Origin of the sequence: Streptomyces sp. Ncost-T10-10d (assembly GCF_900091955.1) — a bacterium.
Classification (GTDB): domain Bacteria; phylum Actinomycetota; class Actinomycetes; order Streptomycetales; family Streptomycetaceae; genus Streptomyces.
Window position 1 is genome coordinate 1 of the sequence record NZ_FMDF01000048.1, and the last position, 57,671, is coordinate 57,671.

Consider the following 57,671-nt stretch of genomic DNA (forward strand, 5'->3'; position numbering starts at 1 on the left):
TCGGTGGCGTTCAGCCCCGACGGTCACACTCTGGCGGTCGGCAGCGCCGACCACACCATCCATCTGTGGAACGTCACCCACCCCACGGCCATCGGCCCTCTGGGCCGGCCGCTGACCGGGCCCGGCAACGCGGTCACCGACGTGGTGTTCAGCCCCGACAGCCGCACCCTCGCCGCCGGGAACACCGACGGCAACGTCGATCTGTGGAATCTGCCGCCTACCCGGATCATCGGCGCCGGCGGCAATGTGGCAACCGTGGCCTTCAGCCCCGACGGACGCACCCTTGCCGCAGGAAACCAGAACAAGACCGTCTCCCTGTGGAACACCGCCGACCCCAACCACCCCGCTCCCCGAGGTGATCCGCTCACCGGCGCCAAGGGCGCGGTCGACGCCGTGGCGTTCAGCCCGGACGGCCGCACACTGGCCGCCGGCGACAGCGGTGGCAACGTCACGTTGTGGAACACCGCCGACCCCAACCACCCCGTTCGGCTTCCTGAGACCCTCACCGGAGCGAACGGGCTCATCTTCTCCCTGGTGTTCAGCCCCGACGGCCACACCCTGGCCGCGGCCGGCGACGACGAGGTGCATGGCAGCATCGCCCTGTGGGATGTCAGCGACCCCGCACACCCCGAATCCGGGCCCGGCATCGCCAACTCACACACGAAGTCCGTCGAATCCCTGGCGTTCAGCCGCGACGGCACGATGCTGGCGGCCGGCGGCGACGGCAGCAACGGCGAGGTCGGACTGTGGAGTATGACGGACCCCGGGGTCCGCATCGGGGAGCCGATCAAGCAGCCGGCCACCACCAGCACCTGGGTGGCGTTCAGCCCGGACGGCCGCACGCTCGCCACCGGGAACAGCCGCGGCACCGTCACCCTGTGGAATGCCACCGACCCCCACCACCTCACGCGCAGGGGCAGCCCCCTGACCGTGCCCGGCGGCAGCCTGTGGTCGGTGGCGTTCAGCCCGGACGGGCACACCCTCGCAGCGGCCGGCCACACCGACAACGGCACCATCAACCTGTGGAACGTCACCGACCCCGACCACCCCACCGCCATCGGCCGGCCGCTGACCGTGGATACCGGATTCGTCGCCGTTCTGGCGTTCAGCCCGGACGGTCACACCCTGGCTGCCACCACCGACGACGGCGTGGCCACGCTCTGGGACCTGAACGTCGAGACCGCTGTCAGCCGCATCTGCGCTGCGAGCTCCGGCGCGCTGAGCCGACAGCAATGGAGCCGGTACGTTCCACAACTGCCGTACGACCCACCCTGTGTGACCACCTAGTAGGGCCTGGCCAGGTTGATATCGGCTCTGGCATGTTGCGGTGACAGATGGGGCAGGCGCCGGTCCAGGCCGCGAGGAGTAACTGCAGTTCGCGGGTGACCTGGTAGAGGCTCAGGCCGGCGCCGTCTCCTTTCGGGACCGGGTGATGCGCTGGAGGGTGCAGAAGGCGCGGGCGGCGGAGACGAGGGTGACGTGGTGGTGCCAGCCTCTCCGGGTGCGGCCTTCGAAGTGGGCCAGGCCCAGGGCCTGTTTTTCCGGGCCGGCTCGGGATAGACGGGGGCTGGGGCCGGGGACCACGGCCGCCGTAGGGCGGGGTGTGCGGCAGTGCTTCTTCCGGGTGGGCGGTGGTCGTGGTGGAGATGCCCACCACGTAGTCGAGTCCGCGTTCTTCCAGGCCCAGCCGGAAAGCTGCCGTGTCTCCGTAACCGCCGTCGGCGACGGTGAGGGGGATGTCGATGCCTCACGATCGCGTCTCGTCGATCATGTCCAGGGCCAGCTGCCACCTTTCGGCATGGCCGACCTCGACAGGAATGCCACCGTAACGCTCCGAGCCCCCGCCGGATGTCCGGCAGGGGCTTGTCGTGTCAGACGGCGCTGAGATACTGGTCGGGCTTGTGGACCTCGCCGCCCAGTTCGCGCGCCGCGTGCTGCGCCCACGACGGGCTCCGCAGCAGTTCGCGCCCGAGGAGAACCGCGTCCGCCCGGCCCTCTGTGATGATCTTCTCGGCCTGCTGCGGGTCGGTGATCAGACCCACGGCCGCCACGGGGAGCGAGGTCTCCGCCTTGACCCGCTCGGCGAAGGGAACCTGATATCCCGGCCCCGTCTCGATGCGGGCGCGCGGGGCGTTTCCGCCGCTGGAGACGTCCAGCAGGTCGACACCGTGGGCCTGGAGCTCCCTCGCCAGTCGTACGGTCTCGTCGACGGTCCAGCCCTCGCGCTCGTCCTCGTCGTTCTCCGTGAGCCAGTCCGTCGCGGAGATCCGGAAGAGGACGGGCAGTTCCTCCGGCCAGACCTCGCGCACCGCGTCGACGACCTGCAGCGCGAAACGGATGCGGTTCTCGAAGCTGCCGCCGTACTCGTCGTCACGCCGGTTGCTGTGCGGGGAGAGGAACTGTCCGATGAGATATCCGTGGGCTCCGTGCACCTCGACAACCTGGAAGCCCGCGTCGAGCGCGCGGCGGGCTGCCTCGCGAAACCCGCTGACGACGCCCTGGATCTCGTCCACGGTCAGCTCGTGCGGCACGGGGTGACCGTCGTCGAACGGCAGCGGACTGGGGGCGACGGGCGTCCATCCGTGCGCATCCGCCCCGACGGGACCGCCACCCATCCAGGGGGCAGCCGTCGACGCCTTGCGACCGGCATGCGCGAGCTGGATGCCGGGTACCGATCCCTGCCCCTTGATGAAGTCCGTGATCCGGCGGAGAGCGGCCACCTGGGTGTCGTTCCAGATGCCGAGGTCTGCCGGGCTGATCCGACCCTCGGGGCTGACGGCTGTCGCCTCGGCGAGGACGAGTCCGGTGCCGCCGACGGCGCGCGCCGCGAGGTGGGCGAAGTGCCAGTCGGTCGCGACGCCCGCGTTCGGCCCCACAGGTTCGGCGCTGTACTGGCACATGGGCGCCATCCACACCCGGTTGGGGATGACGAGCGACCGCAGGGTGTAGGGCTCGAAGAGGGCACTCACGTCGGACTCCGTTTCGACGGTACGAAAGAATCGTTAGTACGATACATCTCGTACTACTACAGTCGTCAAATTACGATGCCCTTCGTACAAGGGCGTGGGCATGGGTGAGGCCCATTCCCGGTCCGTTTCCGGCCGGGAATGGGCCTCACGCGCCGCTGGGCGGCCGTATGCGGGCTATCCGCGCCGCCTCAGTGTGATCTCGGCGTCCGCGTCGTAACCCTGGGTCCAACTGCGTCCGGCGCCCGACTTCCAGGTGACATGGGCGGTGGTGCCGTCGGTCCTGACGCCCTCCACCGTCATGGCCCGGTCGCCGTCCCGTACATCCCCTCGACGCAGTTCGCGCGCCTTGACGGTGACGGGTTCCGCCGACTGCGCACTCTCGGCCTCGTCCGCCGCGAGGGCGAGTGCCGCCGCCAGTTCCCGGGCGCGGGCGGGGGTGCAGATCACAGTGAACTCTCCCGACGGTGCCACGCCCCGGACCTCGACTCCCGCCCCGACGGGGGTCACCTCCAGGGTCGCGACGTGTCCGTCGCGGTCCTCGATCCCACTCGCCATCGCTCTGTTCTCCCCTTGCCCGATACGCCCTTCGGCTCAGTGCAGCCGGAGGCTCTCCGGCGGGCCCAGATGGCTGGGCTTGAGGCCGCCGATGTCGACCACCAGGTTCTGCAGCACCACCGTCGGGTCGACCATCCAGAATCTCAGCACATGGACTCCGGGCCGGCCGATCCGGTGCACCGTACTGGTGACGTTGACGTTGTCCGAGGTGTTGCGGGCCCACTGGACGTTCATCGTGCCGTCGTCGGAACCCGTCACCGCCGTGACGTTCACCGTCTGCGGTGCGTCGTCCCAGTCGCAACATCCCGTACGCCGTGGTCGATCCGGCGGGCGACCCTGGTGACCACGTGCCGTCGGTCGGGACCACCAACTGGCAAGGCGGGCTGGCGGCCACCCGCCATCCGACCGGTCTCGGACACCGCCGGATCGGCGTCGTGAGTGGCCCGTCCCGCATGATGTGCAGCCGCGCCCGCGTCGACGGCTACCGGGCCGCGCTGGAGACCGCGGGCCTGCCCTTCGATCCGGAACTGATCCGGGAGGGCGAGTTCCGCCACGAGGCCGGCTACGCGGCGAGCCTCGAACTTCTGCAACTGCCCGACCCGCCCATCGCCTTGTTCGCGGGCAATGATCTCCAGGCCCTCGGCATCTACGAGGCCGCCCGCGAACTGGGGCTGCGCATCCCGGAGGACCTGAGCGTCGTCGGGTTCGACGATCTGCCCCTCACCCGGTGGATCGGACCACCGATCGCCACGGTGCGCCGGCCGCTCGTCGAGATGGCCGAGACCGCCGCCCGCCTGGTCCTCGACCTCGGCCGGGGCGCCCGGCCCGCGACCACCCGGGGCGATCCGGCCGCGAAGCCGGTGGTCCGCAGCAGCACCGCCGGGCCCCGCCGCCGACCCCTCCTGCCCGCACCCCGCTCACCCGTTCCGACCTGCACTTCTATTCCGTTGCAGGCCGGACGGGAGCCGCGTACCGTCCCCCGTCATGACGACCCCCACCCTGCACACTGGGCGGCTGCTCCTGGAGCCGTACACACCCGCGGACGAGGACGGCTTCGTGGCGCTCTTCCAGGACGCCCGGGTGTCCCGGTGGATAGGCGACGGACCCTGCACGGAGGCCGAGGACCGCGCCCTGTTCGGGCGGGTCTTCAGCAAGGTGTACGCACAGGGGCTCTTCGACGTATGGGCCGTACGACAGAGCGGCCGTCTGGTCGGCCATGCGGAGATCAAGCCCTCCCCGTCCCCGGACGTGGACGGCCACGAGATCGTCTACGCCCTGGCTCCGGCCGTATGGGGACAGGGGTTCGGCACCGAGATCGCGCAGACACTGACGTCGTACGGGTTCGACGTTCTCGGGCTCACCGAGGTGCATGCGACGGTGGCCGCCGAGAACACGGCGTCGCTGGCGCTGCTGGGCCGGATCGGCTTCCGGCACGTCAGGGACACGGTGGAGGACGACGGCAGCACGACCCGGGTCCTGACGCGCTCCGCCTGCGCCGGCATCGCCGGGGCGGATCAGCCGCGGTAGACGTCCAGACGGCCGCACATGCCGAACCTTCCGTACGCGGAGGGCTGTTCGGCGTGCACACAGGCGTCGGCGAGGTATCCGCCGTCACCGCGCGCCAGAGCGTCGAGCTGTCCGCCGGTCACCTCGGAAGCGGCAGCGGCCCCCTTCTGCCAGCGCCCCCGCCAGTCCTCGGTCCTCGGGCGTACGAGTGCGGCGGCGGCCCGGTGGAAGTCGGCGAGCGGTTCGAGGTCACCCACCTCGGTGGCATGGCGCAGCGCGAGGAAGCCCTCGACGGCGAGATCACGGCGGACGCGGGCGGCCCGCTCCTGTTCCTCTTCGCAACCGTCGACGGGAAGGACGACCGCCGCCCGGTAGGCGTCGGGGTCCGCGAGGTGGCGGGGCGGCAGAGTGAGTACGGCGTCACCGGCCTCGGGCAGCCCGCTGTTCTCCATGAGGACGACGATGCGCAGCCCGTCCTCGTTGACCAGGCGGTGGATCGTACCCGGCGTGAACCAGACCAGGGCACCCGGAGCCAGTGGCGTCTGCCGGAACCCCGACGCGGTGAGGGTCTGCACCGAGCCCGTGCCCCCGACCACCAGATACCCCTCGGAGCAGGTGAGGTGGAGATGCGGCGTCCCGCCCCGCAGGCCGTCCGCGGTGGGCCAGTCGTAGACCCGCAGGTGGGAGACGGCGACGGCACCGGGCAGCCCTTCGAAGGTCGGCACAGCTACTCCTCGGTCTCTCTGCGTCGGCGCTGCGGCAAGCGCTTTCTACACCTGCTGCACCGTACCTTCGCCGACCGTGGAAGCAACAGGGGCCGGGAGGATCGGAGCTGCGCTGCGGGCCACTGTCAGTGGCGAGGTGCAGACTGGCCCGTATCCGACACAACGGCGTTTCGGGAGGTTCGGCCATGACCGACGTACTACTCACCGTGGGTACCCGCAAGGGACTCTTCATCGGCCGCAGGCGCGGTGGCGCGTGGGAGTTCGACGGCCCGCATTTCAATGCCCAGGCGATCTATTCGATCGCCGTCGATACCCGCAGGCAGGTCCCCCGACTCCTGGTCGGCGGGGACAGCGCGCACTGGGGTCCCTCGGTCTTCCGCTCCGACGACCTGGGCAGCACCTGGGTCGAACCACAGCAACCGGCCGTGAAGTTCCCTCAGTTCACCGAGGCATCGCTGGAGCGGGTCTGGCAGCTCCACCCGGCGGGCCCCGAGGCACCCGATGTCGTGTACGCGGGGACCGAGCCGGCGGCGCTGTTCCGGTCTCAGGACGGCGGGGTGTCCTTCGAACTGGTCCGCCCGCTGTGGGAGCATCCGACGCGGTCGAAGTGGGTGCCGGGCGGGGGCGGCGAGGGTCTGCACACGATCCTCACAGACCCCAGGGATGCCCGGGCCGTGACGGTCGCGGTCTCCACGGCCGGCGTGTTCCGCACCAAGGACGGCGGCGCGAGCTGGGCTCCGTCGAACAAGGGAGTGTCGGCGGTCTTCCTCCCCGACCCGGATCCGGAGTTCGGTCAGTGCGTCCACAAGGTGGCCCGGGATGCGGTCGATCCCGATCGGCTCTACCTCCAGAACCACTGGGGAGTGTTCCGGAGCGACGACTCCGGGGACAACTGGACGGACATCGGCCGGGGCCTGCCCTCCGATTTCGGATTCGCCGCAGCAGCGCACCCGCACCGCGCGGACACGGCGTACCTCTTCCCCATCAACGCCGATGCCGACCGCGTGCCGGCCGAGCACCGCTGCCGGGTCTTCCGCACCGGCGACGCGGGCAGCACCTGGGAGCCGCTGTCTGCGGGCCTGCCCGAGGAGACGCATTACGGCACGGTGCTGCGTGATGCGCTCTGTACGGACGATGCCGACCCGGCGGGCGTCTACTTCGGCAATCGCAACGGCGAGGTGTACGCGAGCGCGGACGACGGGGACAGCTGGCAGCAGCTCGCCTCGCACCTGCCGGACGTCCTCTGCGTCCGGGCGGCGGTCATCGGCACATGACCGCGTCGCCGACAGCAGTGCGGCAGAGCCCACGTGATGCGTTGCGCGAGCTACTGCTCGGTGACCGTTATGCAGCCGCCGCCGGTCCCGGACCGGCGGCGGCTTCGGCTCATGGCAGCTGCCAGTCCACCGGCTGGGCCCCCTGGCGGAGCAGGAGTTCATTGGTGCGGCTGAACGGGCGCGAGCCGAAGAAGCCGCGGTCCGCCGACATGGGCGAGGGGTGCGCGGACTCGATCGCCGGGAAGCCGTCGAGGAACGGCCGCAGATTACGGGCGTCGCGCCCCCACAGCACGGACACCAGGGGCTTGCCCCGCGCGGCCAGGGCCCGGATGGCCTGCTCGGTCACTTCTTCCCAGCCCTTGCCGCGGTGCGCGCCCGGTTTGCGGGGCGCCGTGGTGAGCGCCCTGTTCAGCAGCAGCACGCCCTGGCGCGTCCAGGGCGTCAGATCGCCGTTGGACGGTCGCGGAAGCCCCAGGTCCGTGTGCAGCTCCCGGAAGATGTTCTCCAGACTGCCGGGCAGCTGACGGACCTCGGGGGCCACGGAGAAGCTCAGCCCCATGGCCATCCCGGGTGTCGGGTAGGGGTCCTGACCGACGATCAGGACACGTACCTCGTCAAAGGGTTGCTGGAATGCGCGCAGAACGTTCGCGCCGGCCGGCAGATAAGTGCGGCCGGCTGCGACCTCCGCGCGGAGAAAATCGCCCATCGCGGCGACGCGTCCGGCCACAGGGGCCAGCGCCTCGGCCCAACCGGGCTCGACTACTTCATTCAACGGTCGTGGTGCCACGAAGCATCACTCTACCGGCGTACTGGACCCGCTCCCCGCCGCCCTGTCGGCTTCCGCAGCCGCTCTTCTGCGCCCCGAAGTCCCGCGTCCGGGACTCGGGATAGGCTGCCGCCGTCATTCGTCTTCTCACCTCTTCTCTGTCTGGAGCCGGTCCATGAGGTCACGCAGGCGTTCGCCGGAAAGCGGCGGTGCTCATTGCGCCCGGTGGAGGCTGTCGTGACGGCGCGGACGGAGACGGGCTCATCGGCCGGTGCGACGGGTACGCCGGGGCCGTTCGTGCTCGGCGTGGACTCGGGTGGCTCCGGGTTGCGGGTGGCGCTGGGCAGCGTCGGCATGTCCGCCCCGGTGGGCACGACTGTCTGCGCCGAGCCGGTGCGCACCGGACCTGCCGGGATCGATGCGGGTCATCTGCTGGAGCAACTGCTGCCCGCCGCCCGCCGGCTGTTGGAGCGGCACGGCAGCGGTGACCGCACCGGGATCGCCGCCGTGGCGATCGGCGCCGCCGGTATGGCGACGCTCGGCGGACAGTTGCGCGCCGAACTGCCTTCGGCCCTGGAAGGCGCGCTCGGGATGCGCCGGCTGGCTCTCGCCGCCGACGCGGTGACCGCCTACGCGGGGGCGGTCGGTCAGCGCCCGGGGGCGGTCGTCGCGGGCGGCACCGGCCTGATCGCACTGGGTACGGATCTGACGAGCTGGCGCCGGGCCGACGGCTGGGGTCATCTGCTGGGTGACAGCGGCGGCGGCGCCTGGATCGGGCGGGCCGGGCTCGATGCCGCCATGCGAGCGCATGACGGACGGCGCGGTGGGTCCGCCGCACTGCTGGCCCGGCTGGAGGCGGTGTTCGGGCCGGCGCCGGAGCTGCCGGGACTGCTGTATCCGCGCACCGACCGGCCTGCCGTGCTGGCCTCGTTCGCGCCCGAGGTCGCCGCGTGCGCCGGGCATGATCCGGTCGCCGCGGGCATTCTGCGCGAGGCCGCCGTACATATCGCGGAGGCGGCCGCGGCGGTGTGTCCGAAGGCCGGGGCCGACGACGAACCGTGCGAAGTGGCCCTGACGGGCGGCTTGTTCCGGATGGGCGATCCACTGCTCGTACCATTGCGGGAGGAGTTGTCCCGGCAGCTCCCGCAGGCACGGACGGTCCCCGGTTCGGGTGATCCGCTGACCGGTGCGCTGTCCATCGCTCAGGCGTTGGCCGCCGGGGATCTGCGACTGCCCCTCCATCCGACACTGCTCTGCGTACCCGGTCACGGGCCCGAGCAGGAGCCCGGCCCAGATCTTCAGCACCCTCCTGGGTGCCGACAGAGCAGGACAGTCGACCGGTAAGCCTCTCATCGGATAAAAGCGGACAGATAACGCCCGGCCGGGCCCTCCCCGAACAGAGGGGCACCCAAAACCAGTAGCATGCGGCGCCATGAGCACCCCCACTGGGCCCGCTTCCGGCCTGCCTGTACGAATGCCGCGACCTCGCCAGTCCGGACGGCACCGCCGCCCGGAGCCCGTGGTCGCACCTGAGGGCGCTGCCGCGCTCGTTCTCGCCGTTCCCGGTACCCCCTCTTCGGCCACGCGCAGCCTGGCCGAAGAGGTGATCAGCATCGCCCGTTCCGAGCTGCCCGGCCTCAATGCCCGGATCGGCTACCTCGACGGCGACGATGCCGAGTACCCGAAGCTCTCGTCCGTACTCACCCACAGCGCCGCCGAGCGCATCGCGCGCTTCGAGCAGGCACAGGCCGCGGGCCGCGAGGTCGCCGAGCCCGAGGGTCCGTCCGCCGTCGTGGTGCCGCTGCTCGCGGGGCCGGACAGCGCCCTCATCCGGCGGATACGGCAGGCCGTGATGGACAGCGGTACGCAGGTCGAGCTGACCGATGTGCTCGGCCCGCACCCGCTGCTCGCCGAAGCGCTGCACGTACGCCTCTCCGAGGCCGGTCTGGCCCGCGCCGACCGTGCCAGGCTCTTCACGGTGGCCACGGCTGCCGACGGCATCGTGCTGGCCACGGTGGGTGGCGAGGAGGCCGTGCAGGCCGCCGGGATCACCGGCATGCTGCTGGCCGCCCGGCTCGCGGTGCCGGTGATGGCCGCCGCACTCGACGTGGAGGGTTCCGTCGCGTCGATCGCGGAGCAGCTCACGGACTCCGGCTCGGTACAGCTCGCGCTGGCTCCGTACCTCGTCGGCCCCGAGGTGGCCGACGGACTCCTGGATGCCGCCGCGAAGGAGGCGGGCTGCGCAACGGCCGAGCCGCTCGGCGCGTATCCGGCGATCGGCAAGCTCGTGCTGTCGCTGTACGCGACGGCGCTCGGTATCACGCCGACGACCTCGCAGGGTGCTCAGGCTCACTGACGCGGTGCCGGGTACGTCCGGCAGCGGTCCGGCATCGATCGCCGGGCGGGCTCGATCCTTCCGGCCCGCCCGGCGATTCGGCTGTGCATGGCGTGATGTCAGGCGAAGATCACGCAGGATGCGGCAGGGGCTTCCAGCGAGCCCGTGCGGCGCGGGATGCCGGTCGCCGGGTCGACGGCGAACCAGCTGACATTCCCGGACCGCTCATTGGCCGCGTACAGCCATCGACCGGTGGGGTCGAGCGCGAGATCGCGCGGCCAGTGCCCGCCGCAGCCCACGGTCGTGACCGGCGTCGCCTTCTCGCCCGTTCCGTCGAGCGCGAGCACGGAGATGCTGTCGTGCCCCCGGTTGGCCGTCCAGAGGAACCGTCCGTCGTGCGAGACGACCACCTCGGACGGGTAGGTCGCCGTGTCCCCGCCACGTACCGATTCCTCGGGCAGGACGGATGTCTCAGCCACCGGTTCCAGGACCCCCGCGGCGGCGTCCCATCTGCATAGGGTGACGGTCGGTTCGAGTTCGTTCAGGACGTAGGCGTGGCTGCCCGCGGGGTGGAAGGCCAGGTGGCGCGGACCCGTGCCCGGCCGCAGGGCTGTCTCGCCGTGCAGCCGCAACGCCCCGGTGGCCGTGTCGAGCGCGCAGATCCGTATGGAGTCGGTTCCGAGGTCCACGCTGAGCACCCAGTTCCCCGACGGGTCCGGCAGCACCTGGTGTGCGTGCGGGCCCCGCTGACGGTCGGCGTTGGGACCGCTGCCCTCGTGCCTGAGCACGGTGGTGACGGCGCCGAGGAAACCGTCCTCCCGCACGGACAGAGCGGTGACACTGCCGGAGCCGTAATTGGCGGTGAGCAGATGACCGCCCGCGAGCGCGAGATGGGTCGGACCATCGCCGTCCACCGGCCGGAGCTCGCCGACCGGCTGCGGCACATCGCCGGTGATGTCGAGTGCGGCGGCCGCACCGTGCTCGGTCTCGCTGACCGTGTAGAGCACCCTGCCACCCGGACCCGGGCCGTGGCCCACGACGAGATACGAGGGATCGGGAACGCTGTCCGTCGAGCCGAGGACGGTCAGGTCCCCGGTCTCCTGATCCATGGCGGCGGCGGTGATTCCCCGCCCGCCCGCCGAGGTGAACGACCCGATGAATACCCGCCCCGCGCCGTTGTCGCTGCCCACCGCACTGCTCGTCACCGCACTGCCCCTCTCCGCCGACTGAGCACGACCGTTCGTACCGTCGTGATCTTCCCGGGCGACGGTAGCAGTCGGCCCATCGAGGTCTAGACCAAGGCCTCGGTTACCGGTCGGCTCCGCAGGGGCCCTTCACACACCGATCAACGGGGCGCGCGGATCGCTGTGCAGCGGGGCGGCGAGCTCGGCGAGTGCCCGCTCCAGACCGTGCAGGTGGGCGAGCGCGGGCTCTGCGACGGTCTGGTGGGGCGGGATGTTCGGCACGCCCGCCCGCTGCGGCAGATCCGGTGCCGTCAGCGCCTCCACGGATGCTTCGACGCGCCAGCAGGCAGCAGCGAGGCGGGCGTCCTGGGACGCTTCCGGGTCCGCGGCGACGGAGGCCAGTCCGCGCACCTCGCGCGCGCAGGTGTCCAGCAGAGCGAGCACCTGTCCTGCGCGGGCCTTTCGGGCGCGCAGTGGGCTCAGCGGATGCACCAGCGGAGCCAGAGACATCCGCACCCGTCCGAGGAGCGCCTCCAGCTCGGCGATTCGGGGCGCCGGGTCGGCGGTCGTCGAACCGGAGAGCCGCGCCGCGGCTTCCGCGGTACAGGCGTGCACACAGCGCAGGGCCCGCTGGATCCATGCGTCGGTCGTGGCGTGTGTGGTGACCGGCAGCACGAGGAGCACCGCGAGCATCGCACCGAGCGCTCCGGCACCGGTCTCGGTGAGCCGCAGCATGAGCAGCGCCGGATCCAGCACGCCGAGGAGTCCGTAGAGCGTCCCCGCCATCACCGTCACGGAGAACACCATCCAGGTGTACGAGACCGCGGCGGTGTAGAAGATCCCGAAGACGCTGATCGCGACGACGACCGCGCTGGGCACGGCGGCACCGTGCAGCGGGACGACGACGGCCAGGCCGATGGGCATGCCGATCAGGGTTCCCAGGACCCTGCGGAAGCCACGTACCAGCGTCTCGCCGCGCGAGGCGGTGTTCACGAAGACCCACCATGTGGCGCCCACAGCCCAGTACCAGCGCTGCTCGGAGAGGAGCAGCCCCGCCGCGAGCGCGATCGCTCCGCCGACGGTCGCCTGAATCGCCTGGCGCGTGGTCGCGCGGGCCAGCCCCTTGCCCGCCGCCGACGTGGGTACGGCGGCGGCGGTCAGCCGACGCTCGTAGCACCACAGCCCGAAGCGGACGGTCGACGAGGCGAGCAGCGAGAGGGCGACCGCGGAGTACAGCTCGGGCAACTGCCCGGGCAGGGTGTGGAGAAACTGCGTGGTGAAGAAGGCCATGAAGGCGAACACGCCCAGCGAGTGGCCGCGTGGGCCCCATCGTCGGGCGTACACGCCCAGGCCCATGACCGCGAGGAAGGCCACGTCCCGTGCCAACGGATGATCGTGAAGCCCTGCGGCGAGGGCGAGCACCGGAAAACCGACGGCAGGCAGCAGGGCGGTGGTGATCGCCTGATCGCGCACCGTGGCGTCCAGCACCGTGAACAGGGCCAGCAGAGCGGCAAGCCCGCCGGTCACGGCCGCGACGAGCGAGTGACCGGCCAGACCGCACACCACGACGGCCAGGCCGATGCCGAGGACGGCCCGGAGACCGCTGCGCAGCCGCAGTCGGCCCGGGTCCGGGGAAACGAACATCCTCTTCAGCACGGCATGCTCCCGCTTCGGCACACCGGCCCTGCACACCGGCATGAAAAAGGCGCCGCGGGGATCCGCAGCGCCATCGACGGGTACATCACAACATCTCTGAGGCCCATGGCTCAAACGAGAGGGTAACCATTGGGCCATTGGCCCAGCCATGAACCGTTGATGTGCACCATGGGTAGGCCAACGGACCGAAATGGGGCCGAACGCCGTACGCGGCACCCGGTACCCGGGTGGCCGTCGCGTGGCCGAATGTCCCATGCCGCCCCGACAGGGGCGGGAAGTCATCGGTGATGGGCAGGGGGCTGTGCGGGCAGTGTCGCAGTCACTTCGTAGCCGCCGTCAGGGGTGGCCCCGGTGGCGAGTTCACCTCCCAGCATCGCGGTGCGCTCGCGCATGCCGAGCAGACCGTGGCCCGCGCCGGCCGAGGGCGGGGCGGCCCGTTCCGGCGGGGTGTTGGTGACCCGGATCGTGACGGCCGACGGGTGGTGGCCGATCTCCACCCGCACCTTTGCGCCCGGTGCGTAACGCATCGCGTTGCTGAGCGCCTCCTGCACGATGCGGAACGCCGACAGCTCGACGCCCGGCGACAGCGGATGCGGCTCCCCGGCGGTCTCGGCGGTGACCGAGAGCCCGGCGCCGCGCGCGTTGTCGATCAGATCGTCCAGCCGGTCGAGGGTGGGCTGCGGGGCGTACCTGGCCGCCTGCGGCAGAGGGTCCTCGGAGCGCAGTACGCCGAGCACCCGGCGCAGTTCGGTGAGCGCGTCGACCGCGTTCTCGCGGATGCCCGCGAGGTTCTCCTTGAGCTCGTCGGACGGATTCTCGACCAGGTGCGGAGCGACCTGCGCCTGGATGGAAATGACCGACATGTGGTGGGCGACCACATCGTGCAGTTCGCGCGCGATCCGGTTGCGCTCCTCCAGAAGTGTGCGCCGGGAGCGCTCCTCGGCGGTGAGTTCCTCCTGTGCGACCAGCTGGGTACGCGCCACCCCGATGCCACGCAGCGCGGCACCGACCACCACGGCGACGACGAGAACCGCGACCGCGAGGTGGACGTCGTTGGTCCGGTGCCACGGGGCGGCCACGCCGCAGGCAAGTCCCACCACGACACTGATCGTCAGCGTCTCGGCGGCGATCCGGGGCCGGACCCGCAGTGCCAGCAGGAACAGCACCCCGGCCTGCAGCGCGATCCCGGCTCCGCTCCAGGGGAACATCATGCCGCCGGGACCGGAGGCCTTGGCGAAGGGGGTGATCACGACCGTGACGAGCATCGACACCCACCAGGCCGGGATGGGGCGGAACAGCGCGACGACGATCGCGGGCGACTGGATCCCGGCGACCAGAATGCCCAGCTGTATGCCCATCCCGTACCCGAAGGCGTACTGGTTCGTGTTGAAGATGAGAATGCCCACCGCGAACATCGCCAACGGCACCACGAGAGCCGGCCGCCACTCCAGCCAGCGCGGCCGCCGCGCATACGAGGTCGGGTCGGCCGCCGACGTCACCAGATCTTCGCGCAGGGTGCGGGGCAACGCCCGTAGGACCTCCGCCGACCGCCTCACCATGTCCCCCCGCTTCACGGAACTCACCCTAAGCGCGCCGCACCCCCGCCGACCGGGCGGGACGCCCCTTGCGGACGACCACGCTCTTCCTTCGCGGCCGCCCCTGCTCGTAACCACGGAACGCCCCCCAGCAGATCAGCAGCGCCACGGCGAACACGGGCAGCCAGGACAGCCGGGCGAGAACCCAGCCGGAGGCATCGGGGACGGTGTGCAGGCCCGGCAGGGTCCCGCCCGCCAACAGGCCGGTCGCGGTGACCGCGATCATCGCGGTCTGGTGCCACAGGAAAATCGTCATCGCGGAGAGGTTCACCATCGCCACCACCGCCCAGACGGCCGGGCGTTGCAGCACTCGGCGCAGCGGACCGAGCAGCAGCAGTGCCGCTCCGCACTGCGCGAGGCCGAAGGTGACCACGGCGAGGGTCGGCGGGTCGAGGTTGGAGATCGCCAGGCCCGGTACCCCGACCATGGCTGCCGGGTAGCCGGCCCAGAGGATGAGTCCGGCGGTGGCGGCGGCTCCGCCGAGCAGCAGCGTCCAGCCGGTCCTGCGACTGTGCAGTTCGCCCCGTGCCCAGGCCGCGCCCAGGCAGTACGGAACCAGCCAGCCGGCAACCACGTTGACCGAGGTGAACGCGCCGGGCTCGTCCAGGCCGAACCGGTAGAGGTCGGTGATCAGCACGACGGCGAACGGCCACAGCGGATGCAGCTTCGCCACCAGCGGGGTCGCTGCCGTCAGCGCCGCGAAGACCGTCAGGAACCAGAGCGGGGACCACACGAGCTTGCACAGCGCGCGCACGGTGTCCTGGTCCGCCCCGGAGGCGAGCATCGTGCACGCCGCAATGGTCCATACGACCAGCACGACGACCACCGGCCGCAGCAGCCGGGTCATCCGCGTACGGAGCCACCGGACGTAGTTCTCGCCACGGGCGCGGGCGGCGGCGTAACTCTTCGCGCCGACCTGTCCGCCGACCAGGAAGAAGACGGCAAGAGTCTGGAACACCCAGGAGACCGGGGTGAATTGAGGCATGTACTGGAGTGGGCTGGAGCCGTGGATGGTGCCGCTGTCGACGACCAGTGCGGTCACCAGCCAGTGGCCGAGAACCACGCCGAGGATGGCGATGGCGCGCAGGGCGTCGATCGCGCGGTCACGGTCGGCAGGAGTGGCGGAGTCCATCCGCCGGACGAAGTCACGCATGGCGCTCTCCCGGGAGCTCTGCGGACACTGCCGTTCCGGCCACGATCCGGGCGATGTTCTTCAGCGGTAGGGAACCGGGCTTCAGGTAGTCGCTGTGACCGCCGTCGCCCGCCGCGAAGATCTCGGCGCCGAACTCGGGCGAGACCGGGTCCGTCGCGAACCCGATTTCCGTAAAAGGCAGTTGGAGCTTCATGTGCGGCACATCGGCGATCCAGTCGTCGCTGCCACGGCCCGCCCAGACGGTGGCCGGGGTGTGCAGGTCGGCGACGTTTCCGTAGCCGGTTCCGGGGCTTCCGCACAGGATGATGTCCGCGACCCGCAGTCCGCGCGCGGCGCCGGCACAGACGACGGAGCCGTAGGAGTGGCAGACGAGGGAGGTCTGGACCGCAGGTTTCAGTCTTCTCAACTCGCCTATGAAGTAGCGCAGTTCGGGGGCCGCTTCGTCGGCCCGCCCCGAGGTCACCGACGTCGGGCTCACCGTCGTCGGCGTCTCGTATCCGAGCCAGGCGACGACGGCCGACCGCTCGCCCAACTCGCTGTGGAGTGCCGACGCGCCGTTGCGCAGCCGCCAGTAGTGGTCGACGCCGATGCCCGCGCCGGGGACCAGCACCGCGATCCGTTCGGCGTGGGACAGGTCGCCGATGATCTCGACGCTGCGGCCCCCGTCACGGCCGTCGAAGGAGAGGAAGCGGCGTACGGGATCGGCCATGACGTGCAGCGCGGCAGCCCGCTTCCGGTCGCCGTGGTCGGCGGCTGCCCGCTCGGCCGCCCCGATGTCGGCACGGGTCGCGGCGTACCGCGCGGCGAGGGCCTCGGGGGCAGCGCTGCGCAGCGGACCCCGGACGGTCGGAGCCGGTGCCGGTACGGCCGCGGGGCCGGCCACCGCCGCTGTGGGCACGGCCACCGAGGCGGCCACCAGCGCGGCGAGCAGGCCACGGCGCAGGCGGCCTCTGTGCGGATGGGACGACATGGCAGGTTGTTCCTTCCGTACCGGATGGCTGTGCTGCTCGGGTACAGAAGCTATGGAGAGGGCCTTGTAGTCCGCGTCCCACCGGGGTGTGAACCTTTTTTGTAGCTCTGCAGGACTACGGGTATGAGATGCGGGTGAAAGTGCGTCGGATGGCTCCGGCGGGGCCGTTGCCGGGCCATTGGTACAGTCGCTGCCCGGATCGGCCTACCAGGAAGAGACCAACGGACCATGGCGGTGGACGCCCTCGACACCCGCATCCTGCGCTTGCTCATCGAGCAGCCGCGCACCAGCGTGCGCGAGTACGCACGCATCCTGTCCGTCGCCCGGGGTACTCTCCAGGCCCGTATCGACCGGCTGGAGCGGGACGGTGTGATCACCGCTACGGGTCCGGTCCTGTCCCCCGCCGCACTGGGGCACCCGGTGCTGGCCTTCGTTCATCTGGAGGTCACCCAGGGGCATCTGGACGAGGTGGGTGGAGCGCTCGCCTCGGTGCCGGAGATCGTCGAGGCCTTCTCGACCACGGGCGGCGGCGATCTGCTGGCCCGGGTGGTGGCCCGCGACAACGGGCATCTGGAGGATGTGATCCAGCGGTTGATCCAACTGCCCGGTGTGGTCAGGACACGTACCGAGGTGGCGCTGCGCGAGCGAGTGCCGCACCGACTGCTGCCACTGGTCGAATCGGTGGGCCGCACGGCGGCCGGCGGCCCGAAGTGATCACCGTCTTGGCATGCTGGACAACATGAGCTCCCGGCGCGTCCCCGTCCTCACCGTGGTCTTCGATCTCGACGCCACGCTGGTGGACAGCGAGCCGAACTATTACGAGGTGGCGCGCCGCCTTCTGGAACGGTACGGCGCACCCGGCTTCACGTGGGAGCACCACACCTGCTTCATCGGGATCGGTGTCCGCGAGACGCTGGCGGCCCTGCGTGCCGAGTACGGGATCGAGTCGCCGGTCGACGAACTGGTGGCGGGTCAGGACGCCCTGTATCTGGAGACGAGGCCGTCGTCCGCGCCCGGCATACCGTTCTGGACGGCGGTGGCCGTGTAGACCATGGGGCGTTGTCCGCCGCAAGCCCCCCGGCGACGCCTCTGCGGACACCGTCTCGGCTGCTCGGCGTGCCGTCGGGGTCCGGCGGCCCGATATCCTGATCTTGCCGCGCGCCCCACCCCGCCCCGATCCCGGTCGGGTCGCCGCCGTGGCAGTCGAAGCGGCCCACAATTCGAGATTGGTGCACAGGTGCTGGTAGCTGGTCGGTACCGCTTGTTGTCCCCCATAGGTCGCGGCGGCATGGGTGAGGTGTGGCGCGCCGCCGACGAAGTGCTCGGCAGGGCGGTGGCCGTGAAGCTGCTGCTCGGCGACCACGCCGACGAGTCGGCCACCGCCCGGTTCCGTCTGGAGGCGCAGACCGCGGCCCGCCTGAGCCACCCTCATCTGGTGGCCGTGTTCGACTTCGGGGCCTGGGAGGACCGCTTCTTCCTCGTGATGGAACTCGTCGAGGGCAGAAGCCTGGGCGATCTGCTCGCTGCCGAGGAGCGGCTCGGCGCCGAGCAGGTCGCCCGGATCGCGGGCCAGGCGGCCGCGGGGCTCGCCGCCGCCCATCGGCAGGGCATCGTGCACCGTGACATCAAGCCCGGAAACCTGATGCTGGACGCGGAAGGGTCCGTCAAGATCGGCGACTTCGGCATCGCCCAGTTCGTCGACGACCCTTCCGCCGCGCTGACCACCACGGGGCAGATCGTCGGCACCAGTCTCTATCTCGCCCCGGAGCGCGCCCTGGGCCGTACGGCCGGTGCGGCGTCCGACATGTACTCCCTCGGCTGTGTGATCTACCAACTCCTGCTGGGCGACCCACCGTTCCGCTCCGACACTGCGACCGCCACGCTCTATCAGCATGTCGACACGGCCCCCGTGCCGCTCAGACAGCGGGGAGTCGACCTGTCTCCCGCCTTCGACTCCTATCTGCTCGGGCTGCTCGCGAAGCAGCCCGAGGACCGGCCCAGCGCTCAGCAGGTCGCCGACTGGTTCCAGAACGATGCGTGGCGGGGACAGCCGGAGCCCATGCCCATGTACGCTCCCACGCCCCCTCCGGCAGCGCCGAGTGCTCCTTATGTCCCGGCGCCTGCCCCCGCGTTCGGCACAGCCCCGGCATCCGTCTCCGCTCAGCAGGCCGACGGCCTGACGACATACCGCCTGCCGCAGGCCGGCGGCCACAGACGGCGTCCGGCGGACCGGTCCATGCCCGTCCGGCGGCGCACCGGCGCCCGCGAGGCGATCAGGCGTCGGCCCAGAGTGGCCAGCGCCATTGCCGGTACGGTCGCCTTCCTCGCGGCCGTGTACCTGGGGATGAGCCTGTTCTCCCCCGATTCCGGCTCGGCCGACACCCCGGGCACCGCTCCCACCGCATCCACCGGACCCGATTCACCGGCCCCGGACCAGCCGGCACAGGACAGCGAGGGCGACAGGCAGGGCGGCGAGGGCGACGGGGACGACGAGCAGGACTGAGCCGTTCTCCCCTGCCCGCCCCGGCCCCACGACCGTACCGCCCCTGCCGCCGCACCACACGTCAAGCGGCCGTCAGGACCGGCGGTTACGGCGTCAGCGGTTCATCAACGGACGCCGACGGGCCGGGCGGCTTCCATAACGTCGCTGCCATGCGACGACGCGACATCCGAGCCGTGCCCGGCCCGCACACCGGCCGAGCACACCCTTCGCCCGATACGACCGCCCACGACCACGGCTGGACCGGGGACCTGTGGTTCGCGGTCCGCTGCGCCGTGACACTCTTCGGGCTGCTCCTGGCCGTCGATGCGACGGCCGGGCACCTCACCTGGCTGCGCGCACTGCTGTGGACGGGCCTGGCCGCCCTGCTGCTCGTGGTCCTGGTGCCGCCACGGGTCCGTGCGGGTGCCGGGTGGCTGTCCTGCCGCGGCCTAATGCGCGAACGGATCGTACGCACCGACCGGCTGGTCTCGGTGCGGTGGTCGGACGGAGTCTCCCAGCGTCTGGTGCTCCGTGACGCGGACGGCGGCCGGGTCGAGGTCGATCCCCAGGTCTTCCTCGCCGATCCGGCGCTGTGGCACCGGCTGGACGACGACGCCCGCGGTTGTGTGAAACGCGGGACGCTGCGGTGCGGGGTGACGGCGCTGCGTCAGCTGGCCGACCGTATCGACCGCCGGACCGCGCGCATGGTGTTCACGATCTCCGGCCTGGAGTAACCGCCCCGCACGCCCAAGTTGTTGTGCGATCCCACCATCGCGGCTTGACCAGACTTGCCAGGTCCCCCGGCGCGCCTCGCCGTTCATTGACGATGCCATGACGACATGTGAGTGTTCGGTCGCTCGATCAGGGACGACGGCGACACGGGCGACGGGGCCGGCCTCGGACGGCCGGAGCAAGTGCGTCGGCGTACGCCGCTGCCCGTGATCGAGGCCCCCCCGACTCAAGGAGCCTCGATGAAACGCAGACCGATGACGGCCGGGACAACCCTGGCCGTCCTCGCCGGAATGCTGGTCGCCACCACCGGCCTGCCAGCATCTGCCGAACCGTCTCCGCCCGCCCCCACCGCGCTCTCGGCCGCTGTGTCGGCAGCCGACCGGGCCGCCGCCAGCGGTCTCGACAGCCTGGCGAAGGGGCCCGACGAGCAGTACGAGCGGCAGATGGTGACCCCTTGGGTCAAGGGCATGTACTCCGTCGCCTACCAGCGCACCTACCGCGGTCTGCCGGTCGTCGGCGGGGACGCCGTCGTGGTGGCCGACTCCGAGGGCCGGGTACGCGGCACCCAGTCGGCGGTGTCCCGGCGGATCAACGTGCCGACCACACCGACCGTTTCCGCCGAGGCCGCCGAGACCGCCTCCCGCAAGAAACTCACCACCGTGACACGGGTGGACTCGCACCGTCTGGTCGTGCGCGCCACGGGCAGGACCTCCCGGCTGGCCTGGGAGACGGTCCTCACCGGACGCAGCGCCAAGTCCCCCAGCCGTCTGCATGTCTTCGTCGACGCGGGCACCGGCAAGGTGCTCGACAGCTACGACGACGTCAAGGCGGGCACCGGCAACAGCCAGTGGAACGGTCCGTCGCCGCTGTCGATCGACACCACCGCGTCGGGCAGCAGCTACTCGCTGCGTGACCCGAACCGGCCCGGCCTGAGCTGCGCCGATTACAGCACGGGCAGTGTCTTCAGCAAGTCGAGCGACTCCTGGGGCACCGGCAGCTCCTCCAGCAAGGAGACCGGCTGCGTCGACGTCATGTGGGCGGCGCAGCACGAGTGGAACATGCTGCGGGACTGGCTGGGCCGCAATGGGCACGACGGCAACGGCCGCAGTTGGCCGGTCAAGGTCGGACTGAACGACGTCAACGCCTACTGGGACGGCTCCTCGGTATCCATCGGCCACAACAACGCCAACCAGTGGATCGGCGCGATGGACGTGGTGGGCCATGAGTTCGGCCACGGCATCGACCAGTACACGCCCGGCGGCGCCGACAACGAGTCCGGTCTCGGCGAGGCCACCGGCGACATCATGGGCGCCCTGACCGAGGCGTACACCAATGAGCCCGCCCCGTACGACGACCCGGACTACACCGTCGGCGAGAAGATCGACCTGGTCGGCAACGGCCCGATCCGGATCATGTACAACCCGTCGCAGACCGGCGACCCGAGCTGCTACAGCTCCTCCATACCCAACACCGAGGAGCACGCGGCGGCCGGTCCGCTGAACCACTGGTTCTATCTGCTGGCCGAGGGCTCGAACCCGGGCGGCGGCAAGCCGACCAGCCCGACGTGCAACAGCTCCTCGGTCACCGGCGTCGGCATCCAGAGCGCCGGCAAGGTCTTCTACGGCGGCATGCTGCTCAAGACGAGCGGAATGACCTACAAGCGCTACCGCACGGCCACGCTCACCGCCGCCAAGAACCTCGACTCCAGCTGTGTGCTCTTCGACCGGACCAAGGCAGCGTGGGACGCCATCAGCGTCACCGCCCAGAGCGGCGACCCGACGTGCACGTCCGGCGGCACCAACGACTTCACGATGTCCCTGGACCCGGCGTCCGGCTCGGTGAAGCCCGGCAATTCGGTGACGGCCACGGTGCGGACATCGGTCAGCTCCGGGAGTGCGCAGACGGTGAACCTGACCGCGAGCGGCCTGCCCAGCGGTGTCACCGCGTCGTTCAGCCCGTCGTCGGTGCAGTCCGGGGCGTCCTCGACGATGACCGTGTCCGCGTCGTCGGGCGTCGCGCCCGGCGCGTACACCTTCACGGTGAAGGGTGACGGAACCCTGAGCCACACCGCGCAGTACACCCTGTCGGTGGACAACGGCGGCGGCAACCCTGGCGGCGGCGCACCCGACATCAGCGTCGCCAACGTGCAGGCCCACCTGACGCAGCTGAACACCATCGCCACCCAGAACGGCGGCAACCGCCGAGCGGGCAGCGCCGGTTACACGGCCTCGGTCGCCTACGTGAAGGGCAAGCTGCAGGCTGCCGGTTACACGGTCAGCGAGCAGACCTGCACCAGTTGCACCTACCGCGGCAACAACCTGATCGCCGACTGGCCGGGCGGCCCGTCCGACCAGACCGTCATGTTCGGCGCCCATCTGGACGGCGTCGCGGCCGGCCCCGGGATCAATGACAACGGCTCGGGTTCCGCCACCCTGCTGGAGAACGCGCTCGCCCTGGCACAGCGGAACCCCACGATGACCAAGCACGTCCGTTTCGCCTGGTGGAACGGCGAGGAGCAGGGCCTCCAGGGTTCCCAGTACTACGTCGGCCAGCTCACCGCCGCCCAGCGCGGCACCATCAAGGCGTACTACAACTTCGACATGATCGCCTCGACCAACGCCGGGTACTTCATCAACAACGTCGACTCGGCGGCCTCGGCCCCGATGAAGGAGTACTGGGACTCGCTGAACCTGGCGCCGGAGGAGAACGTCGAGGGCCAGGGCCGGTCCGACGACTACTCCTTCCAGCAGGGCGGTATCCCCACGTCGGGTTACGCCACCGGTGCCAGCGACACCAAGTCGTCGGCGCAGGCCGCCAAGTGGGGCGGTACGGCAGGCAGGTCCTACGACTCCTGCTACCACCAGTCCTGCGACACCACGGCCAACATCAACGCGACCGCGCTCGACCGCAGTGCCGACGGTGTCGCCTACACGGTGTGGAAGACCTCCGTCGGTACCACCGCCCCGGTCGATGACTTCTCTGTCACGGTGAAGCCGGTGTCCGGAAACGTCCAGCCGGGCGGCTCGGTCACCGCGAGCGTGTCGACGGCGACCACCAGCGGCTCCGCGCAGACCGTGAACCTGTCCGCCTCCGGGGCGCCGAGCGGTGTCACGGTCGCGTTCGCCCCGGCCTCCGTGCAGTCGGGTGCGTCGTCGACCATGACCGTCTCCGCCGGGAACGGGACCGCGCCGGGTACGTACACCCTCACGGTGACCGGAACCGGCACGGCCACCCACGCCACCACGTACTCGCTCGTCGTCGGTGGCAGCGGCACCTGCCAGCCCCGACAGGTCGTCGCCAACAGCGGTTTCGAGGAGGGCGTCGCGCCGTGGACCCAGACGGACGGCGTGATCAACAACCGGACCTCGGAGAAGCCCGCGCACAGCGGCGCGTACACGGCCTGGCTCGGCGGCTGGGGATCCACGCACTCCGACACCCTCTCGCAATCGCTGACCATTCCGGCGGGCTGCTCGGCGTACAAGCTGTCGTTCCACCTGCGGACCGACACCGACGAGTCGGCGGGCGACCCGACCGCGTACGACACGTTCACCGTCAAGCTGGGCACCAAGACGCTCGCGACGTACTCCAACAAGGACGCCACGGGCTCCTACGTCCAGAAGACCTTCGACGTCGGCGCCTTCGCCGGTCAGACGGTCACGCTCGGGTTCACCAGCAGTGAGGACGCCTATCTGCAGACCAGCTTCGTCGTGGACGACGTGACGTTGAACGTGAGCTGATCCATCATCAGGAAGCAAGCCGGGCGGGGTGTGTGCGGACACGCCCCGCCCTCGGCGTCTCAGCGGACGACGGCCGCCAGCCGACGGGTGAAGTCGTCGATCTCCGGCCGGCTGCCGTGCCGGTCCGCCAACCGGCTGTGCAGGCCGCGGAGTTCCTGGCCGAGCAGCGTGGATGCGGTCACCTCGGTGGTGTCCAGTACGGGTTCGGCGATGGCGATCGCAGCGAGCGGGTCCTGGGCGCAGGCATGGGCGTCGGCCATCCGAACCAGGAACAGCATCCGCGTCGAGTGCATCCCCGCAGGGAGCAGGCCCAGCGCGGTGCGGGTGGCCTCAACCGCGCGCAGCGCCAGTCGACGGTCACCGGTCGCCGCGGCGAGGTCCCGCAGGGCACCGGCGGCGCCCGACTCCACCCGCAGACGCACAGAGGCGACGGACAGCCAGGGTGCCTCCGTCTCGTCCTGCTCGCCGACCCGGTCCATCTGCGACCAGGCACGGTCGATATGGCCCAGGGTCTGCCGTGCGTCGCCCCGCACCGCGTGGCCGCGCGCCTCGTACAGATCGCTCATGGCGCCCGCCCAGTGCCGGCCCGCGGCCGCCTGCCGGATCGCGCCGCCGTAGGCGAGGGCGGAAGGGCCGTCGCCCTCCAGCCGCGCCAGGGTGCTCATGTCGCTGAGCGCGGCCACCTCCGTTCCGACATGACCGGCCAGGCCGGCCCAGACCAGTGACCGGTCGAGCCAGGCCATCGCTGTCGCGTTCCGGCCCCACAGCAGCCGCAGACAGCCGGCCGACTGTGCGTACTCGGCCGCAAGTGGAGCGAGTTGGCGTTGGTACGGCGCTGCGGGCAGGGCCATCCAGCGGAGCATCGCATGCAGGGTGCGCTCGACCACGACGGTCGCTCCCGGCCAGGCGCGCTCCTCGTCGGCCCGCTGGCAGACGGCGAGCAGCGCCGTCAGGGCATGTACGGTGTCGATGTCCAGCGGCGGACACGAGACAGTGGCCGGGCCCAGGGCACAGAAGGCCGAATGCAGGGCGATGACGTCGGCGAGTACGGGAACGGTGCAGCCGTCACGGCCGTGCACCGGACACACCAGCCCGTAGGTGGGCAGGCTCATGGGCAGGACGGTGTCCGGCGGCAGCATCGAGAGCAGGGCGCCACCTGCGGGCTCGCCGGGCAGGGGGCCCGTCCGTGCGGTGGTCGCGGCCGGACGTGCGCCCCCGCTCCCCTCGCCCGCACCACCCGGCCCCTCGGCCTCCGCCGCCTCGCAGGCGTTGAGGAGGTCGCCGCCGGCCGTCAGCAGATCGTCCAGCCTGCGGGCGAGCGGCAGCGGCGTCTTCCGGGTGCCGTGCTCCAACTTGCTGATGGCGGTGTGGTCGTAGCCGACGCGGGCGCCCACCTGGGCCTGGGTGAGCCCGGCGCGCCTGCGCCACTGACGCAACCGGGTTCCGAAGGCTCTCCACGCCTCTGCGGTACGGACATCCGGCGAAGGGCCCACGCCCTCGGTCACCCGGAACCCCGCGGAGCCCCGCCGGATCTCCCACCCGTGCCACGCTCATGACTCATGGCCGGGAGGATAGCGAGCGCGTGTGCGCGGTGTCCCGGTGCCGCGGCAAGATGGCGTCTTCCCGCGCCTCCTGCGCCCTCCTGCGCCTCTCGCGCCTTCCCGGCGTCACCCCCGCCATCGGTACAGGTATCGGCGTCATCTCTGTGGTTTCGGGGTTCCGGGGTGGGGGCCGGTGGCAGCAGGAAGCTGCGGCGTTCGTCATCGGTCAGCCGCCTGAAGACCCGGGAGCGGGCCTGTCCGAGCGGGACGTCGAGATCGGTGGCCGGATCCCCCACCCTCGGATCGGCGCCGTGCGGTCGCGGGAGACCGTGGTCAGGTACGAGCCGCCCGGGTGCCAGGCCGGCACCCTTTCTGTTTCCGTAACACTCTTGTCCAGTAGGCCAGTTGGGCCGGTCGGAGGCGCATGAAGCGGCAACCCGCCGGGCATATGACCGGTGACTGACAGGAGGTGGTGGCAATGGGCCGCATCAAAATCGTCCGACGTCCGCAGCTGCCGTCGCGGCCGCCACTCGATCTGCGCACCCCGTCCGGCCGCCCACTGCCGTACTGAGCAGGCTCCCGCCGCGACCGACGTCTCAGCCGCCCTGCCTGCCGGAACCCCTGGGGCGACCTCGGCGTGAGGATGGACAAGGAGCCGTCGCAGGGAACGGCAGAAACCGGGACCGGTACGTCGGCCGACTCCGAAGGGGTGGCCGCCATGCGCGCGTCCGGGACGAGAATGTCGGCTGCGGCATCGCCCGTACACAGCGCCCGGGAGACGGACCTGGAGCTGCTGCACCTCCTTCACCACCCTGGACGGCAAGCAGATGACCTTCGCTCCGGGCCGGGTCCGGATCGTCTTCGCACCGAAGTGACGCGAGCGGCGTCGGCGTGATCGCCGCAGGCTGAGGGAGATGAGGAAAACCGCAGGGTGGCGGGTGCGGAGAACATCACCCGGTTCGACGGCAATCCCCGTACCCGCGCCGGGCGGCGGTTCCTAGCGTTGCCGGTGAGGCGCGACGGACTTCTCACGCCTCTCCACCACCGGCCAGGAGTCAGTTCATGGATCTCGTCACTCTGGGACTCCCCCAGGAACCCGCGGGCGGCGTCGCAGGCTGGGCAGCCGATCTCGTCGACACCATGGGGGGTCCGGGAGCCGGTCTCGCCATCGCCCTGGAGAATCTCTTTCCGCCGCTGCCCAGCGAGGTCATTCTCCCGCTGACCGGGTTCGCGGCGGGGCAGGGCGTCATCAGCCTGGCCTCCGCGCTCTTCTGGACCACGCTCGGTTCGGTGGTGGGCGCGGTGGTTCTGTACTGGATCGGAATGCTCTTCGGCCGCGACCGGATGCATGCGATCTGGGCAAGGCTTCCGCTGGTCAGGAGTTCCGATCTGGAGCGTACGGAGCGGTGGTTCGCCAAGCACGGCACCAAGGCCGTCCTCCTCGGACGCATGGTGCCGATCTTCCGGAGTCTCATCTCCGTGCCGGCCGGCGTGGAACGCATGTCGCTGCCGCTCTTCGTAACCCTGACCGCTGTGGGCAGCCTGCTGTGGAACTCGGTGCTGGTGATGGCCGGGTACTGGCTCGGCGACCGGTGGGACCTGGTGGAGACCTACGTCGGGGTCATCTCCAAGGCCGTTCTCGTCCTGGTCCTGGCAGCCGTCATCGTGTACGTGAGTCTGCGGTGGCGCTCCCGTCCCCGTCCCCGTGAGCGGGCGCAGCACCGTCGTTCGTCGTGAGCCACGAGCCGCTGTACCGCGCTCTCCCGGTCTCCCCCGCCCGCCAAGGACGATCTTGCCGTGACGGTGCCGCGCGACTAGCCTCGGCATCCGTGCAGGGGGACTCCACAGACAGTGCGACCAGTCATCCTCCGGGGCCACTCGGCTCCTGGCGCGATGAAGGGGGCACCTCGGTGGCGCGCACCTCCTCCTGGCCCCGCAGAGTCACGGGCGCCCTGCTCGGCTGCTGCACCGCCCTGCTGGACCTGCTGTATTTCGCCGTGCCGGGTACCCTGTTGGGTCCGTTCATTCTGTGGCCCCGTACGCGTCCGCGAGCCCTGGCCGTGCTGAGTGCCGGGGCCCGTCGGCTCACGGAGCTGGAGCGGATCCGTCGCAGCGTCTTCTTCGGCGACGTGTTCCCCACACACCGCGCGTCCGACCGGAATGTGCTGCGCTACCTCGCCACCCGCACCTGCACGGGGATGCTGTCCGGATTGGTGGTTGCGCTGCTGGGGTTCGGGGTCGTGCTGGCCGGACTGCTGGCGGCCGGGGTGGCACGCGCCACCACGAGCTGGCAGGAACTGCTGACCCAAGGGGTCCTCGGCGGCGTCCTCCTCTTCCTCGACCTCCAGGGGCTCTTCTCGCTGGACGCCCTCGACGCACGGCTGGCACGGGAACACTTCGGCCCGTCCGAGCGGGAGTTGCTGGAGCGGCGCATCGCGGAACTGGCCGCCAGCCGTGCCGGAGTGCTCCGGGCGGTCGACGTGGAGCGCAAGCGCATCGAACGCGATCTGCACGACGGCGTCCAGCAGCGGCTCGTCGCACTCGCCATGCTGCTGGGCCGGGCCCGCCGCAACCGGACACCCGAGCAGGCCGATCTGCTGCTCCAGCAGGCGCACAAGGAGTCCCAGGAGGTCCTCACCGAGCTGCGGGAGGTGGCCTGGCGCGTCTATCCGTCGGCGCTCGACAACCTCGGGCTGGAGGAGGCACTCGGCGGGGTGGCCCAGCGCTGCAGTATTCCCCTGCAGATGGAGTTCGACCTGGCGCTGCCGTTGCCCCGGCCCGTGGAGACAGCCGCCTACTTCGTGGTGTCGGAGGCGGTGACCAACGCGGCCAAGCACTCCCGCGCGACCCACATCTCCGTCAGCGTCAAGGGTGACGGGAGCGGAGTCTCCGTACGCGTCCGGGACAACGGCACCGGCGGAGCCGATCCCACGGGCAGCGGACTGGCCGGGCTGCGCAGCCGGGTGGACGCACTTGACGGCCGCCTGTACATCGACAGCCCTTCCGGGGGCCCCACCACCATCATCGCGGAGCTGCTGTGCGCGTCATGCTTGCCGAGGACTCGACCCTGCTGAGGGAGGGCCTGGTTCGACTGCTCGCCGAGGAGGGACATGAAGTCCTCGCCGCGGTGGGTGAGGGGACGGCCCTCGTCCGGGCAGTCGAGGCGGACCCGCCGGACCTCGTCGTCGTCGACATCCGGATGCCGCCCACCCACACCGATGAGGGGCTGCGGGCCGCGCTGGAGATCCGTGAGCGCTGGCCCCTGGTCGGTGTGCTGGTGCTCTCCCAGCATGTGGAGCGCAATTACGCGGTGCGGCTGCTGTCCGCAAATGCCGAACGGGTCGGCTATCTGCTCAAGGACCGGGTCGCGCAGGTCGACGAATTCCTGGACTCGCTGGAGCGGATTCACGCGGGCGGCGCGTCCATCGACGCGGAAGTCGTACGCCAGTTGGTGGTCCGGACCACGCACAGCGACCCCTTGGCCAGGCTGACACCCCGCGAGCGCACCGTCCTGCAGGAGCTGGCGCAGGGCCGCACCAATGCGGCCATCGCCCAGCATCTGCACATCTCGCTCAGTTCGGTCGAGAAGAACCTCAACTCCGTCTTCGACAAGCTCGATCTGGCACGGACCACGGGATACAGCAGACGAGTGCTGGCGGTCCTGCGCTACTTGGAGTCGTAGGAGCCGGTACGCGGGTCCCTTCGGGCTCGGGTGGCACCATGCGGCCGTCGCCCGCCCGGACGACGACAGCTTCCAGGATCGAAGTTCCTCACGCAGTGGTCGTTGCCGCACCGGGCGGGTGCCGGACATCCGGGCCGGGTTCCGCACCGGCCCTCCTTGATCGATGATGATGCACAGGGCTGCCGTCCTCGGTGCGGCACCGCCTGTCCCAGGAACAGGAAGGGGTTCCCCATGCGGGAAACGACGCCGGACCATTCCCCGTCGGACGATCGGTCCGTCCACGGCTCGGACGAGGAAGCTCAGGTGATCGTGGTGGGGGCGGGGCCGGCGGGCTCGGCCGCAGCCTTCCACCTCGCCAGGGCGGGCGTCGATGTCCTGCTTCTGGAGAAGTCCCACTTTCCCCGGGAGAAGGTGTGCGGGGACGGTTTGACGCCACGAGCGGTGCACCAGCTCATCAGGATGGGCATCGACATCAAGGCTCCCGGGTGGACACGTTCACGCGGGATGCGATGGGTGGCCGGGGACCATCAGGTGCACATCGACTGGCCCGCGCTCGGGCGATACCCGGATTTCGGGCTCTCGCGCAGCCGGCACGACTTCGACGACATCCTGGCCCGGCACGCCGTCGCCGCCGGAGCCCGGCTGCGCAGCGGCGTGAAGGTGACCCAGCCCCTGACCGACCGCGCCGCCCGTATCACCGGTGTCACCGCCACGACCTCGGCGAAGGAGCCATTGGCCTTCCACGCGCCGATCGTCATCGCCGCCGACGGTGCCTCCGCCCGCCTCGCTCTCGCCATGGGCCTGCAGCGGGACAGGAGCAGGCAGATCGCGACGGCCGCCCGCCGCTATTACCGAAGTCCGGAGCGTTCCCAGGAGGAGTACCTGGAGCTGTGGGCCGACCTCCGCTTCCCGGGGAGCGATCACTACCTGCCCGGATACGGCTGGATCTTCCCCATGGGCGACGGCCGCGTCAATGTCGGTCTCGGTGCGCTGCCCCACCGACGGCACGGAAAGGCGGATCTGCGCGCCACACTGGACGAGTGGCTGGCGCGCACCCCGCACGCCTGGGGACTGCGCGAGGAGAACGCGGAGGGCCCTGTCCGGAGCGCGGCCCTTCCGCTGGGCTTCAACCGTCACCCCCTCTACACCCGCGGGCTCCTCCTCGTCGGCGACTCCGGAGGCATGATCAGCCCTTGGAACGGCGAAGGAATCGGCCAGGCCATGGAAGCCGGCGAAGTCGCGGCCGAGACCGCCGCGCTCGCCCTCGCGCTCCCCGGGGGCCCCGGCGGGAGCAGGTGCTGCGCGGCTACCCCGTCGAGATGAACCGCCGCTGGGGGCGCTACTACCGTCTCGGGAACACGGCCGCCGACCTCGTCTTCAGCCGTTCGGGTTTCCAGCCGGTCCTCAACCGTTACGTCATGGGGTCGCCGTTTCTGCTCAACACCCTGGCCCGGCTGCTGACCAACCTCACGGACAAGCCCTCCCACGACCTGATCGACCATCTGCTCAACGGCGTCGTGCGTCTCGTACCGGAACCGAAGGTGCGACGCAGGCGCTGAACCGCGAATCCCGGCCGGGGACACGAACAGCCCACCGGGGAAAGCCTGCCGGCTGACCCCGCAGCGCTGTGTCCCGTACTACTCGTCGATCGTGGCCCCGTACGCCGCGTCCGGCGACGGAACCCTGAGCGAGCCCCCTCCGTACGTCCACGAGCCCGTGGCGGCAAAAAGGGTTGCACGTCGGACGCGCCGTGGGCGGGTTTCCGCCCGCCCCTGAAACCTCGAAGCAACCCCCGATGAGACGGGGGCTGCGACGAGGAACGGGAATCAGGCGCCAGGTCCTGTCGCGCGGCAGACGGCCGTCGACGACGAGGTCTAGGACCGGCGGCGAGGCTTTCCTCGTTTGCCGCCCTTGGCGCCGCCGGAACCGCTTCGAGGGCTCTTCCCGGCCGACTTGCCGGCTACGGGCTTGCGGCGTGCACCGCCTGTTTCGGGGCGCTTGCCCTTCGGCTGCGCCGGGGTCCTGGGGCGGCCCCGTGAACTGTTGACGGTCCGCCCCCGGACGATCCCGATGAAGTCCTCCACCAGGTCTGTCGTCTCGTCCTCCAGCCACGACAGCGCGACGCGCGACTCGGGGGCGTCCGACACCGGCCGGTAGGTGAGGTCCTTGCGATGGTGCAGGCGGGCGAGCGACTGCGGGACGACGAGAAGGCCCACTCCTGCCGCCACGAGCTCGATCGCGTCCGCCGTCGTGGCGGGCCGCTCGATCGCGGGCCGTCCCGGACGGTGCTCCCATTCGAGCGTGTCGTCGAGCGGGTGCAGCACGATGTCGTCGGCGAGATCCTCGGCGGAGACCTCGTCGACCGCTGCCACGACGTGGTCCTTCGGGATCACGACCACCGTGGTCTCGGTGTAGAGGGGGATCGCGCTGAGGCCCGTCCGGTCGATGGGCAGCCGCACGAGACCCGCGTCGGCGCCGCCGCCCCGCAGCACGTCGGACGCCTCGGCGGCCGACACCCCGACAAGGGTCAGCGGGACGTCGGGCAGCCGCTCGTTCCAGATCCGCACCCACTTGGTGGGCGTCACCCCGGGGACGTACGCGAGCCGGAACGAAGGGGTTTCTTCCGAGCTTGTCACTCAGCCAGGTTACCGGCCCTGGTCAGAGGTAGCGCACATGCTCGATACCCTTGGCACCATGACGTCGCACAAGACCACCCAGACAATGAAGCCCGCAACCGCGGCAAAGAAGCTGGGTGTGTACCTCGAGGCCACCCCTGCCGAGTTCCAGGAGGGTGTCGTCTCGCGCACCGAGCTGAACGCACTGCAGTCCGATCCGCCCGAGTGGCTGCAGGAGCTGCGACGCAACGGCCCGCACCCCGGCCGGTGGTCGCGGCAAAGCTGGGCATCTCCATCTCCGGTCTCGCCCGTGGCGGAATCACGGACGCCCTCACCACGGAGCAGATCGAGGCACTGAAGAAGGACAGCCCGGACTGGCTCCAGCAGGAACGCGCCACCCAGGCCGAGGTCCGGAAGGAAGCGGTTCGCATCAAGGAGAAGAACGCAGCGCGCGCCGGTCAGTCCCACGGTCCGCGTTCCTGACCTCGTCCCTCGATCGCCCCGCGGCGTGACGGCCCGGCGTCGGCTCGCGCCTCGTCCGGCGGTGCCGCGCCGACGACGGACGGCGCGGCAGGGACGGCACGAGGGGCGCCGCCCATGACCCTGTACGTGGCATCCTTCATCGCCCGTCGCGTTCGGCTGTGCTGGTCTTCACCGGCAGCCTCGGCCACCTCGCCGTGGGCAATTCGGCGTCACCCCTGACTCCGCTCGTGCTGACCGCCGCGCTCGTACCACTCGTCGGACAGTGCGTCGCTCGGCGCAAGAGCATGCAGCACACCTTCCCGTGGTTCGGGCCACCACGGCCGACGCCCGGCTTCTTCGTACGGTTCGGTATCCCCACAGGCCTCGTGGCCCTGTGGGCCGGACGGTGCCCGATGTGGTGCCCGACCGTACGTGCGGCGCCGAAGAACGTGCCGCCTCCACCGTGCCCGGGCCCGGGCAGCGGGCGCCGGGCGATCAGTAGCCATTGCGCTCCGTGGCGGTGAAGGCCTTCTCAGGCACGGTCGTCTCGTCGGCGATCGCTTCCCCCGCTCGGAAGCGTGTTTGGGAGAATGATCGGTATGACAGGGTCTGAAGCTTTCGAGCCGGAGTCGGAGCGCGTCACTCGACAGCTGCGGGACGACATCCTTGATGGTGTTCGACAGCCGGGCAGCAAGCTCGTCGAACGCGAACTCGCCGCCGAGCTCGGGGTGAGCAGACTGCCCATCCGCGATGCGCTCAAGGCGCTCGTGACCGAGGGCCTGGTAACTCCCCGGCCGCGGACCTGGGCAGTCGTCCGGGAGTTCACGTCCACGGACATCGCGGATCTCGACGAGATTCGTACGCCCCTTGAACTGCTCACCTTCCGGCTCGCTGCTCAGCGGCGTACGCGGCCGGGCCTCGAAAAGCTTCGTTCGGACCTCGACGCCGAGCTGGAGGCCGCTCGTACGGGAGATGCCGTGCGGGCTCGACGGGCCGCCGCCGACTTCCACCAGACAGTGACCTCGTTGGCCGGCAACGAGATGCTCGGTGAGCTGGAGCGGACGCTTCGAAGCAGGATGCGATGGCTGCTGGCGCAGCATGACGATCTCATGGCAGTCGCGAACGAGCACGAGGCCCTGTACGCCGCGATCGCGGAGCGGGACATTCATCGAGTGGAAGAACTGGTCGTGAAGCACCTTGCGAACAGCCGTAGTGCGGCCGCTGCACGTCGGAGGCGGTCTCAAGGTTCCTGACGGAATGCGGCCTCGGGGCGATCACCGATCGGCGCAGCCGGCATTGAGCCGCATCACAGCTCGAAGCCATTCGGGATACCATTTTCTTCATGACCCAAGTGACACTGGCGAACGTCCGCCCTTGGGGCGCGGCACCCGTGGACATCGTGATGTCCGGCGCCGACATCCTGGCCGTCGTGCCCACCGGGACCGCGAACGATGATGGTGAACACCTCGACGGGGGCGGCCTCCTCGCTCTTCCCGGCTTCATCAATGCGCACGCCCACGTCGACAAGAGCTGGTGGGGCCAGCCGTGGGTTTCCTATGGCGGAGAGGCCACGACTCAGGGGCGCATCGCCCACGAGCGCGCCATGCGTGACGGACTCGGTATCCCAAACGCAGCCTCGACCACCGCAGTGCTGGGCGAGTTCCTCCGGCACGGCACGACAGCGGTGCGCAGCCATGTGGATGTCGACCTCGGTGTCGGGCTGCGAGGGATCGAAGCCGTCCGCGAGGCGGTGGACGCTTTCGACGGCGCGATCGAGGTGGAGATCGTCGCATTCCCGCAGGACGGTGTGATGCGCCGTCCCGGTGTGCTGGAACTGCTCGATCAGGCAGCCGTCGCGGGGGCGACGAGTATCGGCGGTATCGACCCGGCTTCGATCGACCGTGATCCCGTGGCGCAGCTCGACGGTCTGTTCGACATCGCGCAGCGTCGCGGCGTCGGTCTCGATATCCATCTGCACGACGGAGGGGAGCTCGGCGCGTTCCAGTTCGAGCTCATCATCGACCGCACCCGGCGTACGGGCTTGCGGGACAGGGTGACGATTTCGCACGGCTTCGCCCTCGGGGAGCTCTCGGTGAGCCGACAACAGGACCTGCTCGACGGCTGCGAGGAGGCCGGCATCGCGTGGGCGACCGTGGCCCCGCCCCGTACCGCGCCTCTTCCCTGGCGCGGGATGCGGGACCGCGGCATCGCGGTCGGTCTCGGCACCGACGGAATCCGCGACCTGTGGTCCCCGTACGGTGACGGCGACATGCTGCGCATCGCGCTCGGCTTCGCACGGCTGCACGGACTGCGCACCGATGAGGAACTCGCATACGCGGTGGAACTGTCCTCCACCCGTGCGGCCGGCTTTGTCCACCGCCGCGTCCACGACATCGTCGCGGGAGCACGCGCGGACATCGTTCTGGTGGACGCCGAGAACGTCCAGGACGCCCTCGTCCGCTCTCCGCGGCGCCGACTCGTGGTCGCGGGTGGGCGCGTGGTGGTCCGGGACGGTGAGCTTCAGGTCTGATACCGATCGGCGAGCGCGGCACGGCCGTGTCGGAGCGCGGCCGGTCAGCTCCGCGAGGCGGGTGATCCGGTACAGCACAGTGTTGCGGCGGCAATGGAGCCGCCGCGCCGCCTCGGCGGTCGAGCCGTCCGCGGCGAACCATGCGTCGAGGGTGTCGGGCGAGGGGAGTTACGAGGCGCCGGGCGCCGCGATGACGCGTTCGGCGGCGGCGCAGGCCGTGCGCACCGACGCAGTGACGGTGCGGATCAGGGCAGCGCGGTGGTCGTGCAGATAGAAGTGGCCGCCGGGGTAGAGGTGGACGCCTTGGAGGTGCGGGGAATGATCGGCCCAGGCCCTGAGCCTCCTGGGCTCCACGACAAGGTCCTGTTCACCGCCGAAGACGGTGAAAGGCAGCGGCGGTGAGCCGGTGGCGGGGTCGCGTGCCCAGGTGTCGACGAGTTTGAAATCGCTGCGGAACACGGGCTCGAACAACTGCCACAGATCGTCGTTGTCGAGCAGCTCGGCGGGGGTACCGCCGATCGACCGCAGCCGGTCACGCAGTTCGGCGTCGGAGCTCTCGTGCCGCCCTGGACTGCGCCGGTACTCCGCGCCCCTGGGCGGACCGAAGGCGGAGAGTCCGAGCCAGACCGGCATCGGCCCGCCCTGCCCGGCGAGCCTCAGGGTCAGTTCGTACGCGGCCAGGCCGCCCATGCTGTGCCCGAAGAAGGCGAACGGCCGGTCGAACAGCGGCAGCAACTCCTGATGGAAATGGTCGACCAGATCTTCGACGCGGTCGACGGCGGGCTGATCGCGCCGGTGCGCACGCCCGGGGGCGTTGAGCAGACACAGCTCCCAGTCCGGCGGGAACTCCGGTACCCAGTCCCGGTAGAGCAGATGCGTGCCACCGGCGTGGTGGAAGAGGAAGAGGCGCAGCGACGGGTCGGCGACCGGGCTCGGGCAGACGGCGGATCCACGGAACTCGGCGGTATGTGTCATGCCCCGGCCCTTCCCATGGCGGCACGGGGGCCGGGGACGGTCAGGACCTGCTGTGCCCGGCACGGCTCGACTGGCTCCAGCACCTGCACTCCCATCGTGGCAATCCTTGTCGCACAGCGCGTCACATGACGTCGCAGGGCGATTGTCGCATTGTCCTCGGACATCGGAGCCGACTTCGGTGGCGACATCGGCTCAGCTCTTCCGTTTGGATCAAGCCGGATCAGGGAGCGGGGTGAGGAGGGAGGCAGATGCGGTCTCCCCTGATCGAGCGCAGCCGAGAGCCGGCGAAGGAGCCCTGCCGACCGATGACAGCACGCCGACATGGTCCACGAGCAGCCGATGCGCGGTGATCCCCGGGGGGTGCCGACCAGCCCGCTGACCACTCCGACACCTGCCACGGACGGCACTGTCATCACCACGACTTGGCGCGGCGTCATACCGATCGACTTGAGCATGCCCGGGTCGCCGCCGCGTTCCCGGGTGCTCGGGAGAACGGTGTTGAAGACTCCGAGCGCCGCGGGCAGCCGGTGCGTGCGCAGCTCGGGGATCAGTCGGGGCCCTGCCGCTCACCCTCGTCGGATGACCGCGCTGCACCCGGCCTCCGCCACCCTCCGCGACACGGACCGGATCGAGGAGCAGCCCAAGCGGCGCGGGGCCCGGGCTTCCCGCCTGAGGTGGGAAGCCCGGGCCCCGCGCGTCGTATGTCGGGCCCCTCTACTCCTGCCCCGGCACGACCGCCGGGATGGCCTCGGGGTTCAGCAGCTGCGTCAGATGGCGGGCCGATGCGTCCCAGGACCAGGACTCCTGGGCCCACTTACGGCCGGCGGCACTCATCTCGGCGGCCTGGTCCGCGTCGAGCAGTATCCGGGTCAGCGCGCCCGCGATCGCCGCCGTGTCGGTGCCGTCCACGACCCGTCCGGTCCTGCCGTCGAGCACCGTGTCCGGGGCGCCGCCCGAGTCGCCGACGACCACCGGCAGTCCGCTCGCCGCCGCCTCCAGGAACACGATCCCGAGCCCTTCCGCCTCCAGACCGGCCTTCCTGGTACGGCAGGGCATGGCGAAGACATCCGCCGCCGCGTAGTACTGCGGAGTCTCGCTGTGCGACTTTCCGCCCACGAAACGGACCGAGCCCTCGGCGTGCCGGTGCGCCAGCTTGCGCAGCCGTGCCTCGTCCGGCCCCCGGCCGACCACGACGAGCACCGCGTCGGGCACCTCCCGCCGGATCAGCGGCAGGGCCCGGATCAGCATGTCCTGGCCCTTGCGCGGGACCAGACGGGCCACACACAGGATCACGCGCTTGCCGTGCAGGCCGAGCTCCGTACGCAGAGCCGATCCGGCCTCGGCGTCGGGCCGGTACACCTCCGCGTCGACCCCCGGCACCAACCGGCTCATGTGCGCACGCGGACCCAGGGACGGCCCGATCCGGGCACGCGTGTACTGACCGAGATACGTGACGACGTCCACGCCGTCGCCGATACGGCGCATCATCTGACGCGGACCCGGGGTCCTGGCCCACCAGATCTCATGGCCATGGGTGGTCGCCACCATGCGCTGGATCCCACTGCGGCGCAGGGCCGGCGCCATGAGGGCCAGGGGTGCGGCAGCCCCGAACCAGACCCGGTCGCAGCCATGGGCCCTGGCTATCTCGACGGCCCTCCGGGTGACCCGCCCGGTCGGCAGCAGCATGCCGCTGGAGTCCCGTACGACAGGGAACGGAAGGGCCGCGTCGTACGCGGTGTCGCCCGGCTCGCGCGAGGTGTACACGACCACGTCGTCGTCCGGTATGCGCGTGGCCATCGCGTGCACGAAGGTCTCTATGCCCCCCTGACGCGGCGGGAAGTCATTGGTGATGACAAGGGTGGAGCCCATGAATGTGTCGGATCCTTCAGCTGGATGCGGTCGAGCGAGCCGAGAAGAGGTAGTTGCGGCAGTCGTCGGTCACGTCGGCAACACGCTTCCAACCCTGGTTCCGCCAGCGGTACATGTCGTAGCCGAGCTCGCCGAGTCGGCTGACGAGGTCGCCCGACTTCGTGTCGTACTTCTCGAGGTGACGGTCCTCGATCTCGAGCAGGAGCGCGGGCCGGTGGCGCAGCAACGTGCGCCGGGCCCCCGACAGCACGGCTGCCTCCGCCCCTTCGACGTCGGCCTTGATGAAGTCGACGCGATCGAGGCCAAGGTGGTTGCAGAGACCGTCCACGGTCCGCACCGGTGTGACCACGGGGCGGGAGGTGGGGAATTCGACGTTGGGTCCGGGTCCCGAGGCGCCCTCGGTGAGATAGGCGCGTCCGTGGACGGGCAGCAGACGGCGCCGGGGCAGGCTCATCGTTCCTTCGTGCGCCCGCGCGCCGAGAGCCATGCGGTGAACGGTGACGTTGTCGCAGCCGAGGGCGGCTGCCGTGGCCTTCAGCCATTTCGCGGGGCCGTGCAGCGGTTCGACGCTGTGCACCTTTCCCGACGGTCCGGCCAGCGCGGACAGGCTCCAGGTGTAGAGGCCGTACTCGGCCCCGATGTCGAGGCAGACAGCGCCCGGCCGCACCAGTGGCCGCAGGCCCGCCACTTCTTCTTCCACGAAGGGCCACCGCGAGGATGCCCAGCGAAGCGCGAGCGCGACGGATGACACACGCAGCCCCGGGTGCGGGCGACCGCCGGACCGGAGAATCGAGGTATCCGGCCGACGCGTCAACCTGCCGTTCATCAAACGCCTTTCAGCCTGCTGGGGCGTACGGATTCTGCTGCCGGAGCGACGCCACACTCGATCGGCATTCCATCGCATCATCAGATGCGGGGTGATCCCATCCTTCTTCGGAAGCAGTTTGGCCGGCACGTCAGACCTGAGATGTACATCTCAGGGTTGGGTCCACAACCGCTGAAACCATCATGAAAGAACGCAGATCATGGCTTCGCACCCCGCCCACGACAGTGGGCGGGGTGCGAAGCCATGGGGGGCGAACGCTGCTTCTGTGCCCTCGCCTCAATCAGGCTATTGGGCCGTATAAGGCATGGCCGGCGAGTCGGCACTGGCCCCCGCCACAGGACCGATCCGGGGTGCGTGCGCTCAACTGTGTCAAGGCGTCACTTGAACGGCCCCGGACGCGCTCGCTGGACGGCCCGGACCGAGCGGGCGCGGGCCCGCCTCGATCAGCATGACGGAGCGGTGCCAGGGTGGGGCGGGGCGCAGGCGTGCTGCGGGTCGCCGGCCGAAAGCGGCTGTCGGCCCGTCCCCGTGCTCGATGCGGCGGTGTCTCCTCAGTACCCGCCCGGTCGCACAAGGCCCGTCTCGTACGCGTGGATCGCCGCCTGGGTCCGGTCGCGCAGGCTGAGCTTGACCAGAATCCGGCTCACATGCGTCTTGACAGTCTGCTCGGCCACCACCAGACGCTGGGCGATCTCCGCGTTCGACAGGCCCTGCGCGATCAGGGACAGCACCTCCGTCTCGCGCTCCGTGAGGTTGCCGCTGCGGCCCTTGACCGGGCCGCGGGGGACGTCGGACATCCGGGAGAACTCTGCGATGAGCCGCTTGGTGATGTTCGGTGCGAGCAGAGCCTCGCCGGCCGCCACCACCCTTACGGCATGGGCGAGTTCCGCGGCCGAAGCGTCCTTCAAAAGAAACCCGGACGCACCGGCGCGCAATGCCTCGTACACGTACTCGTCGAGGTCGAACGTGGTCAGGACGAGGACCTTGGAGGTGGTGGCGGGCGATGTCATGATGCGGCGAGTCGCCTCGATGCCACCGACCCCGGGCATCCGTATGTCCATCAGTACGACGTCGGGGGCCAGTTCGGCGACCTTGGCGACGGCGTCGACGCCGTCCACGGCCTGGCCGACGACCTCGATGCCGGGTTCGGCATTGAGCAGGACCGTGAATCCTTGACGGACCATCACCTGATCGTCGGCAATCAGCACGCGGGTGGTCGTCACGGGTTGTCCTCCACAAGGTCGGCAGGTACTGCGGGCAGCTGCGTGAGCAGCATCGCGATCACTTCGTATCCTCCGGCGGAGGTCGCGCCGCAAGCCGGTCGGGCCGGTTCGGCGCGGTGTTGCCGACCCGGATGTCGGCCGCGGACGGGCGGTGATCGGCCTCCACCCGTACCTCCGCTCCGGGCGCGTGCCGCTTCGCGTTGCTGAGCGCCCCCTGGATGATACGGAACGCCGACGGCTCGATCTCCGGTGTCGGATGGGCCGGCTCGCCGGTGGTGTGAATGCTGGTGATGAGCCCGGTGCTGCACACATTGCCGACCAGTTCAGTGGTACGGAACCGGGCTTCGGGCAGTCGCTGTGGCCGCCGGAGCCGGCCGTCGAAGAACTCGATCAACCGCAGCCCCTCATGTCTGTCCGGCCGATCGGGCGTTCGATCGCTGTCTGGGCTTTCGTGCAGCGCTGTCGGCCGTCTATGGTCCCGGTTGACCGGGCGCCGGGTGCCGGAGCATCGGGTACCGGTCTGAGCCGTACTCAGATCCGGGCCGCTACGTCGCTGTTCAATCCAGGGAATGGAGGCTGCCGTTATGCACTCCGCATTGGTGACGGGCACAGGGCTGATGGGCACGTCGGTGGCGTTGGCTCTCCGGGCGCATGACGTGACCGTGCACCTTCGGGATGTGGACTCGACAGCATTACGGACGGCGGCGTCGCTGGGGGCCGGAACAGTGCAGGCGCCGACGGAGGTCGTGGATCTGGCAATTGTGGCAGTGCCGCCACCACTTGTCGGCAGGGTGCTTGCGGACATACAGGCGGAGGGTCTGGCGCGGCACTACACGGATGTGGCGAGCGTCAAGGTGGAGCCGCAGCATGATGCCATTGCCCTCGATTGCGACACCTCGCAGTACATCGGAGGTCATCCGATGGCCGGCGCGTCACGCAGCGGCCCGCTGACAGCCCGGGCCGATCTGTTCGAGGGGCGTATGTGGGCGCTCACACCGACGGCGGACACCGATACCGAGACGCTCAACATGGCCCTGGAACTGGTAGCGCTGTGCGGCGCCGTACCGGTCCTGATGCAGGCTGCCGCACACGACCGCGCGGTCGCGTTGGTTTCGCATGCACCTCATGTCGTGGCGAGCCTGGTTGCCATGCGCCTGGAGCACGCCGAGGAACGCGAGGTGAGCCTCGCGGGGCCGGGTCTGCGCGACCTCACTCGGATCGCGGAGGCCGACCCCGGGCTGTGGCTGGACATACTGAGCGCCAATGCCGGAGCCGTGGCCGACCTGCTCGAGGAGGTGCGTTCCGACCTGGACCGGACGGTCGTGGGCCTGCGTGCCATCGCCGCGACGGATGAAGCCAAACGTCGCAGCGGTACGGAGGTCGTCGAGAGCATGCTGCGCAAGGGCCGGTCGGGCCGTGCCCGGATCTCCGGCAAGCACGGTACCCAGCCCGAGCGCTTCGAGGTGGTGGCCGTCGCGATTGGGGACCAACCGGGTGAGCTGGCAAGGCTGTTCGCGGATGTCGAGCGCGCGGGCATCAACATCGAGGACGTCCGCATCGAGCACGCCACCAGCCAGTTGACCGGTCTGGTCCACGTCAGCGTCGCACCATGCCTGGCGGTGCCCCTGAAAGAGGCTCTCCAGGCCCGTGGATGGCGGCTGCGCTGAGTGCAGGAAGCGCCCGGCCCGCGAACACATGGCCGTGCACCAAGGTCGGTTGTACGTCGGTCGCGGTCCACCGGCCCGACAAGCGAGCGGATATGGCACAGTCGTGCCGGTGGAAGAGCTGCGACCTCAGGACCCCGCGCACATAGGCGCGTACCGGATTCTCGCCCGGCTCGGCGCGGGCGGCATGGGGCAGGTGTATCTCGGTCGGTCGCCCGGCGGACGGCTGGTGGCCGTGAAAGTGATCCGCGACGAGATCAACGATCGCCCCGAGGCATTGGCCCGGTTCCGGCGGGAGGCTGCGACCGTGGAGGCCGTACGCAGCGCCTACACCGCCCAGTTGATCGAGGCGTCGCTCGACTCGTCCCCGTACTGGCTGGCCACCGAGTACGTGCCAGGGCCCACGTTGCGCGGCGCCGTGGGCACGAGCGGCCCGTTCCCGCCGGACAGTGCCCTGCGGCTGTTCGCCGCGCTCGCCGAGGGGCTGGCCGCGGTCCATGTCCACGGGGTCACGCACCGGGACCTGAAGCCGCAGAACGTCATCCTCGCACCGCAGGGACCACAACTGATCGACTTCGGCATCGCCCGGGGACTTGAGCAGACGATCCTCACCCGGGACGGAATGGCACCGGGCACGCCCGGGTACGCGGCGCCCGAAGTCGTCCTGCGCAACGAGGTCGGTCCGGCGGCGGACGTCTTCGCGCTGGGGGCGACGATCGCCTACACGGCGACCGGCAGGCCCCCGTACGGCACGGGCGATGCGGCTGCGGTGAGCTACCGGACGGTGCACGAGGACATCGACCTGGAGGGGGTGCGGCCCACGCTGGCCGCACTGATCCGGCAGTGTGTCGCCAAGGACCCGGCGGAGCGGCCCGCGCCGGCCGACGTGATCGCCCACTGCGCGGTGGAGTCGGCGCTGGCCACGGACGCCCACTACCGCTCGGTGACCCGCGACGCCGAACCCGCGCCTGTGCCTGTGCCTGTGAGCACGCCACCTTCGGAACCGGAGGTCGGGGCCCTGACGCGGCCGGCGGGTCGCGAGCCGGAGGATCAGGTGCGTGAGCGGGCAGCCGAGACCGTACCACCGGGGACGCCCGACACCACGCCGTACGACGCGCCGGATCATCAACAGAGGCATCTCGCCCGCACCACACGTCGCAGGGGCTGGCTCGCCGCATGTGCGGTGGCGCTCGTCGTCCCGGCGGCGGTCTGGCTGCTCCCCGAACAGGACAGCCAGCCCCCCGGAGCCGCGCCCACGACCGACGTCTCCGCGTCCCGGCCGACCACCAAGGGTCCGGCGGGCCGGCCACCGGACCACATCGTGAACGACCGTGTCTCGCAGGACCGCTGGACCCTGTCGGACGACCCGGAGCAGGCCGCCCAGGGCATGGGCTCCTGCGACCTGGCCAGTTTCGCCGGGTCCTCACCGCCGATGGACCTGCTGTCCGCCGTCTCGCACACCACCGGCTCGGACACCGCCTCGGTGGAGCTGCGTCCCAAGACTGCCGGCCAGGGAAAGCGGCCCGCGCCGTACTACATCTCCGTGGGGGTGCGGCCTCCGCACGAGACCGACCGCGCCACCGGCCGTCCGCTTCGGTCCTCCGTGGGAAAGGGCATCGGCTTCACGAGCAAGCCCGTCGACATCTACTCCCGGTGGTCCTCGGGCGGAACCATCAAACTCAAGTATCCCGACGACTTCCGGGCCCACTTCGGCAATCGGACCGTCGACGCGATCCCGGTCGGCGACGACAAGGGCGACTGGACCGTGGTCCTGTACCACGTCGAGGGCGGGCCCACGACGTACACATCCGTCGTGTGCAACGGGTTCCATGCCTAGGACACAGTTCACGGCGGTGCCGACGTGTTCCTCCCCCACCCCCGCAGAACGGGGCCGGGTCCGCGACCGGTACAGCGACCGGCCCTCCAGTCACCCACTCGGTTGTCAGGACGCCGCTGTGTCGGCACCGGCGCGTTCGCGGCCCGCGGACAGCCGGCCGACGAGTTCCGCGGACCGGGTCCTGTACCGCGTCACGGATGCCATCTTGATCTCCTCGTAGCCACGCACGATGTCGGGCAGTGAGGCGATCTCGACGGCCAGGCCGTGGGCGTCCGTGTCGAGATTCCGGCAGACCTCGGTGATCGTGGCCTCGTACTCGACGACCAGGGCCCGTTCCGTGCGCCGCACGCGCGCCGCTCCGAAGGGGTCCAGGCGCGTGCCACGGAGCCTGCGCATCGCGGCGAGGGCTCGGAAGACCGGCTTGAACCAGGGGCCGAGTTCGATCTTGCGGTTCATGCCGAGTGCCCGCAGGACGGGCGGGTGGAGACGGTAGGACATCCGTGCGCCGTCCCCGAAGCGGGCCTTCACCTCTCGCTCCACCTCGGGGTCGAGGGAGAGCCGGGCCACCTCGTACTCGTCCTTGTACGCCATCAGCTTGTGCAGGTACCTGGCCACTGCCTCGGTGAGTGCGGTCGAGCCGGGGACACGCTCGCACTCGGTCCGGCGGACCTGTGCGACGAAACGGGCGTACCTCGTCGCGTAGGCGGCGTTCTGGTACGCGATGAGATCCGGTACGCGGACCTCCAGGAGCCGGGCGAGCTCCGACCCGGGGGTGGCTCCGACCAGTTCGAGGGTGTGCCGGGCCTCGGCGGACAGGCCACGCCCCGACTTCGCCGGGGTGACACGCCCCTCCAGGAGGTCGGCGAAGGCTCCGGGGGCGGCGACGGCCTGGCGGCCGAGACGGAACGCCTTGATGTTGGCTTCGGCCTTCACGCCGTTGAGGGTGATCGCCTCCTCGATGGCGTGGGCCGGCAGCGGCAGCCCGCCGGTCTGGTAGGCCACGCCGGTGAGCAGGAGATTGGCGAACTGGTCCTCGCCCAGCAGGTCGTTCGCGAGTCGGCGCGCGTCGAGGAAGACCGTGTCCTTGGCCTCTGCCCTGATCCGTTCCTTGAGAGGTTCGGCAGGCGGGAACGACGCCTCGGGGTCGATCACCATCTGTCCGGTCGGGACCTCTGCCGTGGAGACGACCGCCACCGTTCGCGCCGGGGCGGCCGCCGTCAGATGTCCGGGTTCCGCGGCGACGAGCAGGTCACAGCCGAGGTAGAGATCGCACTCGTCCCGGGCCGCCTTGCCGGCCTGTTCCGTCGCCTCCTTGGTGATTTTGATGTCGGAGACGACCGCGCCGCCCTTCTGGGCCATGCCGGTCTGGTCGAGGGCCCGGACGTGCAGGCCCGCGAGCGAGGCCGCGGTGCTGAGGATCTGCGCGAGGGTGACCACCCCGGAGCCTCCGACGCCTGTGATCCGGATGGTGTGGGAAGCCGGTACGACGGGGTCCGGATCGGGCAGCGCGGTGCCGTCCGGCATCGCGGCGGGAGTGAAATCGGTCTTTCCCCCGGCGGGGACGACGGTGAGGAAGGAGGGGCAGTCCCCCGCCAGACAGGCGTAGTCCTTGTTGCAGGAGGACTGATCGATCCGGGTCTTGCGGCCGTACTCGGTGTCGACGGGCTGCACGGAGAGGCAGTTGGACTGCTGTCCGCAGTCGCCGCACCCCTCGCACAGCCGCTCGTTGATCAACGCGCGCTCGGTGGGTTCGGGCACAAGGCCACGCTTGCGCTTGCGCCGGAGTTCCGTCGCGCATTCCTGGTCGTGGATGAGCAGGGTCACGCCGGGGGTCCGGGCAAGCACCTCCTGGGCCTCGGCCAGCCGGTCGCGGTGCCAGACGGCCACGCCCTTCGGAAGCGTGGCCTTCCGGTAGCGCTTGACGTCCTCGGTCGTAACGATGATGCGCTCGACACCTTCCGCCAGCAGCCCTTGGGCGATCGCGGGCACGGGCATGACGCCGACGGGCTGCTGTCCGCCGGTCATCGCCACCGCCGAGTTGTGGAGCAGCTTGTACGTGACGTTCACCCCGGCCGAGACCGCCGCCCGGATGGCGAGACTTCCGGAGTGGTGGAAGGTGCCGTCGCCGAGATTCTGAATCAGGTGGTCGCGTTCGAGGAACGGCTGCATACCGATCCACTGGGCGCCCTCGCCTCCCATCTGGGTCATGCCGATCACGTCCCCGGCCTGGGAAGGGTCCATGAGTGTGACCATGGCGTGGCAGCCGATCCCCGCCCGACGGCGGCGCCCTCGGGTGCCTTGGTCGAGAGGTTGTGGGGGCAGCCGGAACAGAAGTAGGGGGTGCGGCTCAGCACAGGCAGGAGTGGCAGCGGCCTGCGCCGGGCCGTCGCCCGAATGGTGTTCAACCAGCTCTGTACGGTGGGGAGTTCACCCAGTGCGTTCAGACGGGGCGCAAGCCGGGCGGCGACGGTGTCGGGGTCGAGTTCTCCGTCGAGGGGGAAGAGGACCGAACCGTCGGGTGCGCGCTTGCCGGAGACGGACGGCTGGTCGCCGCGCCCGTAGAGCAGGTCCTTGAGGGCGGTCTCGATGAGCGGCCGCTTCTCCTCCACGACAACAATGTGCCGCAGCCCCCTCGCGAACCGCTCGACGATCGTGGGTTCCAGCGGATGGATCATGCCTAGGTGCAGCAGGCGCACACCGCGGCGCTCCAGTTCGGTTTCGTCGAGTCCGAGGATGCGCAGGGCCTGGCGGAGGTCGAGGAACGTCTTGCCTGCCGCGACGATGCCTATGCGGTCGTCGGGGGTCGTCCTGGTGATCCGGTTGAGGTTGTTGGCGAGGGCGTAGCGGCGGGCGATCTCGAGGCGGGCGCCGTCCCGGCTGCGTTCCAGGTCGCCGAGGGCCGGTTGCAGCATCCGGGTGCCGACGGTGTGGCGGTACGGCACTCCGTCGGCCGTGAGGTCCGGGACGACCGGTGCGATCCGTCCGGCGCTCACGTCGACGGTGCCGGAACCGTCCGCGACCGCCGTCACGATTTTCAGCGCCACCCACAGGCCGGCTGCCCGGGACATCGCCACGCCGTGCAGTCCGAAGTCGAGCGCTTCCTGCGGGTCGGACGGGTAGAGCGTGGGCAGGCCCAGGTCGGCGAGGAGCAGTTCGGAGGCGCCGGGCACGGTCGACGACTTGGCGGCGGGGTCGTCGCCGACCAGGGCGAGTGCACCGCCGTCGGGGTGGGTGCCCATCAGGTTGTTGTGCCGGATGGCGTCCGAGGCGCGGTCGAGGCCCGGGGACTTGCCGTACCAGATCGCGGTGATGCCGTCGACGCGCTTGTCCGGCTGCGCTGCGGCGAGTTGGGTGCCCTGGACGGCCGTCGCCGCGAGTTCCTCGTTGACGCCGGGGCGGAAGACGATGTCGTACTCGTCGAGAAGGGGGCGGCAACGGGCGAGCTCCATGTCGTATCCGGCGAGCGGCGAGCCCTCGTATCCGGAGATGAATCCCGCGGTGCTGCGGCCCTCGCGACGGTCGGCGCGGCGGATGTCGAGCGGCAGACGGGCGAGCGCCTGGATGCCCGTGAGGTGGAGGGTGCCCTCCTCGCGCACGTATCGGTCCTGAAGCGTGGGACGGGGGCCGGTTGCTTTCTGAGGGGTCACCACTGTGTTTCCTCCGGGGGCATCTGTGGTTGTCGGGGCGGGCGAGGAGTCGGTCCCGTACGAGGGGGGCGGCGGCCGAGGCGGCCGTGTCGGCAGGGCGCAGCCGCGATGTGTGGGGCGGGACGGCGGGCGTCGGCCGGCACAGGTCGGCGCTGGTCGATACCGGTCGGCGTCGGCCGGAGCCGAGGCATCCGTGGGGCAGGTGTGGCAGACCCGGCGACCGAACTCGGCCTTCCGGGCCGGAAGGCTGCGGCGAAGAGACTCCGGGCGGGGGCCGGGAGCGCCGGGCTCGCGGCCCGGCGCTCCGCTCGCGGTCCGCGCCGCAACAGCGCCTGTCTTTCGGAGCGGACCGAACCGGCCCTAGGAGGGCCCGCCCGCGTCGAGCAGGGCGGCGAGCGCGGACGCAGGGGTTGATCCCTCGGCGCTGTGCCACGCGATGTGGCCGTCCGGTCGGACGAGGAGTGCTCCGTCCTCACCGATCCTGAGCAGTTTCGGACAGTAGCCGTCCGGGCTGGTGACATCCCGGCCGATCACGACGGTCTGTTTGGCCACGCCTTCCCCGGTCTCCGCGAAGGCATCGGCCCAGGCGGCTCCCTCGGGCCCAGTGATGAGGGTGAAGCCCGGCATGAGGAGGTCGTGCGTCGACACCCGTTCCTCGTCACGTTCGACCCAAGCGTGCGGAAGTCGCGCGCCGCGGACGGCAGTCGGTGTGTAGTCGGTGGCCGAGAGCGGGGCTCCGACGGCGTGTCGGCTCGCCCCGTAGATGTATCCGATCTCCTGGTTGAGCGCGTCGAAGTGCGGGCGCTGCAGAGGAACGGCTTCGGCGATCCGCCTGCGTTCCGCCGCGGCGACCGACGGGTCCGGGCTTTCGAGGCGTGCCGCGATGCCGGCCGTCTCGGGCCCTATGCCGACCTCGGCCATTCTCATGGCGTTGAGCACGCTGTGGCGAGCATGGTCGACGGCGACCGGGCGCCGTTCACGCTCGTAACTGTCGAGCAGGGCGTCGGAGGCGCAGCCCGCCAGCACGGCGGCGAGTTTCCAGCCGAGGTTGTCCGCGTCGGCGAGGCCGCTGTTCATGCCCAGGCCGCCTGTCGGCGGGAACTGGTGCGCCGCGTCGCCGACGAGGAGGACACGGCCGCTGCGGTAGGTCTCGGCGGTCCTGGCCGTCATGGTCCACGGCCCCACGGAGCGGATGTCCACGTCGAGTTCGGTGGTTCCGACGGCGTCCCGGATGATCTGGGCGCACCGTTCGGGCGGGTAGTCCCGCGGCGATTCGGCAGCCGGGTCGAAGCTCCGCTGGAAGGTCCACCGGCGAACGCCGTCCATCCCGATGAGGAGCCCCGGGGAGGCGCTGTTGATCAGCCAGATCAGCAGGGCGGGATCCTGCCCCGTCCATGGGGACAGGTCGGCGTGGAAGTAGATGTTCAGCTGGTGGCCGAGGACCGGAGAGCCGTCCATCGCGATGCCGAGCTTGTCGCGCGTGCCCCCGGTCGCCCCGTCCGCCGCCACGGCATAACGGGTGCGCAGGATCTGCCGCTTGCCCACGCCTTCCACGGTGACGTCGACCGAATCGCCATGGTCCGTCACCTCCACGACGGGGGTGCTGTAGTGGACGGTGGCCATGCCCTGGGCGAGGACGGCGTCGAGGAGGTGCCGCTGCACACGGTCCTGGGCGCAGGAGGTGAGCTTCTCGGCGGAGGCGTGGACCCGGCGCAGGAGTTGGTCCTCCGGCCCTTCGACGAGGTCGATCCGGCCCAGGGGTTCCCCGGCGAGGGTCTGTTTCCACAGGATCGTGCCGGCCCGCACCGGGTCGACCGCGTCCGCGCGGACGGCATCCGCGATGCCCCAGGTGCGGAACAGTTCCATGGACCGGGTATTGACGACGTGGGCCCGAGGGTGCGGATTGACCCCGTCGTACTGTTCGAAGACCGTGCTGCGGACGCCATGCCGGCCCAGTACCAGCGCGGTGGCCAGGCCCACGGGGCCGGCTCCGATGATGACGACCGGGGTGTCGATGGCGGTCATGAGCGCCTGACCAGTTCGGCGAAGGATTCGCCCGAATCGAAGCGGCGCACCAGGTCGTCGGGGTCGAACTCGACGCCGATCGGATTGGCTTCGAAGGCTCCGGACCGGAACCACTCGTCGAGGGCTTCCTCGGTGGCGAAGTTATCGATCTGGAGTTCGATGTGATTGCCGTCGGGATCCTCGAAGTACATCGAGGTGGTCGGACCGTGGTTGATGCACCAGAAGGGGAGGATGCCGTCCCCCTTCAGCCGTTGGTACGTGCCGAGCAGATCGCCGATCGCGGCGTAGGTGAATGCCGCGTGATGCAGACCGGTGTGCGCGTCCGTCGGGCGCTCGGACGCTCCGGTGGCGACCAGCGCGACACGGTGGTGTTCGTCGTCGTAGGTCAGGAAGGCGAGGGCGTCATTGGCAAAGGTGACGCGGCCTTCGAGAACGCGTAGGTACCACTCGGTCATGACCGGCAGACGGCCGGTACGCAGGACGATGTGGGCGAGTTTGCCTGGAGAAGCCATGGGACAGCGACCTCCTCATCGAGGGCATGACAGCCCTCTTGGCTGCCATACAAGAGAACCTTAGGCAAGCTCTTGTATGGCAGTCAAGAGATCGCGTTCAGCGCGTCGCCGCGACGGCCACCAGCGCCTCCATGAGGAGGTCGATGAACTCTTCGGTCGGCCGGTCCAACTCCCGGGCACTGACCAGCAGCCCCTCGAACAGCACATGCGCCATGTCCGCCACGGGTGCGATGTCGGCCCCCTCGGACAGCCGGCTCGCGACGGCCGCCAGAAGGCGGCCCTCCAGCCAGTCCCGCATACGGGAGTAGACGTCGGCGAGGGCCGGCGACTCGTCCATGCGGTCGTACGCCTCCCGGTGCAGTCCGCGATACGGCTCCAGGTCGGCAAGGAACGTCACCAGCTGCCGCCGTGGATCACCCCCGATCACGGGGTCCACCTCGACATGCTCCCGCTCACGCAGGAAGAGGCGGTCCAGGGCGGCGGCGAACAGGTCGTCCTTGGTCGGGAAGTACCAGCGCACGGCATTGGCCGCAACGCCGGCCGCCTTGCCGACCTCGGCCAGACTGGTCCCCTTGTACCCCTGGACGGCGAAGAGCTCCCAGGCACTGTCGACCAGGACGGCCTCGCGCTCGGCTTTCGGGATCTGCTGACGGTTCCGTGGCATAGCAACCAAGCCTAGGCGGCGCACCCTCGCCCCCATCCCCGGCATCGGGGAACACCGACCCGGCAGCCGATGAACTCTTGACTCCGGAACAAGAACACTCTTGACTCATGACCAAGAGAAGGTGTCCTCAACACGCGGGAGTCCGTGATGCGCCTGTACAGCACAGCCCTGGGCATCGCCAGGGAGGAGAGCCCCGGCGAGCTCTCCGTACTCGACCTCCCCTTCGACGACCTGGGCGCCCTCCTGCACGGACCGGGTATCGCCGCCGCGCGCGCGGCGACGGTCGTCCGGCGGGTCGCTCTCGACGAGGTCCGGGTGCACGCCCCCGTTGCCCGGCCCGGGAAGATCCTGATCGTCGGCCTCAACTACCGCAGCCACGCCGAGGAGGCGCTGGAGATGTTCGCCGCGATGGGGCGGCCCGGCATCACCCTGCCGACGGAGCCGAATTTCCAGGTGGTCGCCGGATCCGCGGTCACCGCCCCGGGCGCGGACATCCGCCTGCCGGCCGTCGCGGCCGGCCAGGTCGACTACGAGGGCGAGGTGGCCGCCGTGATCGGCAGGCCCGCGAGCGCCGTCTGCGCCGCCGATGCGGAGAGCCATCTCGCCGGCCTGACCATCGCCAACGATGTCTCCGCGCGCGATATCCAGCAGCGCGCCATGTCGGGCGATCCGACCGCGTCCATCGGCGTGGCCAAGAGCTTCGACACCTTCAAGCCGCTCGGCCCCTGCCTGGTCACCCCGGACGAGTTCGCCGACCCACTCGACCTGAGGCTGCGCACCCTGGTCAACGGTGACGTACGCCAGGACGACCGCACCAGCAGCTTCATCCACGGCGTGGCCGGGCTGATCTCCTACCTCTCCCGCTACCAGACCCTCGAACCCGGAGACGTGATCCTCACGGGAACACCGCGCGGCGCCGGCGTCTTCTCCGGTCGCCATCTGCGCCCGGGCGATGTCGTCGAGGTCGAGGTCGAAAACATCGGCACGCTCCGCAACCGCGTGACGACCGCCCCCGAGGACGGGAGCACGGGCGCATGACCGGCAGGACACACCGTACGAGCCGCTCCTCCCCGACGGCGGCGTCACCGGGCTGATACCGCTCAATGCGGGCAGCACCGAACCGGGCGGGCGGCGGGACTGAACCGCGTACCGCCCTGCCCCCCCCCGGAAACGACGCGCGTGGATCAGGAGTAGAAGTTGCGCTGCCACCGGTGCTTGGCCATCAGGGCGAGCTGGTCGGCGGTGAGCGCACGCCCGTCGCTCACCGCCGTGTTGCGCTCGACGTTGCGTACGGTGCGCATGCCGGGGATGACGGTGGAGACCGCCGGCGAACTCAGTACGAACCGCAACGCGTTCTCAGCGACCTCATCGGGTGCGATGCCGAGGTCGGCGACGATCGCGGCCACCCGCTGTTCGACCTGGGCCGGCCGGTCGTCGCGGAAGTAGCGGTTGCGCCAGTCGCCCTCGGGGAACGTCGTACCGGCGGTGATCCGGCCGGTGAGGCCGCCCTCGTCCAGCGCGACCCGCACGATGACACCGACGCCGTGCTCCTCACAGGCGGGCAGCAGCGCGTCGGCGGGCGCCTGGTCGAAGAGGTTGTAGATGACCTGCACGCTGTCCACGGCACCGCTGCGTACCAGGGCCAGCGCGTTGTGGGGCTGGTGGTCGTTGATGGAGACACCGAACAGGCGGATCTTCCCCTCCTGCTTCAGTTCGGCGATCGTCTCCAGCCAGTCGCCTCGGCCGACCCAGTCATCGCTCCAGACGTGGAACTGCACTACGTCGAAATGGTCCAGGCCGCTGATGCGCAGACTGGTCTCCAGGCTTGCGCGGATGTGCTCGCCCGGAAACGTCTCGGCCGGGTCCAGACCGTCGGGCGCCGGCCACATTCCGTTCCTCGGCGGCACCTTGGTGGCGACGAGCACCTCGTCGGCCCGCTCGCGGACGACCCGGCCGACGATTCGCTCGCTCTCCCCGTAGCCGCGGGCGGTGTCGACGAAGTTCACGCCGAGGTCGATGGCCCGGTGCAGGGCGCGTACGGATTCGTCCTCCGTGGCACCCACCCAGGCGGACTCACCGATGCCCCAGGCGCCGTAACCGATCTCGGAGACGGACACTCCACTGCGTCCCAGCTCGCGATAGCGCACAATCACCCTCCACGTCATGGTCCTCGCCCTGGACGGGCCGAGGCCTCCGGCAGGAATCACGACGACGATAGGCGACCGGGGCGGCGTGGTCAGGCGGGTTTCCGCGTCAATGCGGAGGTGCAGGTGCCCGCGATGCCCGCGCGCTCCGCACCGGATCGTGTGACGTCCGAAACCGCGGAAGACCGCTTTCACAGGCCTGCGGGCAAGCGCCGACGCCCTGGCCCGAGGCCCAGAAGGAGGCCATCGAGAAGGTCTCGGCCGTGATCTGCCGGACCCATGGCTGGAGCGGGCGTTCCGTCATCGGTCACGGGGAGTGGCAGCCGGGCAGGCAGGACCCGCGCGGCTTCACAATGGGCGGCATGCGTTCCCGCATCGCCGACCGCCTGCGGAGCCACAAGCCGGGCGGTGGCGGAAGCCCTGAACCGCCGACCGAGCCGCGGCCCGAGTACGAGCCGTTCCCCGGCTCGGCCTTCTTCCCGGCCGGCCGCCACGACGAGCGGATAACTGCCCTGGGCAAGCGCCTGGTCGCGGAGGGCTGCGGCCGTTACGAGGGCCCCGGCCCGAGTGGACCGACGCGGACCGCAAGTCCCGCGCGGTGTGGCAGCACAAGCTCGGCTACCGGGGCAAGGACGCGGACGGCGTGCCGGGCAAGGCCGGTTGGGACAGGCCGAGGGTGCCGGCGTCGCGGTCGGGCAGCCGGACCGCCGCCGACGGCGGCAGCTCTCAGCGAGCGGCGAGGTCTTGGGCTGTTCGGATGATGTGGATGCGTGAGATGCCTGCGTTGTCGAGGAGTTCGGACGGAGTTCCGGAGCCCGGCAGGTTGCGCACGGCGAGGTGGACGACTGCAGGGGCCAGCCGCTGTGCGGCGAGTGCGGACAGCACGGCCTCACCCATACCGCCTTCGGGGTGGTGGTCCTCGACGACGACCAGTGCGCCGGTTTCCTGGGCGGCGCGGGCGAGCATGTCGAGGTCCAGAGGCTTGACGGAGTACAGGTCGACAACCCGGACGGGGATGTTCTCGGCGGCGAGCTGGTCGGCGGCGGCGAGGCATTCGTGGAGGGTGACGCCGGCGCCGATGAGGGTGACCTTGTCGCTGTCGCTCGCGCGCAGGGTCTTGGACCCGCCCACGGGGAAGGTTTCGTCGGGGGCGTAGAGAACGGGGTAAGCGCCCCGGGTGGTACGGAGGTAGGAGATGCCGTCCAGGTAGGCCATTGCGGCGGTCAGAGCGGCAGCGGATGTGGCGTCGCTGGGGTAGAGCACGGTGGAGCCATGAACGGCGCGCATCATGGCGATGTCTTCCAGGCCCATCTGGGAGGGACCGTCCGCGCCGATCTCGACACCGCAGTGGGTCCCGCACAGGCTCATGGAGATCTGGGAGACGGCCGCCATACGGATGAAGTCATGGGCTCGGGTGAGGAAGGCGGCGAAGGTGGTGGCATAGGGGCGGTAGCCGCGTGCGGCCATACCGACCGCGCCGGCGATCATCTGCTGTTCGGCGATGTACATCTGGAAGTACCGCTCGGGATGTGCCTTGCCGAAATCCTCCGCGTGGGTGGAGTTGCCCACCTCGGCGTCCAGGGCCACGATGTCGGGCCGGGCGCCGATCGCGGCGAGCGCCTTGCCGAAGGCGACGCGGGTGGCGACGGTGTCGCCGACCTCGAAGTGCGGCAGCGTCACCTCCACGGGAGCGGCCGGGGCACTGCGGGTGGCGGCGGGCGGCTGGGGGCCGCGGACGGTGAGGTGGCGTACGCCGCCCAGTTCGGTGATGGCGCGTGCGGCGAGATCGTCGGGCAGTGCCTTGCCGTGCCAGCCCTCGGCGTCCGCGACCTCGAACACGCCCTGACCCTTGATGGTCTTGGCGACGATGACGGTGGGGGCCTGCCCGTCGTCCGCGGCGGCCAGGGCTTGTTCGACGGCCACGAGGTCATGGCCGTCGACGACCAGGGCGCGACAGCCGAAGGCTTCGGCACGGCGGGCGTAGGCACCGGTGTCCCAGCCCAGCTCCGTGGGGCCGCGCTGGCCGAGGCGGTTGACGTCGATGATCGCGACGAAGTTGGCCAACCGGTGGCGACCCGCCTTGTCCAGAGCTTCCCACACCGACCCTTCGGTCATTTCGCTGTCACCGCACAGCACCCACACACGGTACGGCTGGTGCTCCAGGTCCCGTCCGGCGAGCGCGATGCCGACACCGTAGGCGATGCCCTGGCCCAGGGAGCCGGTGGCCGCATCCACCCAGGGCAGGACCGGAGTGGGGTGGCCCTGCAGTCGGGCGCCGTCGCGGCGGTAGGTGGTCATCAGTTCCTCTTCGTCGATCGCACCGGCGGCGAGGAACATCGCGTACAGCAGGGGGGAGGCGTGCCCCTTGGAGAAGATCAGGTGGTCGTTGGCCGGGTTCTTCGGGTTCTGCCAGTCGTAGCGCAGCTGGCGTGTCATGAGGACGGCCATCAGATCGGCGGCGGACAGGCTGGAGGTGGGGTGGCCGGAGCCGACGGCGGTGCTGGCGCGAACGGAGTCCACGCGCAGCTGCTGAGCCAGCTCGAAGACCTGGTCCAGGCCGCTGTCGGGCCCGAGGGAGACAGTGGGGGTGTTCTCGACCGACATCGCGGCTTCCTCTCGTGTCCTGCGTTCTGATCCGGTCGTCGACGGCTTGCCGGCTCGCGGGCCGCGCGCAGAGGCTGCGTGGGGCGCCTGTGCCCTTGCCGACCGTATGTCCGTGGTGCGGTGGCCGCGATCTGAAGGCGTGCCGGTCAGAGGGTGCGGTCCAGGAGCGCCGTCAGTGCTTTCCAGTGGCGTTCGTCCGCTGTGCTGTCGTAGGCGGCGGTGTCTGCCTGGGTGAAGCCGTGGTGCGCCCCGGGGTAGACCTCGCTGCGGTGGCGCACGCCCGCTGCGGTGAGGGCCTCGTCGAGGCGGTTGATCTGCTCGGGGGGCAGCGAGGGGTCCTGGTCGGCATGGCCGAAGTACAGCTCCGCGGTGATCCGGTCGGCGACAAGGTGCGGGCTGTCGGCAGCATCGGTGGCCAGGCGCCCGCCATGGAAGCCGGCCACGGCCGCGACCCGTTCCGGGTAGGTTCCGGCGGTACGCAGGGCAAGGCCGGCGCCCATGCAGTAACCCGTGATACCGACCGGCCCGTCGGTGGCCAGGGGGCAGTCTGTCAGCCAGGCCAGGTAGGCGGCGGCATCGCGCATCGCCAGATCGGGTGTCAGTGACTGCATGATCGGGCCGAGACGCTCGAAGATCTCCGGGCGTCGGGCCGGGTCGATGAAGTCGGGCAGCTCGACCACCGGCGCTCGCCCATGACGGTGGAAGACGTTGGGGACCAGGACGGTGTAGCCGGCTTCGGCAAGACGATCGGCCATCTTCTTCAGGTGAGGACGGAGTCCGAAGGCGTCCATGTAGAGCAGGACCCCGGCGTGAGGACTTCCGTCGTCGGGATGGGTCAGGTAGGCGTCGGCAGTGCCGTCCGGTGTGGGGATGTCCACGGATGTTCCGCGCACGGAGGTCATGGGCGGTTCTCTTTTCTCCTGCGGTCCCTCCGCGCTCGGGGCCGGAGGAACGAAGGGCTGCGGTTGCAGTCAGTGATCGTAAGCGGTCAGTGACCGCTCGGCCGGTTGGCCGGTCGGGTCGACAGGGAAACCGTGCAGAAGACTTCATCACCGCCGCCGGGTGGCCGACCGTGGCGACGTCTCGAAGCCGTTCCCGGCTCAGGACCGATGCAGCATGGGGTGCCATCGCTCGGGCACCGTGTCGCCGTACTCGATGCCGGTGGCGCCGATGTGGACGGCCAGCTCGTCGAGTTGCCCGGTGACCGCCCGGCGCAGCACCGCCGTCGGCTTGATGCCGGTCTCCAGGTACAGGCCCTCGATCAGCAGGACTCCTCGACTCCGGTCGAAACGAGGAGCGGCCCGGCCGACCAGGCGGTCGCCGTGCAGGATCGGCAACAGGTAGTAGCCGTACTGCCGTTTGGCCTTCGGTATGTACATCTCGTTGCGGAAGGCGAAGCCCCACAGCCGTTCGGTGAGGCGCCGGTCGTTGATCAGGTTGTCGAACGGCGACAGCACCGCGGTTCGCCCCTGCCAGTGGCCTGCGCGGATCGCCTCCAGTTCGCCCAGTGCATCGGCATGCACGTACCACGTCTCGGACGGGGGACCTCCACCGTCGACCCGCACCGGCACGACACGGCCCTGTTCCGTCAGCGTGCGGAGCACGCCTGCCAGACCGGTGTACTTCCCGCGAAGAAAATACTGTTTGATGTCCAGCGGGCGGGCGACCCCGAGGGCGCGCAGGGTGTGCTCCGTGGCCATGGACACCATCTCGGCCGACGACACCGCCGGCCGGTCGGCGCCGGCCGGCAGGCAGGCGCCGGGAAGCCCCCACAACCGCTGCCCCGCAGCGCGGCCGGCCACCATGATCCGGCCCTGGAGCCAGAGGAACGTCAGCATCCGCTCGACATTGCGGCCGGCTGTCCATCCGGTCGAGGCCCAGTCGACCACCGCGCAGTCCTCGAACGCATCGGTGGGCAGGGGTGCGCCTTCGCCGAGCCGATGCAGCACGTGCTCGCGAAGCCGGTCGTTGGCGGCCATCCACTTCGCGGTGTACGACAGGTTCGGCGGAGGATATGCGTCCATCGAAACCCGGTGTATCGGGTAGTCTTCGGTGAGTACCACGGCCGCGGCGTGCGCCCAGTACTCGAACAGCCACCGGTCCTGCCACCACAGGCCGGAGAAGAGAGAGCCGGCCCGTGGTCCGAGGCGGCTCCACAGGACCAGCTCATGGCTCGGCGCCACGACGTTGACGGGGTCCAGTTGCACATAGCGCAGTGCCCGGAGAACGGTGCGCAGGCTCGCCGCGTCCGCCGGCGGTCGAGGGCCGGCCAGGTGCTGCCGCGAGAGGGCCAGACGGCGTGCATCCGCCTGACTGACCGTCAGGAGCCGCTGGGGCGTGGGCATCGTGGGACTCCTTGCTCCGTCACCTGAGCCCGTGGGCGAGCCGTCGGACGGCCCACCCTACGGTGTCCGGCCAGTCGGTGTACCCATGGGGCGACAGTGGTCCCGGTCATCTCGGCACCGAGTCGGGCGCACTACAGGTGGTGTCCCCGGGCTGCCGGACTTTCGACTCGGTATCGTCGTCCGACATCCTCGGTGAACCGACAGACCTGGCACGGACAGCAGGGGCGGTCTCCGGTGGGGAGCCATGACGGTGAAGGATTCGAAAGACCGATGACGGACAACTCCGACATGATCGACTTCGTTCGGGCGCGTCTTGCTGAGGAAGAACAGATTGCGCAAGCGGCAGGCGGCGACAGCTGGCGGTGCCCGGCCGACGTGCCCGGCGAAGTGCACGACCGGTCCGGCGCCATCGCGTTCAGCGTGCGGAATCTCGGCTTCGACCAGCACATCGCCTTCCAGGACCCTGCGCGCACACGCCGCCGCATCGAAACGAGCAGAGTTCTTCTCAACGAGTACGCGGAGATCGCCGACAAGGACACCGACCGCCCCGACCACGACTTCCCGTCCGGCCGCGCCGTCGGGCTCGGTTTCGCCGTCCGGCAAATGGCCGCAGAGCATGCCGGCCACCCCGACTACCGGGCCAAGTGGCTGCCGCGGTTCATCCATTAGCGCCAGGCCACTGCCATGGGGCGCAGGGGAACGACTGCGCCCCTCCGCCTCCGGGTTGCCGGCCCTTCCGGACACCGCCCGGGCGCCCGGCGGCGTCCGGCGCCCTGCTTCCTTGCCGCCCTTGTCCCCCCGATCCCGTACACCGTCGCCCGGCACGCCCGGCAGGTCGCCGAGCGCCTCGTCCATCAGGTCGTCGCC

44 protein-coding genes and 7 pseudogenes are annotated in these 57,671 nt (G+C 70.3%); 23 read left to right on the forward strand and 28 right to left on the reverse strand.

The genetic code is table 11. From position 1 onward, the window contains the following. Positions 1-1,287, forward strand: a 1,287-nt coding sequence (locus GA0115254_RS06010) for a WD40 repeat domain-containing protein (RefSeq protein ID WP_176739998.1), incomplete at its 5' end; no start/stop codon positions are given. Here GA0115254_RS06010 and GA0115254_RS45660 read toward each other — a convergent pair. From GA0115254_RS45660 to GA0115254_RS06030, 4 genes and pseudogenes are all read right to left on the reverse strand, one after another. Next, a complete protein-coding gene (locus GA0115254_RS45660) occupies positions 1,187-1,744 on the reverse strand; it encodes a transposase (RefSeq protein WP_370740834.1) in 558 nt (185 codons plus the stop codon). The two genes, GA0115254_RS06010 and GA0115254_RS45660, sit on opposite strands and share 101 nt — an antisense overlap. 127 nt (positions 1,745-1,871) lie before the next feature. Continuing rightward, the gene (locus tag GA0115254_RS06020; protein ID WP_093894242.1) at positions 1,872-2,969 is read right to left on the reverse strand and encodes an NADH:flavin oxidoreductase/NADH oxidase; all 1,098 of its coding nucleotides are present in this window, start codon (positions 2,967-2,969) and stop codon (positions 1,872-1,874) included. Positions 2,970-3,143: 174 nt separating this feature from the next. After that, the gene (locus tag GA0115254_RS06025) at positions 3,144-3,524 is read right to left on the reverse strand and encodes a hypothetical protein (protein WP_093894243.1); all 381 of its coding nucleotides are present in this window, start codon (positions 3,522-3,524) and stop codon (positions 3,144-3,146) included. Positions 3,525-3,560: 36 nt separating this feature from the next. After that, positions 3,561-3,815 (reverse strand): annotated as a pseudogene (locus GA0115254_RS06030) (hypothetical protein); the annotation flags it as partial. A gap of 2 nt (positions 3,816-3,817) precedes the next feature. On the opposite strand from GA0115254_RS06030, the pseudogene GA0115254_RS06035 reads away from it, so the two are divergent. Together GA0115254_RS06035 and GA0115254_RS06040 are read left to right on the forward strand one after the other, a co-directional pair. Next, a pseudogene (locus tag GA0115254_RS06035) lies at positions 3,818-4,417 on the forward strand (substrate-binding domain-containing protein); the annotation flags it as partial. 91 nt (positions 4,418-4,508) lie between these two features. Continuing rightward, positions 4,509-5,051 (forward strand): GNAT family N-acetyltransferase, encoded by a 543-nt coding sequence (locus tag GA0115254_RS06040; protein ID WP_093894244.1) that lies wholly within the window; start codon positions 4,509-4,511, stop codon positions 5,049-5,051. On the opposite strand, the gene GA0115254_RS06045 is transcribed toward GA0115254_RS06040, so the two are convergent. Next, positions 5,039-5,755, reverse strand: coding sequence for a cupin domain-containing protein (locus tag GA0115254_RS06045; protein ID WP_093894245.1), 717 nt, complete (start codon positions 5,753-5,755; stop codon positions 5,039-5,041). The genes GA0115254_RS06040 and GA0115254_RS06045 overlap by 13 nt on opposite strands. A 185-nt stretch (positions 5,756-5,940) precedes the next feature. Between GA0115254_RS06045 and GA0115254_RS06050 the strand changes: the two genes are divergently transcribed. Next, the gene (locus GA0115254_RS06050) at positions 5,941-7,029 is read left to right on the forward strand and encodes a WD40/YVTN/BNR-like repeat-containing protein (protein WP_093894246.1); all 1,089 of its coding nucleotides are present in this window, start codon (positions 5,941-5,943) and stop codon (positions 7,027-7,029) included. A gap of 109 nt (positions 7,030-7,138) precedes the next feature. Here the strand turns inward: GA0115254_RS06050 and GA0115254_RS06055 are convergent, their stop codons facing one another. After that, the gene (locus GA0115254_RS06055) at positions 7,139-7,816 is read right to left on the reverse strand and encodes a uracil-DNA glycosylase (RefSeq protein ID WP_093894247.1); all 678 of its coding nucleotides are present in this window, start codon (positions 7,814-7,816) and stop codon (positions 7,139-7,141) included. A gap of 285 nt (positions 7,817-8,101) precedes the next feature. Between GA0115254_RS06055 and GA0115254_RS06060 the strand changes: the two genes are divergently transcribed. Next, a complete protein-coding gene (locus GA0115254_RS06060; RefSeq protein ID WP_093894281.1) occupies positions 8,102-9,139 on the forward strand; it encodes an N-acetylglucosamine kinase in 1,038 nt (345 codons plus the stop codon). Between the two features lie 88 nt (positions 9,140-9,227). Next, a complete protein-coding gene (locus tag GA0115254_RS06065; RefSeq protein ID WP_093894248.1) occupies positions 9,228-10,151 on the forward strand; it encodes a sirohydrochlorin chelatase in 924 nt (307 codons plus the stop codon). A gap of 98 nt (positions 10,152-10,249) precedes the next feature. Here the strand turns inward: GA0115254_RS06065 and GA0115254_RS06070 are convergent, their stop codons facing one another. From GA0115254_RS06070 to GA0115254_RS06090, 5 genes are all read right to left on the reverse strand, one after another. Next, positions 10,250-11,320 (reverse strand): lactonase family protein, encoded by a 1,071-nt coding sequence (locus GA0115254_RS06070; RefSeq protein WP_093894249.1) that lies wholly within the window; start codon positions 11,318-11,320, stop codon positions 10,250-10,252. Between the two features lie 144 nt (positions 11,321-11,464). Beyond that, positions 11,465-12,970 (reverse strand): FUSC family protein, encoded by a 1,506-nt coding sequence (locus GA0115254_RS06075; RefSeq protein ID WP_093894282.1) that lies wholly within the window; start codon positions 12,968-12,970, stop codon positions 11,465-11,467. A gap of 278 nt (positions 12,971-13,248) precedes the next feature. Continuing rightward, a complete protein-coding gene (locus GA0115254_RS06080) occupies positions 13,249-14,529 on the reverse strand; it encodes a sensor histidine kinase (RefSeq protein ID WP_093894250.1) in 1,281 nt (426 codons plus the stop codon). A 25-nt stretch (positions 14,530-14,554) separates the two neighbouring features. After that, a complete protein-coding gene (locus GA0115254_RS06085) occupies positions 14,555-15,718 on the reverse strand; it encodes an acyltransferase family protein (RefSeq protein WP_093894251.1) in 1,164 nt (387 codons plus the stop codon). Further along, the gene (locus tag GA0115254_RS06090) at positions 15,711-16,688 is read right to left on the reverse strand and encodes an alpha/beta hydrolase (RefSeq protein WP_093894252.1); all 978 of its coding nucleotides are present in this window, start codon (positions 16,686-16,688) and stop codon (positions 15,711-15,713) included. Before GA0115254_RS06090 ends, GA0115254_RS06085 begins: the two co-directional genes overlap by 8 nt. 228 nt (positions 16,689-16,916) lie before the next feature. On the opposite strand from GA0115254_RS06090, the gene GA0115254_RS06095 reads away from it, so the two are divergent. From GA0115254_RS06095 to GA0115254_RS06115, 5 genes and pseudogenes are all read left to right on the forward strand, one after another. Further along, positions 16,917-17,402, forward strand: a complete 486-nt coding sequence (locus GA0115254_RS06095; protein WP_093894253.1) for an Lrp/AsnC family transcriptional regulator — start codon at positions 16,917-16,919, stop codon at positions 17,400-17,402. A 25-nt stretch (positions 17,403-17,427) separates the two neighbouring features. Further along, positions 17,428-17,712, forward strand: a pseudogene (locus tag GA0115254_RS06100) (HAD hydrolase-like protein); the annotation flags it as partial. A 264-nt stretch (positions 17,713-17,976) separates the two neighbouring features. Further along, positions 17,977-19,191 carry a serine/threonine-protein kinase gene (locus GA0115254_RS06105; protein ID WP_256102416.1) on the forward strand — a complete coding sequence of 405 codons (1,215 nt, stop codon included), beginning with the start codon at positions 17,977-17,979 and terminating at the stop codon, positions 19,189-19,191. Between the two features lie 149 nt (positions 19,192-19,340). Next, on the forward strand, positions 19,341-19,904 hold the full coding sequence (locus GA0115254_RS06110; RefSeq protein ID WP_093894255.1) for a hypothetical protein: 564 nt from the start codon (positions 19,341-19,343) through the stop codon (positions 19,902-19,904). A 252-nt stretch (positions 19,905-20,156) separates the two neighbouring features. Then, complete coding sequence (locus GA0115254_RS06115) at positions 20,157-23,639, forward strand: M28 family peptidase (RefSeq protein WP_093894256.1); 3,483 nt, start codon at positions 20,157-20,159, stop codon at positions 23,637-23,639. 59 nt (positions 23,640-23,698) lie between these two features. On the opposite strand, the gene GA0115254_RS06120 is transcribed toward GA0115254_RS06115, so the two are convergent. Then, positions 23,699-25,144, reverse strand: a complete 1,446-nt coding sequence (locus tag GA0115254_RS06120; RefSeq protein ID WP_093894257.1) for a helix-turn-helix domain-containing protein — start codon at positions 25,142-25,144, stop codon at positions 23,699-23,701. Positions 25,145-26,242: 1,098 nt separating this feature from the next. Here GA0115254_RS06120 and GA0115254_RS06130 point away from each other — a divergent pair. From GA0115254_RS06130 to GA0115254_RS06145, 4 genes and pseudogenes are all read left to right on the forward strand, one after another. After that, on the forward strand, positions 26,243-26,917 hold the full coding sequence (locus tag GA0115254_RS06130) for a DedA family protein (RefSeq protein WP_093894259.1): 675 nt from the start codon (positions 26,243-26,245) through the stop codon (positions 26,915-26,917). Between the two features lie 173 nt (positions 26,918-27,090). After that, positions 27,091-28,254, forward strand: a complete 1,164-nt coding sequence (locus GA0115254_RS06135; protein ID WP_093894260.1) for a sensor histidine kinase — start codon at positions 27,091-27,093, stop codon at positions 28,252-28,254. Then, entirely contained in the window at positions 28,227-28,862 is a 636-nt protein-coding gene (locus GA0115254_RS06140) for a response regulator transcription factor (protein ID WP_093894284.1), read from the forward strand. The genes GA0115254_RS06135 and GA0115254_RS06140 overlap by 28 nt, the downstream gene beginning before the upstream one ends. A gap of 231 nt (positions 28,863-29,093) precedes the next feature. Beyond that, a pseudogene (locus GA0115254_RS06145) lies at positions 29,094-30,421 on the forward strand (geranylgeranyl reductase family protein). A gap of 315 nt (positions 30,422-30,736) precedes the next feature. On the opposite strand, the gene GA0115254_RS06150 reads toward GA0115254_RS06145, so the two are convergent. Next, positions 30,737-31,498, reverse strand: a complete 762-nt coding sequence (locus GA0115254_RS06150; RefSeq protein ID WP_093894261.1) for a LysR family substrate-binding domain-containing protein — start codon at positions 31,496-31,498, stop codon at positions 30,737-30,739. A gap of 58 nt (positions 31,499-31,556) precedes the next feature. Between GA0115254_RS06150 and GA0115254_RS06155 the strand changes: the two are divergent. The 3 genes and pseudogenes from GA0115254_RS06155 to GA0115254_RS06165 all read left to right on the forward strand — a co-directional run bounded on the left by GA0115254_RS06155 (position 31,557) and on the right by GA0115254_RS06165 (position 34,469). Further along, positions 31,557-31,960, forward strand: a pseudogene (locus GA0115254_RS06155) (DUF5997 family protein). 578 nt (positions 31,961-32,538) lie between these two features. After that, positions 32,539-33,192, forward strand: coding sequence for a GntR family transcriptional regulator (locus GA0115254_RS06160; protein WP_093894262.1), 654 nt, complete (start codon positions 32,539-32,541; stop codon positions 33,190-33,192). Between the two features lie 89 nt (positions 33,193-33,281). Beyond that, entirely contained in the window at positions 33,282-34,469 is a 1,188-nt protein-coding gene (locus GA0115254_RS06165; protein WP_093894263.1) for an amidohydrolase, read from the forward strand. Between the two features lie 33 nt (positions 34,470-34,502). Here GA0115254_RS06165 and GA0115254_RS06170 read toward each other — a convergent pair. The 6 genes and pseudogenes from GA0115254_RS06170 to GA0115254_RS06195 form a co-directional block, all read right to left on the reverse strand. After that, positions 34,503-34,613, reverse strand: a pseudogene (locus GA0115254_RS06170) (helix-turn-helix domain-containing protein); the annotation flags it as partial. Positions 34,614-34,637: 24 nt separating this feature from the next. After that, the gene (locus GA0115254_RS06175; protein ID WP_093894264.1) at positions 34,638-35,444 is read right to left on the reverse strand and encodes a thioesterase II family protein; all 807 of its coding nucleotides are present in this window, start codon (positions 35,442-35,444) and stop codon (positions 34,638-34,640) included. 714 nt (positions 35,445-36,158) lie between these two features. Continuing rightward, positions 36,159-37,313, reverse strand: coding sequence for a glycosyltransferase family 4 protein (locus GA0115254_RS06180; protein ID WP_093894265.1), 1,155 nt, complete (start codon positions 37,311-37,313; stop codon positions 36,159-36,161). Between the two features lie 16 nt (positions 37,314-37,329). Next, positions 37,330-38,013: an FkbM family methyltransferase gene (locus GA0115254_RS06185; RefSeq protein ID WP_256102417.1), complete on the reverse strand. Its 684-nt coding sequence runs from the start codon at positions 38,011-38,013 to the stop codon at positions 37,330-37,332. 677 nt (positions 38,014-38,690) lie between these two features. Then, on the reverse strand, positions 38,691-39,362 hold the full coding sequence (locus tag GA0115254_RS06190) for a response regulator (protein WP_093894267.1): 672 nt from the start codon (positions 39,360-39,362) through the stop codon (positions 38,691-38,693). A 58-nt stretch (positions 39,363-39,420) separates the two neighbouring features. Beyond that, the gene (locus tag GA0115254_RS06195; protein ID WP_093894268.1) at positions 39,421-39,756 is read right to left on the reverse strand and encodes a sensor histidine kinase; all 336 of its coding nucleotides are present in this window, start codon (positions 39,754-39,756) and stop codon (positions 39,421-39,423) included. Between the two features lie 175 nt (positions 39,757-39,931). Here GA0115254_RS06195 and GA0115254_RS06200 point away from each other — a divergent pair, with 175 nt between their 5' ends. Next, positions 39,932-41,029, forward strand: coding sequence for a prephenate dehydrogenase (locus tag GA0115254_RS06200; protein ID WP_256102418.1), 1,098 nt, complete (start codon positions 39,932-39,934; stop codon positions 41,027-41,029). Between the two features lie 109 nt (positions 41,030-41,138). After that, entirely contained in the window at positions 41,139-42,863 is a 1,725-nt protein-coding gene (locus GA0115254_RS06205; RefSeq protein ID WP_256102419.1) for a serine/threonine-protein kinase, read from the forward strand. Positions 42,864-42,968: 105 nt separating this feature from the next. Here GA0115254_RS06205 and GA0115254_RS45665 read toward each other — a convergent pair whose 3' ends face one another. The 5 genes from GA0115254_RS45665 to GA0115254_RS06225 form a co-directional block, all read right to left on the reverse strand. Then, positions 42,969-45,104 (reverse strand): indolepyruvate ferredoxin oxidoreductase family protein, encoded by a 2,136-nt coding sequence (locus GA0115254_RS45665; RefSeq protein ID WP_256102420.1) that lies wholly within the window; start codon positions 45,102-45,104, stop codon positions 42,969-42,971. Beyond that, a complete protein-coding gene (locus GA0115254_RS45670) occupies positions 45,077-46,510 on the reverse strand; it encodes a hypothetical protein (RefSeq protein ID WP_256102421.1) in 1,434 nt (477 codons plus the stop codon). The genes GA0115254_RS45665 and GA0115254_RS45670 overlap by 28 nt, the downstream gene beginning before the upstream one ends. A 360-nt stretch (positions 46,511-46,870) precedes the next feature. Further along, positions 46,871-48,535, reverse strand: coding sequence for an FAD-dependent monooxygenase (locus tag GA0115254_RS06215; protein WP_093894271.1), 1,665 nt, complete (start codon positions 48,533-48,535; stop codon positions 46,871-46,873). Next, the gene (locus tag GA0115254_RS06220; RefSeq protein WP_093894272.1) at positions 48,532-49,047 is read right to left on the reverse strand and encodes a VOC family protein; all 516 of its coding nucleotides are present in this window, start codon (positions 49,045-49,047) and stop codon (positions 48,532-48,534) included. The genes GA0115254_RS06215 and GA0115254_RS06220 overlap by 4 nt, the downstream gene beginning before the upstream one ends. Positions 49,048-49,144: 97 nt before the next feature. Continuing rightward, on the reverse strand, positions 49,145-49,711 hold the full coding sequence (locus GA0115254_RS06225) for a TetR/AcrR family transcriptional regulator (RefSeq protein WP_093894273.1): 567 nt from the start codon (positions 49,709-49,711) through the stop codon (positions 49,145-49,147). Positions 49,712-49,858: 147 nt separating this feature from the next. Here GA0115254_RS06225 and GA0115254_RS06230 point away from each other — a divergent pair, with 147 nt between their 5' ends. Further along, positions 49,859-50,749, forward strand: coding sequence for a fumarylacetoacetate hydrolase family protein (locus GA0115254_RS06230; protein WP_093894274.1), 891 nt, complete (start codon positions 49,859-49,861; stop codon positions 50,747-50,749). Between the two features lie 146 nt (positions 50,750-50,895). Here GA0115254_RS06230 and GA0115254_RS06235 read toward each other — a convergent pair whose 3' ends face one another. After that, positions 50,896-51,858: an aldo/keto reductase gene (locus tag GA0115254_RS06235; RefSeq protein ID WP_093894275.1), complete on the reverse strand. Its 963-nt coding sequence runs from the start codon at positions 51,856-51,858 to the stop codon at positions 50,896-50,898. Positions 51,859-52,058: 200 nt separating this feature from the next. Here GA0115254_RS06235 and GA0115254_RS45675 point away from each other — a divergent pair. Then, positions 52,059-52,537 (forward strand): annotated as a pseudogene (locus GA0115254_RS45675) (peptidoglycan-binding protein); the annotation flags it as partial. 44 nt (positions 52,538-52,581) lie between these two features. Here the strand turns inward: GA0115254_RS45675 and GA0115254_RS06245 are convergent. The 3 genes from GA0115254_RS06245 to GA0115254_RS06255 form a co-directional block, all read right to left on the reverse strand. Beyond that, positions 52,582-54,459, reverse strand: coding sequence for a transketolase (locus GA0115254_RS06245; protein WP_093894276.1), 1,878 nt, complete (start codon positions 54,457-54,459; stop codon positions 52,582-52,584). Between the two features lie 146 nt (positions 54,460-54,605). Next, positions 54,606-55,361 (reverse strand): dienelactone hydrolase family protein, encoded by a 756-nt coding sequence (locus tag GA0115254_RS06250; RefSeq protein ID WP_093894277.1) that lies wholly within the window; start codon positions 55,359-55,361, stop codon positions 54,606-54,608. 198 nt (positions 55,362-55,559) lie between these two features. Beyond that, positions 55,560-56,804 (reverse strand): winged helix-turn-helix domain-containing protein, encoded by a 1,245-nt coding sequence (locus GA0115254_RS06255; RefSeq protein ID WP_093894278.1) that lies wholly within the window; start codon positions 56,802-56,804, stop codon positions 55,560-55,562. A gap of 270 nt (positions 56,805-57,074) precedes the next feature. Between GA0115254_RS06255 and GA0115254_RS06260 the strand changes: the two genes are divergently transcribed. Continuing rightward, positions 57,075-57,473 carry a DUF6221 family protein gene (locus GA0115254_RS06260; RefSeq protein WP_093894279.1) on the forward strand — a complete coding sequence of 133 codons (399 nt, stop codon included), beginning with the start codon at positions 57,075-57,077 and terminating at the stop codon, positions 57,471-57,473. The last annotated feature ends 198 nt before the right edge of the window (positions 57,474-57,671 follow it).

Excerpts from the sequence above, each read along its gene's own strand:
- GA0115254_RS06025 (WP_093894243.1), bottom strand. The coding sequence starts at position 3,524 with ATGGCGAGTGGGATCGAGGACCGCGACGGACACGTCGCGACCCTGGAG.
- GA0115254_RS06040 (WP_093894244.1), top strand. The coding sequence starts at position 4,509 with ATGACGACCCCCACCCTGCACACTGGGCGGCTGCTCCTGGAGCCGTAC.
- GA0115254_RS06050 (WP_093894246.1), top strand. The coding sequence starts at position 5,941 with ATGACCGACGTACTACTCACCGTGGGTACCCGCAAGGGACTCTTCATC.
- GA0115254_RS06065 (WP_093894248.1), top strand. The coding sequence starts at position 9,228 with ATGAGCACCCCCACTGGGCCCGCTTCCGGCCTGCCTGTACGAATGCCG.
- GA0115254_RS06080 (WP_093894250.1), bottom strand. The coding sequence starts at position 14,529 with ATGGTGAGGCGGTCGGCGGAGGTCCTACGGGCGTTGCCCCGCACCCTG.
- GA0115254_RS06085 (WP_093894251.1), bottom strand. The coding sequence starts at position 15,718 with ATGCGTGACTTCGTCCGGCGGATGGACTCCGCCACTCCTGCCGACCGT.
- GA0115254_RS06090 (WP_093894252.1), bottom strand. The coding sequence starts at position 16,688 with ATGTCGTCCCATCCGCACAGAGGCCGCCTGCGCCGTGGCCTGCTCGCC.
- GA0115254_RS06095 (WP_093894253.1), top strand. The coding sequence starts at position 16,917 with ATGGCGGTGGACGCCCTCGACACCCGCATCCTGCGCTTGCTCATCGAG.
- GA0115254_RS06105 (WP_256102416.1), top strand. The coding sequence starts at position 17,977 with ATGGGTGAGGTGTGGCGCGCCGCCGACGAAGTGCTCGGCAGGGCGGTG.
- GA0115254_RS06110 (WP_093894255.1), top strand. The coding sequence starts at position 19,341 with ATGCGACGACGCGACATCCGAGCCGTGCCCGGCCCGCACACCGGCCGA.
- GA0115254_RS06115 (WP_093894256.1), top strand. The coding sequence starts at position 20,157 with ATGACGGCCGGGACAACCCTGGCCGTCCTCGCCGGAATGCTGGTCGCC.
- GA0115254_RS06130 (WP_093894259.1), top strand. The coding sequence starts at position 26,243 with ATGGATCTCGTCACTCTGGGACTCCCCCAGGAACCCGCGGGCGGCGTC.
- GA0115254_RS06140 (WP_093894284.1), top strand. The coding sequence starts at position 28,227 with ATGCTTGCCGAGGACTCGACCCTGCTGAGGGAGGGCCTGGTTCGACTG.
- GA0115254_RS06160 (WP_093894262.1), top strand. The coding sequence starts at position 32,539 with ATGACAGGGTCTGAAGCTTTCGAGCCGGAGTCGGAGCGCGTCACTCGA.
- GA0115254_RS06165 (WP_093894263.1), top strand. The coding sequence starts at position 33,282 with ATGACCCAAGTGACACTGGCGAACGTCCGCCCTTGGGGCGCGGCACCC.
- GA0115254_RS06175 (WP_093894264.1), bottom strand. The coding sequence starts at position 35,444 with ATGACACATACCGCCGAGTTCCGTGGATCCGCCGTCTGCCCGAGCCCG.
- GA0115254_RS06180 (WP_093894265.1), bottom strand. The coding sequence starts at position 37,313 with ATGGGCTCCACCCTTGTCATCACCAATGACTTCCCGCCGCGTCAGGGG.
- GA0115254_RS06200 (WP_256102418.1), top strand. The coding sequence starts at position 39,932 with ATGGAGGCTGCCGTTATGCACTCCGCATTGGTGACGGGCACAGGGCTG.
- GA0115254_RS45665 (WP_256102420.1), bottom strand. The coding sequence starts at position 45,104 with ATGGACCCTTCCCAGGCCGGGGACGTGATCGGCATGACCCAGATGGGA.
- GA0115254_RS06215 (WP_093894271.1), bottom strand. The coding sequence starts at position 48,535 with ATGACCGCCATCGACACCCCGGTCGTCATCATCGGAGCCGGCCCCGTG.
- GA0115254_RS06220 (WP_093894272.1), bottom strand. The coding sequence starts at position 49,047 with ATGGCTTCTCCAGGCAAACTCGCCCACATCGTCCTGCGTACCGGCCGT.
- GA0115254_RS06225 (WP_093894273.1), bottom strand. The coding sequence starts at position 49,711 with ATGCCACGGAACCGTCAGCAGATCCCGAAAGCCGAGCGCGAGGCCGTC.
- GA0115254_RS06230 (WP_093894274.1), top strand. The coding sequence starts at position 49,859 with ATGCGCCTGTACAGCACAGCCCTGGGCATCGCCAGGGAGGAGAGCCCC.
- GA0115254_RS06245 (WP_093894276.1), bottom strand. The coding sequence starts at position 54,459 with ATGTCGGTCGAGAACACCCCCACTGTCTCCCTCGGGCCCGACAGCGGC.
- GA0115254_RS06250 (WP_093894277.1), bottom strand. The coding sequence starts at position 55,361 with ATGACCTCCGTGCGCGGAACATCCGTGGACATCCCCACACCGGACGGC.
- GA0115254_RS06255 (WP_093894278.1), bottom strand. The coding sequence starts at position 56,804 with ATGCCCACGCCCCAGCGGCTCCTGACGGTCAGTCAGGCGGATGCACGC.
- GA0115254_RS06260 (WP_093894279.1), top strand. The coding sequence starts at position 57,075 with ATGACGGACAACTCCGACATGATCGACTTCGTTCGGGCGCGTCTTGCT.